Annotated in this window: 55 protein-coding genes and 3 pseudogenes (2 of these 58 running past the window's edge); 27 read left to right on the top strand and 31 right to left on the bottom strand. The window is 72.8% G+C overall.

The features are described 5' to 3' along the window. Window positions 1–257: the 3' portion of a hypothetical protein gene (locus QFZ64_RS22855; protein ID WP_307068605.1), read on the top strand. It extends 16 nt beyond the left edge of the window; only the last 257 of its 273 coding nucleotides appear in the window; its start codon lies beyond the left edge, outside the window; its stop codon occupies window positions 255–257. 73 nt (window positions 258–330) lie between these two features. Here QFZ64_RS22855 and QFZ64_RS22850 read toward each other — a convergent pair whose 3' ends face one another. Continuing rightward, window positions 331–1,089, bottom strand: a complete 759-nt coding sequence (locus QFZ64_RS22850; protein ID WP_307068602.1) for a ferritin-like fold-containing protein — start codon at window positions 1,087–1,089, stop codon at window positions 331–333. A gap of 365 nt (window positions 1,090–1,454) precedes the next feature. Here QFZ64_RS22850 and QFZ64_RS22845 point away from each other — a divergent pair, with 365 nt between their 5' ends. Together QFZ64_RS22845 and QFZ64_RS22840 are read left to right on the top strand one after the other, a co-directional pair. Beyond that, a complete protein-coding gene (locus QFZ64_RS22845) occupies window positions 1,455–3,905 on the top strand; it encodes a DEAD/DEAH box helicase (protein ID WP_307068600.1) in 2,451 nt (816 codons plus the stop codon). A 162-nt stretch (window positions 3,906–4,067) separates the two neighbouring features. After that, window positions 4,068–5,009, top strand: coding sequence for an alpha/beta fold hydrolase (locus QFZ64_RS22840; RefSeq protein ID WP_307068599.1), 942 nt, complete (start codon window positions 4,068–4,070; stop codon window positions 5,007–5,009). Between the two features lie 20 nt (window positions 5,010–5,029). Here QFZ64_RS22840 and QFZ64_RS22835 read toward each other — a convergent pair whose 3' ends face one another. After that, entirely contained in the window at window positions 5,030–5,938 is a 909-nt protein-coding gene (locus QFZ64_RS22835) for an NYN domain-containing protein (RefSeq protein ID WP_373430649.1), read from the bottom strand. Between the two features lie 266 nt (window positions 5,939–6,204). Here QFZ64_RS22835 and QFZ64_RS22830 point away from each other — a divergent pair, with 266 nt between their 5' ends. Then, window positions 6,205–6,357, top strand: coding sequence for a hypothetical protein (locus QFZ64_RS22830; RefSeq protein WP_307068595.1), 153 nt, complete (start codon window positions 6,205–6,207; stop codon window positions 6,355–6,357). 178 nt (window positions 6,358–6,535) lie between these two features. On the opposite strand, the gene QFZ64_RS22825 is transcribed toward QFZ64_RS22830, so the two are convergent. The 3 genes from QFZ64_RS22825 to QFZ64_RS22815 form a co-directional block, all read right to left on the bottom strand. Beyond that, on the bottom strand, window positions 6,536–7,141 hold the full coding sequence (locus QFZ64_RS22825; protein WP_307068594.1) for a MarC family protein: 606 nt from the start codon (window positions 7,139–7,141) through the stop codon (window positions 6,536–6,538). Window positions 7,142–7,574: 433 nt separating this feature from the next. Continuing rightward, entirely contained in the window at window positions 7,575–8,432 is an 858-nt protein-coding gene (locus QFZ64_RS22820) for a PHP domain-containing protein (RefSeq protein ID WP_307068592.1), read from the bottom strand. Window positions 8,433–8,591: 159 nt separating this feature from the next. Further along, window positions 8,592–9,233 (bottom strand): DUF6758 family protein, encoded by a 642-nt coding sequence (locus QFZ64_RS22815; RefSeq protein ID WP_307068590.1) that lies wholly within the window; start codon window positions 9,231–9,233, stop codon window positions 8,592–8,594. Window positions 9,234–9,442: 209 nt separating this feature from the next. Here QFZ64_RS22815 and QFZ64_RS22810 point away from each other — a divergent pair, with 209 nt between their 5' ends. Further along, window positions 9,443–10,696, top strand: coding sequence for an MFS transporter (locus tag QFZ64_RS22810; protein ID WP_307068588.1), 1,254 nt, complete (start codon window positions 9,443–9,445; stop codon window positions 10,694–10,696). A gap of 62 nt (window positions 10,697–10,758) precedes the next feature. Here QFZ64_RS22810 and QFZ64_RS22805 read toward each other — a convergent pair whose 3' ends face one another. Continuing rightward, window positions 10,759–11,343 carry a suppressor of fused domain protein gene (locus QFZ64_RS22805; protein ID WP_307068586.1) on the bottom strand — a complete coding sequence of 195 codons (585 nt, stop codon included), beginning with the start codon at window positions 11,341–11,343 and terminating at the stop codon, window positions 10,759–10,761. Between the two features lie 679 nt (window positions 11,344–12,022). Between QFZ64_RS22805 and QFZ64_RS22800 the strand changes: the two genes are divergently transcribed. Then, complete coding sequence (locus QFZ64_RS22800) at window positions 12,023–13,138, top strand: magnesium and cobalt transport protein CorA (RefSeq protein WP_307068583.1); 1,116 nt, start codon at window positions 12,023–12,025, stop codon at window positions 13,136–13,138. Window positions 13,139–13,160: 22 nt separating this feature from the next. Further along, window positions 13,161–13,715 carry a hypothetical protein gene (locus QFZ64_RS22795; protein ID WP_307068582.1) on the top strand — a complete coding sequence of 185 codons (555 nt, stop codon included), beginning with the start codon at window positions 13,161–13,163 and terminating at the stop codon, window positions 13,713–13,715. A gap of 128 nt (window positions 13,716–13,843) precedes the next feature. On the opposite strand, the pseudogene QFZ64_RS22790 reads toward QFZ64_RS22795, so the two are convergent. Next, window positions 13,844–14,588, bottom strand: a pseudogene (locus tag QFZ64_RS22790) (hypothetical protein). A gap of 287 nt (window positions 14,589–14,875) precedes the next feature. Between QFZ64_RS22790 and QFZ64_RS22785 the strand changes: the two are divergent. The 3 genes from QFZ64_RS22785 to QFZ64_RS22775 are packed head-to-tail and all read left to right on the top strand — an operon-like array spanning window position 14,876 to window position 18,024. Further along, window positions 14,876–16,156 carry a magnesium transporter MgtE N-terminal domain-containing protein gene (locus QFZ64_RS22785; RefSeq protein WP_307068580.1) on the top strand — a complete coding sequence of 427 codons (1,281 nt, stop codon included), beginning with the start codon at window positions 14,876–14,878 and terminating at the stop codon, window positions 16,154–16,156. Then, window positions 16,146–16,847, top strand: a complete 702-nt coding sequence (locus tag QFZ64_RS22780; protein WP_307068578.1) for a DUF1003 domain-containing protein — start codon at window positions 16,146–16,148, stop codon at window positions 16,845–16,847. The genes QFZ64_RS22785 and QFZ64_RS22780 overlap by 11 nt, the downstream gene beginning before the upstream one ends. A 43-nt stretch (window positions 16,848–16,890) precedes the next feature. Continuing rightward, window positions 16,891–18,024 (top strand): Mrp/NBP35 family ATP-binding protein, encoded by a 1,134-nt coding sequence (locus QFZ64_RS22775; RefSeq protein WP_307068576.1) that lies wholly within the window; start codon window positions 16,891–16,893, stop codon window positions 18,022–18,024. 149 nt (window positions 18,025–18,173) lie between these two features. On the opposite strand, the gene QFZ64_RS22770 is transcribed toward QFZ64_RS22775, so the two are convergent. The 5 genes from QFZ64_RS22770 to sigE form a co-directional block, all read right to left on the bottom strand. After that, window positions 18,174–18,830 (bottom strand): hypothetical protein, encoded by a 657-nt coding sequence (locus QFZ64_RS22770; RefSeq protein ID WP_307068575.1) that lies wholly within the window; start codon window positions 18,828–18,830, stop codon window positions 18,174–18,176. Between the two features lie 267 nt (window positions 18,831–19,097). Continuing rightward, entirely contained in the window at window positions 19,098–19,532 is a 435-nt protein-coding gene (locus tag QFZ64_RS22765) for a sec-independent translocase (RefSeq protein ID WP_307068573.1), read from the bottom strand. A 193-nt stretch (window positions 19,533–19,725) separates the two neighbouring features. After that, window positions 19,726–20,691, bottom strand: a complete 966-nt coding sequence (locus QFZ64_RS22760) for a S1C family serine protease (RefSeq protein ID WP_307068570.1) — start codon at window positions 20,689–20,691, stop codon at window positions 19,726–19,728. 144 nt (window positions 20,692–20,835) lie between these two features. After that, window positions 20,836–21,780, bottom strand: a complete 945-nt coding sequence (locus tag QFZ64_RS22755) for a zf-HC2 domain-containing protein (RefSeq protein WP_307068568.1) — start codon at window positions 21,778–21,780, stop codon at window positions 20,836–20,838. Next, window positions 21,777–22,481, bottom strand: coding sequence for an RNA polymerase sigma factor SigE (gene sigE / locus QFZ64_RS22750; RefSeq protein WP_307068566.1), 705 nt, complete (start codon window positions 22,479–22,481; stop codon window positions 21,777–21,779). Before sigE ends, QFZ64_RS22755 begins: the two co-directional genes overlap by 4 nt. A 234-nt stretch (window positions 22,482–22,715) precedes the next feature. On the opposite strand from sigE, the gene QFZ64_RS22745 reads away from it, so the two are divergent. Then, window positions 22,716–23,414 (top strand): O-methyltransferase, encoded by a 699-nt coding sequence (locus QFZ64_RS22745; protein WP_307071827.1) that lies wholly within the window; start codon window positions 22,716–22,718, stop codon window positions 23,412–23,414. Between the two features lie 124 nt (window positions 23,415–23,538). On the opposite strand, the gene QFZ64_RS22740 is transcribed toward QFZ64_RS22745, so the two are convergent. Next, entirely contained in the window at window positions 23,539–23,706 is a 168-nt protein-coding gene (locus QFZ64_RS22740) for a DUF3117 domain-containing protein (RefSeq protein ID WP_003966491.1), read from the bottom strand. A gap of 431 nt (window positions 23,707–24,137) precedes the next feature. Between QFZ64_RS22740 and QFZ64_RS22735 the strand changes: the two genes are divergently transcribed. Continuing rightward, window positions 24,138–24,941: an enoyl-CoA hydratase/isomerase family protein gene (locus QFZ64_RS22735; RefSeq protein WP_307068564.1), complete on the top strand. Its 804-nt coding sequence runs from the start codon at window positions 24,138–24,140 to the stop codon at window positions 24,939–24,941. 182 nt (window positions 24,942–25,123) lie between these two features. Here QFZ64_RS22735 and QFZ64_RS22730 read toward each other — a convergent pair whose 3' ends face one another. Together QFZ64_RS22730 and QFZ64_RS22725 are read right to left on the bottom strand one after the other, a co-directional pair. Next, window positions 25,124–25,705, bottom strand: coding sequence for a DNA-3-methyladenine glycosylase I (locus tag QFZ64_RS22730; protein WP_307068562.1), 582 nt, complete (start codon window positions 25,703–25,705; stop codon window positions 25,124–25,126). Continuing rightward, the gene (locus QFZ64_RS22725; RefSeq protein ID WP_307068560.1) at window positions 25,702–26,070 is read right to left on the bottom strand and encodes a DivIVA domain-containing protein; all 369 of its coding nucleotides are present in this window, start codon (window positions 26,068–26,070) and stop codon (window positions 25,702–25,704) included. Before QFZ64_RS22725 ends, QFZ64_RS22730 begins: the two co-directional genes overlap by 4 nt. A gap of 127 nt (window positions 26,071–26,197) precedes the next feature. Between QFZ64_RS22725 and folP the strand changes: the two genes are divergently transcribed. Further along, window positions 26,198–27,058 carry a dihydropteroate synthase gene (gene folP / locus QFZ64_RS22720; RefSeq protein WP_307068558.1) on the top strand — a complete coding sequence of 287 codons (861 nt, stop codon included), beginning with the start codon at window positions 26,198–26,200 and terminating at the stop codon, window positions 27,056–27,058. Between the two features lie 68 nt (window positions 27,059–27,126). Here folP and QFZ64_RS22715 read toward each other — a convergent pair whose 3' ends face one another. Continuing rightward, on the bottom strand, window positions 27,127–27,885 hold the full coding sequence (locus QFZ64_RS22715; protein WP_307068556.1) for a TIGR00730 family Rossman fold protein: 759 nt from the start codon (window positions 27,883–27,885) through the stop codon (window positions 27,127–27,129). Window positions 27,886–27,993: 108 nt separating this feature from the next. Beyond that, a complete protein-coding gene (dapE, locus tag QFZ64_RS22710; protein WP_307068553.1) occupies window positions 27,994–29,073 on the bottom strand; it encodes a succinyl-diaminopimelate desuccinylase in 1,080 nt (359 codons plus the stop codon). A 118-nt stretch (window positions 29,074–29,191) separates the two neighbouring features. Between dapE and QFZ64_RS22705 the strand changes: the two genes are divergently transcribed. Beyond that, a complete protein-coding gene (locus QFZ64_RS22705; RefSeq protein WP_307068552.1) occupies window positions 29,192–30,271 on the top strand; it encodes a heavy metal transporter in 1,080 nt (359 codons plus the stop codon). A 411-nt stretch (window positions 30,272–30,682) separates the two neighbouring features. Further along, window positions 30,683–31,099, top strand: coding sequence for an ATP-binding protein (locus tag QFZ64_RS22700; RefSeq protein WP_307068550.1), 417 nt, complete (start codon window positions 30,683–30,685; stop codon window positions 31,097–31,099). A gap of 82 nt (window positions 31,100–31,181) precedes the next feature. Here QFZ64_RS22700 and QFZ64_RS22695 read toward each other — a convergent pair whose 3' ends face one another. Then, complete coding sequence (locus QFZ64_RS22695; RefSeq protein WP_307068548.1) at window positions 31,182–32,285, bottom strand: bifunctional succinyldiaminopimelate transaminase/glutamate-prephenate aminotransferase; 1,104 nt, start codon at window positions 32,283–32,285, stop codon at window positions 31,182–31,184. 198 nt (window positions 32,286–32,483) lie between these two features. After that, window positions 32,484–32,804, bottom strand: coding sequence for a ferredoxin (fdxA, locus tag QFZ64_RS22690; protein WP_307068547.1), 321 nt, complete (start codon window positions 32,802–32,804; stop codon window positions 32,484–32,486). Window positions 32,805–32,944: 140 nt separating this feature from the next. Here fdxA and QFZ64_RS22685 point away from each other — a divergent pair, with 140 nt between their 5' ends. The 6 genes from QFZ64_RS22685 to QFZ64_RS22660 all read left to right on the top strand — a co-directional run bounded on the left by QFZ64_RS22685 (window position 32,945) and on the right by QFZ64_RS22660 (window position 39,083). Continuing rightward, window positions 32,945–33,994 carry a GNAT family N-acetyltransferase gene (locus tag QFZ64_RS22685; protein WP_307068545.1) on the top strand — a complete coding sequence of 350 codons (1,050 nt, stop codon included), beginning with the start codon at window positions 32,945–32,947 and terminating at the stop codon, window positions 33,992–33,994. Window positions 33,995–33,997: 3 nt separating this feature from the next. Further along, window positions 33,998–34,903 carry a transglutaminase-like domain-containing protein gene (locus QFZ64_RS22680; RefSeq protein ID WP_307068544.1) on the top strand — a complete coding sequence of 302 codons (906 nt, stop codon included), beginning with the start codon at window positions 33,998–34,000 and terminating at the stop codon, window positions 34,901–34,903. A gap of 271 nt (window positions 34,904–35,174) precedes the next feature. Further along, entirely contained in the window at window positions 35,175–36,200 is a 1,026-nt protein-coding gene (locus QFZ64_RS22675) for an ATP-binding cassette domain-containing protein (protein ID WP_307068542.1), read from the top strand. Next, the gene (locus QFZ64_RS22670; protein ID WP_307068540.1) at window positions 36,197–37,036 is read left to right on the top strand and encodes an ABC transporter permease; all 840 of its coding nucleotides are present in this window, start codon (window positions 36,197–36,199) and stop codon (window positions 37,034–37,036) included. Before QFZ64_RS22675 ends, QFZ64_RS22670 begins: the two co-directional genes overlap by 4 nt. Before the next feature lie 83 nt (window positions 37,037–37,119). Beyond that, window positions 37,120–38,406: a sensor histidine kinase gene (locus QFZ64_RS22665; protein WP_307071826.1), complete on the top strand. Its 1,287-nt coding sequence runs from the start codon at window positions 37,120–37,122 to the stop codon at window positions 38,404–38,406. Continuing rightward, complete coding sequence (locus tag QFZ64_RS22660; protein ID WP_307068538.1) at window positions 38,403–39,083, top strand: response regulator transcription factor; 681 nt, start codon at window positions 38,403–38,405, stop codon at window positions 39,081–39,083. The genes QFZ64_RS22665 and QFZ64_RS22660 overlap by 4 nt, the downstream gene beginning before the upstream one ends. A 73-nt stretch (window positions 39,084–39,156) precedes the next feature. On the opposite strand, the gene QFZ64_RS22655 is transcribed toward QFZ64_RS22660, so the two are convergent. The 8 genes from QFZ64_RS22655 to QFZ64_RS22620 form a co-directional block, all read right to left on the bottom strand. Continuing rightward, window positions 39,157–39,771: a response regulator transcription factor gene (locus QFZ64_RS22655; protein ID WP_307068536.1), complete on the bottom strand. Its 615-nt coding sequence runs from the start codon at window positions 39,769–39,771 to the stop codon at window positions 39,157–39,159. Next, window positions 39,768–41,060, bottom strand: a complete 1,293-nt coding sequence (locus QFZ64_RS22650; RefSeq protein WP_307071825.1) for a sensor histidine kinase — start codon at window positions 41,058–41,060, stop codon at window positions 39,768–39,770. The genes QFZ64_RS22655 and QFZ64_RS22650 overlap by 4 nt, the downstream gene beginning before the upstream one ends. A gap of 5 nt (window positions 41,061–41,065) precedes the next feature. After that, window positions 41,066–41,806, bottom strand: a complete 741-nt coding sequence (locus QFZ64_RS22645; protein ID WP_307068533.1) for an ABC transporter permease — start codon at window positions 41,804–41,806, stop codon at window positions 41,066–41,068. Then, window positions 41,803–42,744 (bottom strand): ABC transporter ATP-binding protein, encoded by a 942-nt coding sequence (locus QFZ64_RS22640; protein ID WP_373430648.1) that lies wholly within the window; start codon window positions 42,742–42,744, stop codon window positions 41,803–41,805. Before QFZ64_RS22640 ends, QFZ64_RS22645 begins: the two co-directional genes overlap by 4 nt. A 168-nt stretch (window positions 42,745–42,912) precedes the next feature. Next, the gene (locus QFZ64_RS22635) at window positions 42,913–45,345 is read right to left on the bottom strand and encodes a hypothetical protein (protein ID WP_307068531.1); all 2,433 of its coding nucleotides are present in this window, start codon (window positions 45,343–45,345) and stop codon (window positions 42,913–42,915) included. Between the two features lie 195 nt (window positions 45,346–45,540). Beyond that, window positions 45,541–45,984, bottom strand: coding sequence for a DUF6113 family protein (locus tag QFZ64_RS22630; protein WP_307068529.1), 444 nt, complete (start codon window positions 45,982–45,984; stop codon window positions 45,541–45,543). Continuing rightward, window positions 45,981–46,895, bottom strand: a complete 915-nt coding sequence (mshB, locus tag QFZ64_RS22625; protein WP_307068527.1) for an N-acetyl-1-D-myo-inositol-2-amino-2-deoxy-alpha-D-glucopyranoside deacetylase — start codon at window positions 46,893–46,895, stop codon at window positions 45,981–45,983. The genes QFZ64_RS22630 and mshB overlap by 4 nt, the downstream gene beginning before the upstream one ends. Before the next feature lie 160 nt (window positions 46,896–47,055). Continuing rightward, complete coding sequence (locus QFZ64_RS22620) at window positions 47,056–48,087, bottom strand: aldo/keto reductase (protein ID WP_307068525.1); 1,032 nt, start codon at window positions 48,085–48,087, stop codon at window positions 47,056–47,058. 179 nt (window positions 48,088–48,266) lie between these two features. Here QFZ64_RS22620 and QFZ64_RS22615 point away from each other — a divergent pair, with 179 nt between their 5' ends. Beyond that, on the top strand, window positions 48,267–48,860 hold the full coding sequence (locus QFZ64_RS22615; RefSeq protein ID WP_307068523.1) for a TetR/AcrR family transcriptional regulator: 594 nt from the start codon (window positions 48,267–48,269) through the stop codon (window positions 48,858–48,860). Window positions 48,861–48,989: 129 nt separating this feature from the next. Next, entirely contained in the window at window positions 48,990–50,231 is a 1,242-nt protein-coding gene (locus QFZ64_RS22610; RefSeq protein WP_307068521.1) for a VanZ family protein, read from the top strand. 75 nt (window positions 50,232–50,306) lie between these two features. Here QFZ64_RS22610 and QFZ64_RS22605 read toward each other — a convergent pair whose 3' ends face one another. Further along, on the bottom strand, window positions 50,307–50,861 hold the full coding sequence (locus tag QFZ64_RS22605; protein WP_307068519.1) for a TetR/AcrR family transcriptional regulator: 555 nt from the start codon (window positions 50,859–50,861) through the stop codon (window positions 50,307–50,309). Window positions 50,862–51,009: 148 nt separating this feature from the next. Between QFZ64_RS22605 and QFZ64_RS22600 the strand changes: the two genes are divergently transcribed. After that, a complete protein-coding gene (locus QFZ64_RS22600; RefSeq protein WP_307068517.1) occupies window positions 51,010–51,372 on the top strand; it encodes a DUF4267 domain-containing protein in 363 nt (120 codons plus the stop codon). Between the two features lie 70 nt (window positions 51,373–51,442). Continuing rightward, on the top strand, window positions 51,443–51,931 hold the full coding sequence (locus tag QFZ64_RS22595; RefSeq protein WP_307068516.1) for an ester cyclase: 489 nt from the start codon (window positions 51,443–51,445) through the stop codon (window positions 51,929–51,931). 44 nt (window positions 51,932–51,975) lie between these two features. Here QFZ64_RS22595 and QFZ64_RS22590 read toward each other — a convergent pair whose 3' ends face one another. Both QFZ64_RS22590 and QFZ64_RS22585 read right to left on the bottom strand, forming a co-directional pair. Continuing rightward, window positions 51,976–52,953: a helix-turn-helix domain-containing protein gene (locus QFZ64_RS22590; protein ID WP_307068514.1), complete on the bottom strand. Its 978-nt coding sequence runs from the start codon at window positions 52,951–52,953 to the stop codon at window positions 51,976–51,978. Between the two features lie 236 nt (window positions 52,954–53,189). After that, window positions 53,190–53,465, bottom strand: a pseudogene (locus QFZ64_RS22585) (ATP-binding protein); the annotation flags it as partial. On the opposite strand from QFZ64_RS22585, the pseudogene QFZ64_RS22580 reads away from it, so the two are divergent. Continuing rightward, window positions 53,401–53,586, top strand: a pseudogene (locus QFZ64_RS22580) (helix-turn-helix domain-containing protein); the annotation flags it as partial. The pseudogenes QFZ64_RS22585 and QFZ64_RS22580 sit on opposite strands and share 65 nt — an antisense overlap. A gap of 87 nt (window positions 53,587–53,673) precedes the next feature. Beyond that, the gene (locus QFZ64_RS22575; RefSeq protein WP_307068512.1) at window positions 53,674–53,859 is read left to right on the top strand and encodes a DUF397 domain-containing protein; all 186 of its coding nucleotides are present in this window, start codon (window positions 53,674–53,676) and stop codon (window positions 53,857–53,859) included. 114 nt (window positions 53,860–53,973) lie between these two features. Here QFZ64_RS22575 and QFZ64_RS22570 read toward each other — a convergent pair whose 3' ends face one another. After that, window positions 53,974–54,021 carry the final stretch of a hypothetical protein gene (locus tag QFZ64_RS22570; protein ID WP_307068510.1) on the bottom strand. It continues 321 nt past the right edge of the window, so the window shows 48 of its 369 coding nt (coding positions 322–369); its start codon lies off the right edge, out of view; its stop codon occupies window positions 53,974–53,976.

Genomic DNA, 54,021 nt, shown 5'->3' with positions numbered 1-54,021 from the left:
TCGGCTCCGCGTTGCTCGGTTTCGCCCTCGCCTGGGCCGCCGCGTACCGTCTGCCGCACCGGCTCCCGGGGCGCCGTCTCGTGCTGTCGACGGGGGCGGTCGGAGGGCTTTTCGGCGCCTTCCTCGCACAGAGTGCGGTGGGGACGGGGCACGTGGTGGTGAGCCTGCTCGGCGCGGCGGCCGTCGCCGCGGCGTCCGTGTCCCTGCTGCTCCGCCCGGAGAAGCGATTCCGCCGCCGCCACTCGGCCACGGTCTGACCGCCCTCGGCCCCGGGTTCGCACGTGCGCGGCCCGCGGGAAGGGGGGAGCCCCCTCCCGCGGGCCGCGGCCGTCAGGCGGCGAGGCCCAGCGCGGCCATCCGCTTGGTGTGCGCCTCCGTGATCCGGGAGAACATCCGCCCCACCTCGGCGAGGTCGAACCCGTCCGCGACGCCGCCCACCAGCATCGTCGACAGCGCGTCCCGGTCCGCGACCACCCGCTGCGACTGCGACAGCGCCTCCCCCATCAGCCGCCGCGCCCACAGCGCGAGCCGTCCGCCCACGCGCGGCTCGGCGTCGATCGCGGCGCGTACCTTCTCCACCGCGAAGTCGGCGTGTCCCGTGTCGTCGAGGACGGTCAGCACCAGCTCACGGGTGTCCTTGTCGAGCCGTGCCGCGACCTCCCGGTAGAAGTCGCTGGCGATCGAGTCGCCGACGTACGCCTTGACCAGCCCCTCCAGCCAGTCCGAGGGTGCCGTCTGCCGGTGGAAGCCGTCGAGCGCGGCGACGAACGGTTCCATCGCCTCCGTCGGCTCCACGCCGATCTCGCCGAGCCGGTCCCGCAACTGCTCGAAGTGGTGGAACTCCGCCGACGCCATCTTGGCCAGCGCCGCCTTGTCGGCGAGGGTGGGCGCCAGCTTCGCGTCCTCCGCCAGCCGCTCGAACGCCGCCAGCTCCCCGTACGCCAGCGCTCCCAGCAGGTCCGCCACCGCGGCCCGGTACTGGGGGTCCGCGGAGGCCCCGGCCCAGTCCCGGGCGGCGATGCCGGTGGGGCCGGGGGTGCCTTCGGCGGCGGGTCCTGCGGTGTCGGAGGCGTTGTCAGAGGTCGTCATGGAGCGCAGAATAGTCCGCTCACCGCCTCGGGGAGGCCCTGGTCAGTCAGTGTGACGACGACTACGTGAGCGAACCGGCCCTGGCGCGTGCGGGAATCCGGGGTATGGTGGTAAAGGCCCGCCAAGTATGCGACGGGCCGCTTGAATGAGGATGCCCGGTCGGTGGCCCGATCGGCTCCGACCAGACAGCCCTTCTCAGCCGTACGGCACTGTGTGTACGGCATACCGGGAGGGTCCCTCAGCGGAACGAGCGCTGGGTCTGCCGGACAGACCCGAGAGCGTCGGCTGTGGTCCCGTCCCGTGCCACCCGGCCCGGCCCCCGAGGTCGGCCGTCGTCCCCGGCACGGTCGGACGACACGACCCCCATGCTCGCCTCGCGCCGCGCACACAGAAGAGGCAGCACCCTGACTACGACTTTCCGAGAGCTCGGAATCCTTCCCGAGACGGCCGAGGCCCTTGAGGCCGTCGGCATCCTCAACCCCTTCCCCATCCAGGAGATGACGCTCCCCGTCGCCCTCTCCGGCAGCGACGTCATCGGCCAGGCCAAGACCGGCACCGGCAAGACGCTGGGCTTCGGCCTTCCGCTCCTCGAGCGCGTCAGCGTCCCCGCCGACGTGGAGGCGGGCCGGGCCCGCCCCGAGGACGTCACCAACACCCCGCAGGCCCTCGTCGTGGTGCCCACCCGCGAGCTGTGCGTCCAGGTCACCAACGACCTGCTGACCGCCGGCAAGGTGCGCAACGTGCGCGTCACCGCCATCTACGGCGGACGTGCCTACGAGCCGCAGGTAGAGGCCCTCAAGAAGGGCGTCGACGTGGTCGTCGGCACCCCCGGCCGGCTGCTCGACCTGGCCGGGCAGAAGAAGCTGGACCTTTCGCACGTGCGGTGCCTCGTCCTCGACGAGGCCGACGAGATGCTCGACCTCGGCTTCCTCCCCGACGTCGAGAAGATCATCGGCATGCTTCCGGAGCGCCGGCAGACCATGCTCTTCTCCGCGACCATGCCCGGTGCGGTCATCGGACTGGCCCGCCGCTACATGTCGCAGCCCACGCACATCCGCGCCACGTCGCCGGAGGGCGAGGGCGTGACGCTGGCCAACATCAAGCAGTTCGTCTACCGCGCGCACTCCATGGACAAGCCGGAGATGATCGCGCGGATACTGCAGTCCGACGGCCGCGGACTCGCGATGATCTTCTGCCGCACCAAGCGGACGGCCGCCGACATCGCCGAGCAGCTCCAGACGCGCGGGTTCGCCTCCGGCGCGGTCCACGGCGACCTCGGCCAGGGCGCGCGCGAGCAGGCGCTGCGCGCGTTCCGCAACGGCAAGGTGGACGTGCTGGTCTGCACGGACGTCGCCGCGCGCGGCATCGACGTCGAGGGCGTCACGCACGTCATCAACTACCAGTCCCCCGAGGACGAGAAGACCTACCTGCACCGCACCGGCCGTACGGGCCGCGCGGGCGCGTCCGGTACGGCGATCACATTCGTCGACTGGGACGACATCCCGCGCTGGCAGCTCATCAACAAGGCGCTGGGACTGGACTACCACGAGCCGGTGGAGACGTACTCCACGTCGCCGCACTTCTTCGAGGACCTCTCCATCCCGGCGGGCACGAAGGGTGTGCTGCCCCGCTCGGAGCGCACGCGTGCCGGGCTGGGTGCCGAGGAGATCGAGGACCTCGGCGAGACCGGTGGCCGCGGGGCGCGCAGCGCCCGGGGCGGTCGCGGTGAGCGCGACGATCGCGGTGGACGCGGCGATCGCGGTGGACGCAATGAACGCGGTGGAAGCGACACGGTGGAGCGGGACCGCGAGCGTTCGGCGCGGACGCCCCGTCGGCGCCGGCGTACGCGCGGTGGAGCGCCGCTCGACGCGGAGGCTTCGGTGACGGCGTCGGAGCGGGTGGCGGCCCCGCCCGTGGACGGCGCGGGGAGCGCGGACGGCACGGCGGGCACGGAGTCCGGCGGTGCCGGTCGTGCTCCGCGCCGGCGTCGGCGCACCCGGTCCGGCGCCCAGGCGGAGGCGGCGACTCGGGAGACGGTGTCCGCGGAGACGGTGACCGAGACGGCCGCCGTGGCCGAGGCACCCGCCGTTTCCGAGGCGCTCGCGCCGTCCGGGGCGGTCGAGGCGGAGGCTGCCACGACGCCGCGGCGTCGGCGGACGCGGAGGACGGCTGACGTGGCCGCGGCCGAAGCGGCCGAGTCCGCGGAGACGGCCGAGGCGGCCGTCGACACGGCGGAGACCATCGAGGCAAAGCCGCGCCGGCGGACGACGCCGCGCAAGAAGGCGGAGGCCGCGGAGACGGCGGTCGACACGGCCGAAGCCGTCGAGACCGAGCCGCGCCGGCGGACGACGCGGAAGTCCGCGGCGAAGGCGCAGACGGCGGTCGAGACCGCCGATGCCGCCGTGATCCCCGCGCAGTCGTCGGAGGAGCCCGAGTCGGATTCGCAGCCGGCGCAGAAGCCGCGCCGCACGCGGAAGAAGGCGGCCGCCGCGACGGAGCCGTCGGAGACCGTCGAGGCGCCGAAGGCGCGGCGTACGCGCAAGGCGACGGCGACGGCGGCCTCGACTGCGACAGTCCTGGACGACGACGGTGCGGAGGCCGGTGAGGTCAAGCCCCGCCGAACCCGTAAGAAGGCCGTCGCGGCGTCCGCCGAGGCCGCGGCCGAGCCCGAGGCCGGAGAGCCCAAGCCGCGGAGGCGTACGACGCGCAAGGCCGCCGCCGCACCGGAGATCCCGGCCCAGGCGTCCGACGAACCGGCGAAGCCGCGCCGCACGCGGAAGAAGGCGGCCGCCGCGACGGAGCCGTCGGAGGGCTGAGCCCCCTCGGCACACGCAGCAGGAACGAAGCCGGCCCGGCCCACGACCACGTGGACCGGGCCGGCTTCGTGTTGCCGACGTGGACGGTCCGGGCCGGCGGAGCACACCGGGGTCACGGTCCCTCGGGAGGATGGGAGGGGCACGGCCGGTAGCCTCGGCGGCATGAGCCGTCCGTCGACCTTCTCCCCGCCCCCCGGCACCCGCTCCCGCACCCTCGCCACCCCCCGCGGTCCCTTCGCCGCCCTCGACGCCGGCACCGCCACCCACGGCACGGCCCTCCTCCTCCCGGGTTTCACCGGCAGCAAGGAGGACTTCATCGACCTCCTCCCCCACCTCGGCGCCGCCGGCTACCGCGCCGTCGCCGTCGACGGCCGGGGCCAGTACGGCACTCCCGGCCCCCAGGACGACGAAGCCCCTTACGCACAGACCGAGTTGGCCCGCGACGTGCTGGCTCAGGTCGCCGCTCTGGACGCCGACGGTCCCGTCCACCTCCTCGGCCATTCCCTCGGCGGCCAGATCGCCCGCGCCACCGTGCTGCTCGACCCCGCCCCGTTCCGCTCGCTCACCCTCATGTCCTCCGGCCCCGCGCAGATCTCGAAGTCCCAGCAGCAGCGGGTCAGACTGCTGCGCGACGCACTCGCGGTGATGGACATGACCCAGGTGTGGAACGCCATCCAGCTGATGGAGACCCCCGAGGACACGGAGACCGGCGCCCTCGACGCCGGTCCCGGCGACCGCGACGACCTCCGCCGCCGCTGGCTCGCGGGCAGTCCCGCCCAGCTTCTCGCCACCGGGCGGCAACTGTGCACCGAGCCGGACCGGGTCGCCGAACTCGCCGCCGTGCCGCTGCCCAAACACGTCGTCTCCGGCGACCACGACGACGCCTGGCCCGTCCCGTTGCTGGACGAGATGGCCATCCGGCTCGACGCCCGTCGCACGATCGTCGCCGGCGCCGACCACTCCCCCAACACCGACCGCCCGCTTGAGACCGCCCGCGCCCTCGTCGCCTTCTGGAACAGCGTGCACTCCGTTGACGGCGAGAACGGCAGGAACGGCAGGAACGGCAGGAACGGCGTGGACGACGCCGGCGGCGTGACCCGTTGAGGAACGGGGTTCGGCGCCGGTCAGTACTGCGTCTGCAAGTGCTCCCAGAAGCCGTCCCGCAGGGACCGGCGCAGATCCGCCTGGCCGCGCAGCGAGTACTGGAGCAGCCCTTCCGCCTCCACCAGCAGGTCCTGGTCGACCGATCCGGGCAGGTAGGGGTGCCCCGGGAGCAGCTCCCGCAGTGAGTCACGGCCTCGCGCCGCCAGCCACTTCGCCGCGATCTGCGCCCCCACGAACCGCACGTCCTCCCGCGTGGGCCGGACCGCCGCCGACGCCTCGTACGTCGCCGCGGTCCGCCGGGACACGTACGGCTTGAAGAAGTCCAGGTCGAGGGTGCGCTGGCTGTCGACCTCCCAGAGCAGGGGCTCGGCCTGGTTGCGGCCCTCCGGTGCCTCGATGCCCCACAGATGGACCCGGGCGCCGTATCCCTGTGCGGCCTCGACCGCCGAGACCAGGTCCTCGTCACCGCCGAGCAGGGCCGCGTCGCTGATGGCGCGGTGCCGGGCGAGGGACTCCAGGTCGGACCTGATGAGGGAGTCGACGCCCTTCTGCTGGTTGTTGGCGTTGAGGTTGCCCAGTCGCACCTTCACGTCGGGCAGTTCGGCGATGGACTGCTGCTCGGCTGTGTGGATGCGGCGCCGGGCGCCGTCGTACCAGTAGACCCGCAGCAGCCGGCTGTCGGCGAAGATCGTGCGAGCCTTGTCGATGAGCGCCTCGAGCAGTCCCTCGGCGTCGACGTCGAACGCCCGCCGGTCCTCGGTGCCGGCCACCAGCCGCCCCGCGGCCGCGTAGAGGTAGCCGGCGTCGACGAAGATCGCGTGGGTCGAGGGCGTCTTCGCCACCTCGGCGAGCATGCGCTGCAGCAGCTCGTTCGTCTGGTCGATGCGGGCGCCGAGCGCCGTGAGGTCGTCGTCGTTCATCGCGTCCATTGTCCCGGCCGTCACACAGCGAACACAACCGGTCCCGAGGAGTCGTCCGGAGAAATGATCGGAAGATACGCACCCAGGGGCAGCTCCCACGCTTTCCCCCGTCAGTAGTTAGACGGCTGAAAAATTTCTTTAGCGTAGGGAATGTTTGCTGGAAGCATGCCGTTACATCTGTACGTGGACGGGGACGCACAGTCGCCCCGCCTCCCACTCTCACTCTCGACCAGTAGTTCTCCACAGGAGGATGACCAGACGAAGGGAGAAGCCCCTTGCGCTTCGAAATCATGCGCCTCGACGACGTCGACGGCACGCCCGTGGACACCACCGTCGTGGACGCCGCCTCCGTCAATCAGATCGTGCAACAGGCCGCCGCCATAGGGCAGCGCCTGTGGATCCGCCCGGCAGACACACCCGCCTCATGACGACGTACCGACGCGTGACGATGTACTGACGCAACACATGCAGCCCCTGTCCGGCACCGTGCCGTACAGGGGCTTTGTCGTGCGCCCGCGCGGGGAGATCGGCTTCGGCCCCCTGGGTCACCTCGGATCGGGCCGTCCCGGATCACCCCGGGATCAGGCGCCCGGGATGACCGCGGGATCAGGCGCCCCGGATCACCTGTGTGACGCCGTTGATGATCTGCTGGACGGCGATCGCGGAGAGCATCATCCCGGCCAGCCGTGTCACCAGGACGACGCCACCGTCCTTGATCAGCCGGATGATCAGCAGCGAGTGGCGCATCACGAACCACAGCACGACATGGATCGCGAGGATCGCCGCCCACACCGAGACCTGTGCGCTCACGCCGTCGGCCCGCTGCACGGCGAGGATCACGGACACGATCGCGCCGGGTCCGGCGAGCAGCGGCATTCCGAGCGGGACGAGGGCGACGTTGACGTCCTTGGTCTGTTTCGGCTCGTCGTTCTTGCCGGTGAGGAGGTCGAGCGCGATGAGGAGGAGCAGCAGCCCCCCGGAGATCATGAGGGCGGGGATCGTGACGTGCAGGTAGTCGAGGATGTGGTTGCCCAGCACGCCGAACACGGCGATGACACCACCGGCCACGCACACGGCCTGCAACGCCATCCGGCGCTGCACCTTGGCGGGGCGGCCCGCGGTCAGGGCGAGGAAGATCGGGGTGATCCCCGGGGGATCCATGATGACGAAGAGGGTCAGGAAGAGGGAGCCGAAGACGGCGAGGTCGAACATGTGGAGGCGGCCTTGTGACAGGGTGCCGCCGAGGCGGCACGTGTGTGTGCAGTCGAGTGGAGGAGCAGTGGGTCACTCCGGGCCTGCCGGAGTGACCTGGGGGCGAAGGCCGGGGCCGGCCCTCGCGCAGGGGTGAGTGAGTGGAGTGCAGTGGGCTCGGGCGGCGGCGGGCGAACGATCACGGTGGAACGCCGACCGACCGAACCGGGGCCGGTACTGTGCGCGGCCCCGCGCCCGACACCCAGCGCTCGGCGCCCGACAGCAAGCACCCGGCACCCGGCACCCGGCACCCGGCACCCGGCACCCGGCACCCGGCACCCGCTGACAAGCAGGTCACTGTTCCCGCCGGTCAAGCAGGTCGCGGTGCGCGCGTAGAGCCCGCCCGGCCCGTCGTGGCACGGAGCCCCGGGTCCGGTCGGACAGGCCCCAGCGGTCAGGCTCCGCCCGCGCCCGGGACCGGGAACGCTCCTGTGGCGCGGCGGGTGATCTCGCCGTAGACCTCGGGATCCGTCGCGTACTCGCCGAGGGCGACGGTCTTGCGGGTGCCGTGGTAGTCGCTGGACCCGGTGGTCAGGAGGCCCAGCTCCTTGGCCAGTCCGCGCAGCCGGGCCCTGGTGTCGGAGTCGTGGTCCATGTGGTCGACCTCGATGCCGTCCAGTCCCGCCGCGGCCATGTCCGCGATCGCGGACTCCGGGACGGTGCGGCCACGCTTGCTCGCGGCGGGGTGTGCGAAGACGGTGACACCGCCGGCCGCCTTCACCAGGCGGATCGCCTCGAAGGGGTCGGTCTCGTGCTTCTCCACGTGCGCACGGCCCCCGTCGGCCAGCCACTTCGGCGTGAACGCCTCGTCGACGGTCGGGACGACGCCGAGCTCCACGAGTGCGGAGGCGACATGGGGGCGGCCGACGGAACCGTCACCGGCGATACGGGCGACCTGGTCCCAGGTGACGGGGACGCCGAGGTCGTTGAGCTTGGCGACCATGGCCCTGGCGCGGGGGACACGGTCGTCGCGCACCAGTTCGCGTTCGGCGAGGAGCGCGGGCTCCTCGGGGTCGAAGAGGTAGGCCAGCATGTGCATGCTGACGCCGTCGAGGCGGCAGGAGAGCTCGGCGCCGGTCACGAGGGTCAGGCCGCCCGGCAGCGCGGCAAGCGCCTCGGCGTGGCCGCGAGTGGTGTCGTGGTCGGTGAGGGCGACGACGTCCAGTCCGGCGGCGGCCGCGTTGCGGACGAGTGCGGCGGGGGTGTCCGTGCCGTCGGAGGCGGTGGAGTGGGTGTGCAGGTCGATGCGCACGACGTGACGCTCCGGACGGACGGGACGGACGGGGACGCTCAAGGATAACGGGGACGCCGCACCCGACTCCGCCGCAGGCGGATCACGACCTGTAGGCGGAGGACACCGCGCCACCCGCGAACCCCATCGCCCCCCCAAAAAAACCATCGCCCCTTGCGCCTACGGCTCCAGCAGTCGTGGCGACAGCGCGCCGCACGGCAGGAGGTCGACCTCCGCGCCCGCGTCGCGCAGGTCCGTCAACACCAGCTCGTCGTACATGAGCAGGCCCGTCTGTTCGGGCCAGACGACCGCCCAGAGCCACAGGCCCCGCGCCTCGCCCGCGAAGACGGCGCGGTCGTCGGGGGTGCCGGTGACGTGCCAGAGGGGGGTGGGGCGGCCCGCCGCCAGGACCTTGGCCTGCGGCGGTTTCTCCACGTTCAGGTACGGACCGGGGTCGGGGCCGTCGATGCCCGCGTACCGTGCGCCGAGGCCGACGCCCAGTTCCTCGGCGACCAGGATCATCTCGCCGACGCCGCCCAGCGGGCCGGGGCCGGAGCACGCCACCGCCGTGGCGCGGCCGCCGCTGCGGTCGTCACCGGCGCAGGCTGCACCCGTGAACAGCCAGCCGACCGGCAGGGGCCACGGCATCCACACCGGGACCCGGGTCCGGTGCACCACGACACCGAGCGCCTCGACGCTGGGCGGTATCACGGGTTGCAGCGGGTGCACCGTCCCGTGCACGTCGCACTGCCAGGAGTCGGCGAAGAGTCCGGGAGCCCTGACCCGGCCACCGCACTTCGGGCAACTGGGTTCGCCCCTCATAAAGACCAACGGTCCTCCCCGCACCGCTCCGCGTCAAGGACGATCACCCGTCCGGGCGGTGCCCGACGCCCGCTGTCGGCGAGAGCAACTAGGTGCATGTTGCATCAATTAGCTGAGCTAACTTATTGTGTGCATAAGCCAACCATCCGGGCCGATCATCACCGGGGTCCCCGCCCCGGGCGTCGTCCCTGTCGGGAAGGAGCGCGCGCATGCGCAGCAGTACCGGAGGTCCCGCCGAGGCGGACCCGTTCGACACGGGTGCCGGCGGCCTCCTTCGGCAGCCGAAGGCCGTCTGGGCGACCGCCGGGGCGTCCGTGGTCGCCTTCATGGGCATCGGGCTCGTCGATCCGATCCTGCCGTCCATCGCCAAGGGACTGGACGCCACCCCGAGCCAGGTCTCGCTCCTGTTCACCTCGTACTTCCTGATCACCGCGGTGGCGATGCTGGTGACCGGCTTCGTCTCCAGCCGGATCGGCGGACGCAGGACGCTGCTCGCCGGACTGGCCCTCGTGGTCGTCTTCGCGGGGCTCGCCGGCACCTCGGGGTCGGTCGGTGAGCTGGTCGGGTTCCGGGCCGGATGGGGGCTCGGCAACGCCCTGTTCGTGTCCACCGCGCTCGCCGTCATCGTCGGCGCGGCGGCGGGCGGCAGCGCGGCCGCGATCCTGCTCTACGAGTCCGCCCTGGGCCTCGGCATGGCCTGCGGCCCGCTCCTGGGCGCGCTGCTCGGCGACGCGAGCTGGCGCTATCCCTTCTTCGGCACCGCCGTCCTGATGGCGATCGGCTTCCTGTGCATCACGGCGTTCCTGAAGGAGCAGCCCAAGCCGGCCCGCAGGATCTCACTGCTCGACCCGCTCAAGGCGCTCGGGCACGGCGGTTTGGCCTCCGCGGCCGTCTCGGCGTTCTTCTACAACTACACGTTCTTCACCGTGCTCGCCTTCACGCCGTTCGTACTGAACATGACGCCGTACAAGTCCGGTGCGGTCTTCTTCGCCTGGGGGGTGCTGCTCGCCGTCTTCTCGGTCATCGTGGCGCCACGGACGCAGAAACGGTTCGGCTCGCTGACCGTGCTCGGCGGTTCGCTGGTGCTGCTCGCCGCCGACGTCCTGATCCTGGGATACGGCGACCACACGACGGCCGTCGTATGCACGATCCTGTCCGGCGCCTTCATCGGCGTGAACAACACCGTCTACACCGAGCTCGCGCTGGGCGTCTCCGACGCGCCGCGCCCGGTGGCGAGCGCCGGCTACAACTTCGTGCGCTGGTTCGCGGCGGCGGCCGCGCCCTACTTCGCGCCGAAGATCGAGGAGTGGACCGACGTCCACGTCCCGTTCGTGGTCGCCGCCGTCACGGCGGTGGTGGGCGCGCTGGTCGTCGTCGTACGCCGCCGGGCCCTCACGCACGAGACGGAGGAACTCCAGCCGCGGCACGCCGCCGAGGACGCGGTCGCCGTCTTCGCCGACTGAGGTTTCGGCCGACTGCGGTTTCGGCCAACTGAGCCGTGCGGCGCGAGGGTTGGTGAGATCGGTCACGTGAGCGGGACGGACCCGCGGGCGGGGTCCCGCAGGTCCGTCCCGTGCGTCAGCCAGCGCTCCTGGAGGGCGCCCGCGCCGTGCACCCTCTTCCACGCGGCCTCGTTCGGCGTCATCGGCAGCAGCGGCAGGAACCGCACGGGGTCCATCGGCGCGTCGAGCTCCAGGTCCTCCACCAGTCCGCCCGGCTCCGCGACCAGTACGGAGGTGAAGGCCGCGCCCGGCCACAGCGGCTCGCCCACGTCGAGGGAGGCTCCGGGGGCCACCACCACACCCTCCACCTGCGGGGACGCGGCCAGCACGGCGAGCGGACGGAGCACCTTGTCGGTGTCGGCACGCCCGCCGCGCACGGAGAGGACCAGCTCGGCACGCGGGCCCTGGACCGGATCGGCGAGGACCGCGGCCGGGTCGCTCATCGGCTGGGCGGACATGCCGAGCGTGGCGTAACGGACGACGTCCCCGTCCGTGAAACGCAGCACCTCGAAACGGTCCGTACCGAGGAAGGTGACCGCCGCGCGCGCGTCCGGCTCGCCCAGCGCGGTGAGCAACCGGGCCTCGACCAGAGGAAGAACATCTGCCATGCGGCGAGCATAGAACTCGCCAGTACAGGGCAAAGCAGCGCCTTGACGTGCCGGTCGGCTGATACGCTGAGCCGGTCGCTCGGGGCAGCACGCAGAAGCGTGGCGCTCAGGCCCCGACGCCCATGAAACTCCCCTACACGGGGCACCCTTAAACAAGGGAAGTGGATCGTCCCTCACGGGGGACCGGCCGGAGGAGGTGGGGCTGGCATGGACCGAAGTCGACCGTGCAGTACCACCCGCTCTTCCCGCCGCTGACGCGGACCTCCCGGTCATCCTTTCCGACCGGCCGTCGCCTCACGCCTACGCGCACCGCGAAGAGCTCGTGTGTTTCGCCCTGCCTGATCCGCATGATCCGTCCGACCGGCCTGATCCTCCTGACCGCCTGATCGCCCGCTCCTGATCCACACCCGGTTCCACCCGATCCGTGCGATCCGTCTGATCATCCGATCCGTCCGGCCGGCCCGGTAGAAGCGATCTGCCCGATCGAAGCGATCCGTCCGATCGCATTGATCTGTCCGATCGTGCCCGACCTGTAGCAGCAGCGAAGCCCGCCACCGCGACGGCGCGGTGCTCCCCGCTTTGTGGACGTGCCGAATCCCACACGTCAGAACGTCCTCATTCCGGGCAGTTCCACCCCTCGTAGCGGCTTTTCGTTGCTCTCCCCGCGAAGGAGCCTGCCATGTCGATGATCCGTGACCTGCGTGCCGTGGTCCGCCCGTCCCGCCCGGCAACCCGCAAGGACAACGGCACGTACGACGCCACGCGCGACCCCGCCACGCCGTCCGCCGTCGTCGACTGCGCCGTCTACCGCGACGGCGCCCGCGTCGAGACGTCGGGCCGGCTGAGCCCGCAGGAGGCGATGCGCCTCGTGCGACGCGACGGCGGCTTCGCCTGGATCGGGCTGCACGAGCCGACCGGCGCCGAATTCGCCGCGCTCGCGGGCGAGTTCGGGCTTCACCCGCTCGCCGTGGAGGACGCGGTCACCGCCCACCAGCGGCCCAAGCTGGAGCGGTACGACGACACCCTGTTCACCGTCTTCAAGACCATCCACTACGTGGAGCACGACCGGCTCACCGCGACCAGCGAGGTCGTGGAGACCGGCGAGGTCATGTGCTTCACCGGCCGGGACTTCTTCATCACCGTCCGGCACGGCGGGCAGGGCTCGCTGCGCGCGCTGCGCACCCGGCTCGAGCGCGACCCCGAGCTGCTCGCCAAGGGCCCCTCGTCGGTGCTGCACTCGATCGCCGACCACGTCGTCGACGGCTACATCGCGGTCGCCGACGCCATGCAGGACGACATCGACGAGGTGGAGACCGAAGTGTTCTCGCCCGGGCGCAAGGGCAGCCCCCGGGGCACCGACGCCGGACAGATCTACCAGCTCAAGCGCGAGGTGCTGGAGTTCAAGCGGGCGGTCTCGCCGCTGCTGCGGCCGATGCAGCTGCTCAGCGAGCGGCCGATGCGGCTGATCGACCCGGACATCCAGAAGTACTTCCGCGACGTCGCCGACCACCTCGCCCGAGTGCAGGAACAGGTCGTCGGCTTCGACGAGTTGCTGAACTCCATCCTCCAGGCCAACCTCGCGCAGGCGTCCGTCGCGCAGAACGAGGACATGCGCAAGATCACCTCGTGGGCGGCGATCATCGCCGTGCCGACGATGGTGTGCGGGGTGTACGGCATGAACTTCGAGCACATGCCGGAACTGCACTGGCGCTACGGCTATCCCGTCGTCATGTGTGTCACGGTCGCCCTGTGTCTGACCATCCACCGCACGCTGAAGCGCAACGGGTGGCTGTGAACGGCCGCTATACCCTGAGCGCATGACGACTGAGCTGCTCGCGCGGGCCCTCGTAGAGGAGGCCACGAAGAAGTCCGGGCTGATCTGGGTGCGCGCCGGGGCTCTCGCGGCGGACGGCGGCGACGAGGCGGCGCCGGGTCCCGCGCGCGTGCTGTGGCACGTCTGGCACGAGGGCGCGGCCTGCGTCGTCGGCGACGGGCCCGGGGAGCAGCCGCTGCCGGGGCTGGTCGACGGGGGCGACGCCGTGGTGACGGTGCGCAGCAAGGACAAGGGCGGGCGGCTCGCGAGCTGGCCCGCGAAGGTGGTGGAGCTCGCGCCGGGGTCGGCCGCCTGGCAGGCCGCGGTGGGAGAGCTCAAGGGGAAGCGGCTGAACGCGGCGGACGGCGAGGCGATGCCGGGGCGCTGGGAACGGGAGTGCCGGGTGCTGCGGCTGGAGCCGGTGGGCACGTCCGCGGAGCTGCCCTCGTCCTCACTGGCGACGGCGCCGGTGGAGGCGCCCGTGACGACGCGGGAGCCGGTACCGGCGGCACTCCCCCGGCTCCTGTGGCGCCGGCGACGCCAGGGACGCCGACGGTAGGCGGCGCGGCCGAGCGGTGGCATCGGGCGGCACGGCCGGGCGGAAAGCCCGGGCAGAGGGCTTGGGCGCAGGCTCCGCTTCCGCGCGGCACTCCCCCACCTACGCTCCCGGCCGCCCCCGGCGGTGCCTCAGCCGGTGGGGAGGTTCCTGCCGTAGTCGAGGGTGTCCTCCGCGGGGGGCGCCTCCGGGGTGAAGGGTTTGTCCCAGTCGGTGAGGGTGAGCGCGCCCGCGTTGCCCGCGCGCGAGAGCCGCAGCGGGTACGGCTTGCCCTCCAGGGAGACGTCCAGGGCGCCGCCGGACCCGTCACTCCCGGCGACCCGCACCGTACGGACGCCGTCCACCTCGTGCCGCCCGTCGGTCGACACCGTGCCGTGCAGTGTGAGCAGTCCCGTGAGCAGCGTGTCCTTGTCGGTGAACCCGCTGAACCGCTTGTACGCCGGGTCCTCCTCCGGGACCTTCACGTACTTGTCGCCCAGCTTCTCCGCCGCCGATCCCGCCGCTCCTGCCGTCCTCCTGCCGCCAGAATGCCGCGCCGGCCTTGAGGTAGAGCCGCTCGCCGACCCGCAGGAGCTGGAACGTGGTGTCCTTGGACGTCACCGCGCCCGAGGCGCCCTCGTCCGACAGCTTTATGTCGAGCTTGTACGTCGTCTTCCCGCTGACGACGCTGCCGGACAGCCGGACCGTGGCCGCCGCACTCGCCGCCGTGAGCGCCCGTCGCTGGATCTGCGCCGCCGGCAGCTTGCCCACTCCGTTCGTGCCCGCGTCGGGGTCGTCGCTGCATCCCGTCAGCCCCGTCCCCGTCACCACCAGTCCGGCACACAGCGCACCCGCGAGTGCGGTCCTGCGGGTTCGGCCAAGGGGAGTCGCAGTCACAGGTGAGGTGCCTCTCGTGTGGTCCGCCATCGGCGTACCGCAGCGTACCGGTGCGCCGGGCCCCCTCCGGAGCCAGTCCGTCCGGACCCCTCACCAGGGCGTTCCGTACCGGGACCGGCTAGCCTGAACCCGGTCTTGGGGGGCAGTCGGGAACAGGACAGGCACACGCACCCACAGTGCGCACGGAGCGTCAGGACCCACCAGGACGTTCCGGGACACATGAAGACGCATCCGGTTCCACCAGGACGCATCGGTATCAGGACCACGACACGACAGGAGGCGCGTGGATGGCGGCAAGCGCCCCCCGGATCTTCGTCTCGCACCTCTCCGGCGTAGCCGTCTTCGATCCGACCGGTGACCAGGTGGGCCGCGTCCGCGATCTGGTCGTCATGTTCCGGATGGACCGGCTGCCCCCGCGACTGCTCGGGCTGGTCGTCGAGCTGTCGACCCGGCGCCGTATCTTCCTGCCCATGACCCGTGTGACGAGCATCGAGTCCGGTCAGGTCATCTCCACCGGCGTGCTCAACGTGCGCCGGTTCGAGCAGCGCCCCACCGAGCGGCTGGTCTTCGGCGAGCTGCTGGACCGCCGGGTCACGCTGGTCGACGGCGGCGAGGAGGTCACCGTCCTGGATCTGTCGGTGCAGCAGCTCCCGGCCCGCCGGGACTGGGAGATCGACCGCGTCTTCGTCCGCAGGCGCGGCCGGGGCGGGGCCTTCCGGCGCAGCCGCGGCGAGACCCTCACCGTCGAGTGGAACGCCGTCACCGGGTTCTCCCTGGAGGAGCACGGCCAGGGGGCCGAGAGCCTGCTCGCCACCTTCGAGCAGCTGCGCCCCGCCGACCTCGCCAACGTGCTGCACCACCTCTCCGCCAAGCGCCGCGCCGAGGTCGCCGCCGCCCTGGACGACGACCGGCTCGCCGATGTCCTGGAGGAGCTGCCCGAGGACGACCAGATCGAGGTCCTCGGCAAGCTGAAGGAGGAGCGCGCCGCGGACGTCCTGGAGGCGATGGACCCCGACGACGCCGCCGACCTGCTCGCCGAGCTGCCCGAGGACGACCAGGAGCGGCTGCTGAGTCTGATGGCACCCGCCGACGCCGCCGACATGCGCCGGCTGATGGCGTACGAGGAGGACACGGCGGGCGGTCTGATGACGACCGAGCCGATCATCCTGCGGCCCGACGACACCGTCGCCGACGCGCTCGCCCGGGTCCGCAACCGGGACCTGTCCCCCGCTCTCGCCGCCCAGGTGTACGTGTGCCGGCCGCCGGACGACACGCCGACCGGCAAGTACCTCGGCACGGTGCACTTCCAGCGGCTGCTGCGCGACCCCCCGTACACGCTGGTCAGCTCGATCATCGACGACGATCTGCAGTCGCTCGCCCCGGACGACGCGCTGCCCGTGGTCGCCGGGTTCTTCGCCGCGTACGACATGGTGGCCGCGCCGGTCGTCGACGAGTCCGGCTCGCTGCTGGGCGCGGTGACGGTGGACGACGTACTGGACCACATGCTGCCCGAGGACTGGCGCGAGACGGAGTTCCACCTCGGGGAGGGGGCGCCCGATGACTCCTGACCGCGAATCGCGCGAGCGCGCTCCCGTGGGTGCCACCGCGAGCTCCCGCACGCGCGCCCGGCTGGACCAGCCGCGCGCGCCGCGCCGCCGGCTGCTGCCGGAGTACGACCCGGAGGCGTTCGGACGGCTGTCCGAACGCATCGCGCGTTTCCTGGGCACCGGACGGTTCATCGTCTGGATGACGATCGTCATCATCCTGTGGGTGGTGTGGAACGTGGCCGCGCCCGAGCACCTGCGCTTCGACCAGTACCCGTTCATCTTCCTGACGCTGATGCTGTCGCTACAGGCCTCGTACGCCGCCCCGCTGATCCTGCTGGCGCAGAACAGGCAGGACGACCGCGACCGGGTCAACCTCGAACAGGACCGCAAGCAGAACGAGCGGTCGATCGCCGACACCGAGTTCCTGACGCGCGAGATCGCCGCGCTGCGCATGGGGCTCGGCGAGGTGGCGACCCGCGACTGGATCCGCTCCGAACTCCAGGACCTCGTCAAGGAACTGGAGGACCGCCACGACGGCCGCCCGGCCGGCCACGCCGAGGGCCGCGCGCTCGGACACCGGGACGTTCCGCCGGATCCGGGACGGCGACCGACGGGGCCGGGGCGGCTTCCACCAGGCCCTGGGCGGCTTCCACCGGGTTCCGGTCGGCTCCCGCCCGGGTCCGGGCGCGGACGTGACGCAGAAGACCGCTGACGGGCTGCCCTGCGGCCCGGTACGGCGCCGTACCATCGGGGACATGGTTACGGAAGACGCGGTGCGCGAGGCACTGGCGACGGTGAACGACCCGGAGATCCATCGGCCCATCACCGAACTGGGGATGGTCAAATCGGTGGAGATCGGCGCGGACGGCGCGGTCGCCGTGACCGTGTACCTGACGGTCTCCGGCTGTCCGATGCGCGACACGATCACCCAGGGCGTGACCGAGGCGGTCTCCCGCGTGGAGGGCGTCACCCGGGTCGACGTCACGCTGGACGTGATGAGCGACGAGCAGCGCAAGGAACTGGCGTCCGCCCTGCGCGGCGGCCAGGCCGAGCGCGAGATCCCGTTCGCCAGGCCCGGCTCGCTCACCCGCGTCTACGCGGTGGCCTCCGGCAAGGGCGGCGTCGGCAAGTCCTCCGTCACGGTCAACCTGGCGGCGGCCATGGCGGCCGACGGGTTGAAGGTGGGCGTCGTCGACGCCGACATCTACGGCCACAGCGTGCCGCGCATGCTGGGCGCGGACGGCCGTCCCACCCAGGTCGAGAACATGATCATGCCGCCGTCCGCCAACGGCGTGAAGGTCATCTCCATCGGCATGTTCACCCCGGGCAACGCCCCGGTCGTCTGGCGCGGCCCGATGCTGCACCGCGCGCTGCAGCAGTTCCTGGCGGACGTGTACTGGGGCGACCTGGACGTCCTCCTGCTCGACCTCCCGCCGGGCACGGGCGACATCGCCATCTCCGTGGCCCAGCTCGTGCCGAACGCCGAGATCCTCGTCGTGACGACTCCCCAGCAGGCGGCGGCCGAGGTCGCCGAGCGGGCCGGTTCCATCGCCGTGCAGACGCACCAGAAGATCGTCGGCGTGGTCGAGAACATGGCGGGTCTGCCGTGCCCGCACTGCGGCGAGATGGTCGACGTGTTCGGCACGGGCGGCGGCCAGACGGTCGCCGACGGCCTGACCCGCACCACCGGCGCCACGGTCCCGGTCCTCGGCTCCATCCCGATCGACGTCCGGCTGCGCGAGGGCGGCGACGAGGGCAAGCCGGTCGTCCTGAGCGACCCCGACTCCCCCGCCGGCTCCGCGCTCCGCGCCATCGCCGGCAAGCTGGGCGGCCGCCAACGCGGCCTGGCTGGCATGACGCTGGGCATCACCCCGAAGAACAAGTTCTGAGGGGTCACAGGGTGCGGGCCCCCGGCGAACCCTTCAAGGCCCCCGCCGGGGGCAGCGCCCCCTGAGGGGCGCGGGGCTGTGACATTGTGCGGCTCCGCGGCGTGGGCGCGACCAGCCACGACCCGCCCGCGGTCGCGCCGCAACCGGCCCTAGGCGTACGCGCCGATCTCCGCGACGGCGAAGCCAAGACCGTACGCGCTCATTCCGCGCCCGTACGCCCCCACGTGCACCCCTTGCTCGGTGGAACCGGCGAGGACCCAGCCGAACTCGGACTCCCGGTAGTGGAACGGCGTCGGCACGCCGTCCACCGGCAGCGACAGCGAGGACCACTCCGGTCCGTCCAGGTCGTCGGCGAGGATCCACGCCGTCTCGGTCTGCTGGGCCAGCCAGTCGTCCCGCAGCGTGTGGTCGAGCTGTCCGGGCCAGGTGCAGGTCAGCAGCCCCGCACCCGCCAGCCAGGCCGCGGAGGACACCGAGGTGGCCTCCAGCTGCCCCGTGCCGTCCGGGCTGCGCCGGCCCGGATGCGCCGCGACCGTCACCACGACCGCGAACCGTTCCTTCTCGTCCTCCGTCGTCTCGTGACGGATGGACGGCTCGTCGCCGTGCCCGAGCGAACCGTGCTCCACCGCACCGTCGGCGGCGGCGCCCACCTGCATCAGCCAGCGCGGCCCCGTGAACGCCTCGTCGAGGCCGTACCAAGGGAAGGGCGCGCGCAGGTAGCCGTCGGCCGTGCGCCGGGCGGAGGGGACCTGTTGGCCGTCCTCCGCGACCGGCGCCTGCGCGCCCACCCGACTCGTCGTCTCCATGTACCCGGACGCCTCCTCAGTTCCTGGCGGGACCCGAGCGGCCCGCCCCCCACGGGCGTCCTCGCTCTTTTCTGGTCCGCGCAACAACTGGGCAGCATAGCCACCGCGTCACGGGTGACCGGGAAACACCCGGCGCGTACGGCCTCGTACGCGTCGTACGAGCGCCGGTCGGGTGTCCGACACGCGGGTCCGGGGCGCACGCCGGGGGCACGCGGGGCGCAGGGGGTGCGCGGGCCGCAGGAGGCCGTGCGCAGGCCGGGGGGAAGCTCAGGTGGCGTCCGCGTCGAAGGGCGGGCGCTCCTGCGGCGTCTCCTTCTTGGTGAGCTCCGGCTGCTTGCGCATGTCGACGGCAGCGCCGGAGGCCCTCGTCGTCTCGGCCTCGCCGCTGTGGACCGCCTCCGCGACCTCGGCCATCTCCTTCTTCAGGTCGAAGCCGTTGCGGATCTCCTTCAGCCCCAGTTCGTCGTTCTCCATCTGCTTGCGGATGAACGTCTTGGGGTTGAGGTCCTCGAACTCGAAGTCCTTGAACTCCGGGCCGAGCTCGTCGCGGATGTCCTGCTTGGCGCTCTCCGAGAACTCGCGGATCTTGCGGATCGTCCGCATGGTGTCCTGAATGACCTTCGGGAGCTTGTCCGGGCCGAAGACGAGCACGGCAAGGACGATGATCGTCACCAGCTCGAACGGTCCTATGTCGTTGAACACCTGACGCTCCTCGCGATGTCCGCGGCCCTCGGCCCTCGCTCTTCTGGGCAGGTCTTCCGTGGTGCGGGCCGGGTCCACGGTACCCGCCGACACCCGGGGACCGGTACCGTCCGGGCCGTCGTACCCCCTGTACACGCCGCGTTCTCCCTGCCGTGCCCCGCGTGGGAGGGGGTGTTCGCCCCGGTTCGGGCGTTCAACCGGTGCCCCCGGCGCGGTCCTCGGCGATCAACTGGTCGGCGACCCGCCGGGCGTGGTTGACGGGGATGGCGAAGCCGAGCCCTATCGAGCCCGCCGTGCCCTCCGCCGCGTCCGCGTCGGCGTCGGCGGCGCGGATGGCGGAGTTGATGCCGACGACGCGGGCGCGCCCGTCGAGGAGGGGCCCGCCGGAGTTGCCGGGGTTGATCGGGGCGTCGGTCTGCAGCGCGTCGGTGTACGACACGTCGTCGCCCTCGCCCTTCTCGCCGTTCGCGGTGACGGACCGCCTGGTGGCGCTGACGATGCCGGCGGTGACGGTGCCCGGCAGGTCGAAGGGGGCGCCGATCGCCACGACCGGGTCGCCGACGCGGACGTCGTCGGAGTTGCCGAGGGGGAGCGGGGTGAGGTGCCCGGCGTGCGCGGCCTCGACGACGGCCAGGTCGGAGTGGGCGTCCCGGCCGACGAGGGTGGCGCGGGAGGTCGTGCCGTCGGCGAAGGTCACGGATATCTCGCCGTCGTCGGAGTCGCCGGGGGCGACGACGTGGTTGTTGGTCAGGATGCGGCCGTGGGTGTCGAAGACGAAGCCGGTGCCGGTGTCCTGCCGGCCGACGCCCCGGACGTGGAGGGTGACGACGCCGGGAAGGGCGTCGGCGGCGATGTCGGGGACGCTGCGGGCGGGGCGGTCCGGGAGGTCGTGCCCGGTCTCGGGGAGCGTTGACCGGAGGTTCTCGTGCTCCAGATAGGCGCCCATGGCGAGGCCCGCGGCGCCGGAGGCGAAGAAGACCGCGAGGGCGGCGGCGAGGACGGTGCGGCGAGGTGTGCGGGGGCGCCGGGGCGCGGGGGCGGGGACGTCCTGGAAGGGGGTGGGTGACCACGGGTCGTACCGGTGCCAGGGAGGCGTGGCGGGGGCGGTGGTGACGGGCGGGTGGGAGAGGCCCGGCTCGATGTCGCCGTCCTGGGTCATGGTTCCTCCGTGGGAGCGCGCCTCCCCGGATTCAACCAGGTCCGGACCTCTTTTTCCTCGCCTGCGTCCCCGCCCGCACTGGCCGTCCCCGAGGACGGGTCCTCGGGGACGGCCAGTGCGGGCGGAGCTGCCCGGAAGCGGCGGTCACGGCAGCGTCGGCGGGAGGGGCGGGGGTGTCAGGCCGGGGGGCGCGGGCCAGGCGCCGAGCCGGAGGGGGCTCACCGTCGTGAGGGCACGGATCAGCGGGGATCCGACGACCGCCCCGGCCGCCACCGGTGCCGTCAGGGACTGCGCCATGTCCCGCGCCTGCGCTCCTCCCGACTCCGGTGTCCCCGGCAGCAGGGGTGCGCCGACGCCCACGGACACCGCCGCGTCCTCCTGTATCCGCCGCGTCTGCGCCGGCAGGGGGCCGGCGGCACGGCGCCTGCGGTTCTCCGTCGTCGCCGCCGTCGTGGCCGCCGCCTGTGCCGGGCCGACGTTGCTGCCGGCCCCCGCGCCCCGCGCCTGTGACGCCGGGTCCGCGGGGCTCCCCGCGGTCACCCCGCCGAGCGCGATGGCGGCCAGCGACACGGCTCCGGCCGCGACGAACGCGAACCGCAGCCCGCGCGAGGCCGCGCGCTCCTCGGGACGGCCCACGTGGGCGATGCGGAAGCCGCGGTCGCCGCCGGGGTCGCCGGAGAGCGCGTGGTCCTCGGACGGGGACAGCGCAGTCGCGTGGGCGCCCGAGGGGACGTAGCGGAAGGGATCGGCCAGGACACCGAACAGCCCGGATTCCGGGGCCGCCCGCCCCGGACGGCCGCCGCGCGCGAACCCGGACGGCGGCGGGCCGGCGTCGTCGTCGGAGTCACCCCCGGCGGGCAGGCACTGCAGCCTGGCCAGGAAGCTCGCGGACGGCGGCGGCGGCGCGGCCTTGGCGAAGACACTCTTCAACTGCCGCTGGGCGTCCGCCTCGGCCTTGCACTTCGCGCAGGTGGCGAGGTGTGCCAGGACGCGCTCACGCGACTCGTGGCCGAGCTCTCCGTCCACCAGGGCGGAGAGCCGGTCTCCCAGGTGCTGCTCGGCCGGTGTGGGACGACGTGATCCAGTCACGCGGTCGCGCCCCCTCCTCCCAGCGCGGGCACTCCCGGAAACGCGAAACCGCGTCGCTTCTCGGCTCGCGCCTCGGGGGACCGGTGGGCGAGTGCCTTGCGGAGCTGGGAGCGGCCCCGGTGGATGCGGGAGCGGACCGTGCCGAGCTTGACGCCGAGGGTGGCGGCGATCTCCTCGTAGGAAAGGCCCTCGATGTCGCAGAGGACGACGGCCGCGCGGAACTCGGGCGCGAGCGTGTCGAGCGCCTGCTGCACGTCCGCGTCGAAGTGCGCGTCGTTGAAGATCTGCTGGGGGGTGGGCTCGCGGCTGGGCAGCCGCTCGGCCGCGTCGTCCCCCAGGGCGTCGAAGCGGATGCGCTGCTTGCGGCGGACCATGTCGAGGAACAGGTTGGTGGTGATGCGGTGCAGCCAGCCCTCGAAGGTGCCGGGCGTGTACGTCGACAGGGAGCGGAAGACGCGGACGAAGACCTCCTGGGTGAGGTCCTCGGCGTCGTGCTGGTTGCCCGTCAGACGGTAGGCGAGGCGGTAGACGCGGCCACTGTGCGTGCTGACGATCTCCTCCCAGGTGGGCGGAGTCCACGCCTGCGAGTCCGCTTCAGTGGAGAAGGTCGCTGTCTGAGCGGAGTCGGCAGCCTGGATGCTGTCAGCGGTGTCGGTCACGGATTTAGGCCTGCCCGCCGAGCCGAGAAGTCGTCGAAACACTCCTCCCCGTTCCTCGCGCGCGGCCGCACCTCCCCTGTCGGCTCTGGTGGTGTCCAGTGGAGCCCCTACCATAGCCACCCCGCCCGTTAGCTCCGGATAAGCGGTTTTACGAGAATTTGATACGCGCTGATCCGGCTCATACGGCTGCGTCAGCACTTGCTCGACGCACTTCGTCATCTCCCGCCCCCGCTCACTCCCCCGTCGGCTTCGTCGTCCCTTTTAACGCCCGGTCCCATCTGCGGGTTCCCGACGCCAACGGATACAGTCACGCCGAGGCAACAACGGGGACAGGAGAGGGTCATTACCGCCAACCGGCAGACGAGCTGGGCGTTCGCCGACGCCTTTGTCGCCGAGGACGACGCGCTGCACTGGGCCCGGGAGCGGGCCCGGGAGGCAGGGCTGCGCTCGGTGTCGCCCGGCGCGGGTGCGGCCCTGCGGTTGCTCGCGGCCACCGTCGACGCCAAGGCCGTGGCGGAGATCGGCACCGGCACCGGCGTGTCGGGCATCCACCTGCTGCACGGCATGCGCCCGGACGGCGTGCTGACCACGGTCGACCCCGAGCCGGAACGTCAGCAGTTCGCCCGGCAGGCCTTCCGCGCGGCCGGTTTCGCCAGCAACCGGGCCCGGTTCATCCCCGGCCGGGCTCTGGACGTACTGCCCCGGCTCGCCGACGCCGGCTACGACCTGATGTTCTGCGACGGCGACCGCATGGAATGCCTCGACTATCTCGCTGAATCGTTGCGTCTTCTGCGGCCGGGTGGGCTGGTCGTCTTCGAGGGCGTCTTCGCCGACGGACGCACCATCGACTCCGGACCGCAGCCCGCCGAGGTGGTGCGGCTGCGTGAACTGCTGCGAGCGGTGCGGGAGAGCCAGGACCTGGTGCCGTCGCTGCTGCCGGTGGGCGACGGCCTGCTGTGCGCGGTCAAGCGCTGAGCCGTCCGGTGCCCGGCGTCGGACGGCCGAGCCCCGAGCCCGGGACGGCTGTGGAGAAGCGAGCGGCCCAGGCATCATCGTCGCGATGCCTGGGCCGTTGAAGGGGGTAAGGGCCGCTTGCGCCTCAGCCGACGACCTTCTTGAGGGCGTCGCCGAGCGCGTCGGCCTCGTCCGGGGTCAGCTCGACGACGAGTCGGCCCCCGCCTTCGAGCGGAACGCGCATGACGATGCCCCGCCCCTCCTTGGTCACCTCGAGCGGGCCATCACCCGTCCGCGGCTTCATGGCCGCCATGCTCGTTCCCCTTCCTGAAACCAGGTCATCGTCAGCCGACGGCCCCCGCGAAAAGGGCACGCGGTCCCTCGATGGACACACGACACCGGCATCGAACACATTGCTTCCCTGCCATTATCCCGCATCCCCGGACCCGATGACCAACATCAGTCGGCATCGCTTGGGCAACGCGCGCGAGCAAAACCACTCAATTCGGGGATGCTGCTGCGATACTTCGCCGCCCCGCGGGCCATTTCGGTGCCGGATCCGGGCCGCGGTTCTTTGACGCAGGTCACACGCGCCCGCCGGTCGGCCGCCCGGGAACTCCGCCATGCTGTCCTTCGGACGGTACGCATGGGCTCGACATACCGGTGGGTACGTCGAGTCATGGCAGCACCGCACCACGGACCGCGCCACGAACCGCGCACTACGACCTGCTTCGAGGGGACCCCATGGCCGACACCGTGCTGTACGAGGTGAACGACGGGCTCGCGACGATCGTGCTGAACCGTCCGGAGGCGATGAACGCGCTGAACGTCGTCACCAAGGAGGCTCTGCGGGACGCGGCGCGATCGGCCGCCGGGGACTCGGCCGTACGGGCGATCCTGCTCACCGCGGCCGGCGAGCGGGCGTTCTGCGTGGGCCAGGACCTCAAGGAGCACGTCGGGCTGCTGGCGGCGGACCGGGAGGACGGCTCCGGGCGGACGATGTCCACCGTGCGGGAGCACTACAACCCGATCGTGCGGGCGCTGGCGGAGGCGCCGAAGCCGGTGGTGGCGGCGGTGAACGGGGTCGCGGCGGGCGCGGGCTTCGGGTTCGCGCTCGCGGCGGACTACCGGATCGTGGCGGACACGGCGTCGTTCAACACGTCGTTCGCGGGGGTCGCGCTGAGCGCGGACTCCGGGCTCTCGTGGACGCTGCCGCGGGTGGTCGGGCCGGGACGGGCGATGGACCTGCTGATGTTCCCGCGGAAGGTACTGGCGCAGGAGGCGCGGGAGCTGGGGATCGCCGACCGCGTGGTACCGGGGGCGGAGTTGCGGGCGGAGGCGGAGGCGGTGGCGCGGGGGCTGGCCGAGGGGCCGACGCTGGCGTACGCGGCGCTCAAGGAGTCGGTGGCGTACGGGTTGTCGCGGTCGCTGGGGGAGGCGCTGGAGAAGGAGGACGAGCTGCAGACGCGGGCGGGGGCGTCCGAGGACCACGCGGCGGCGGTCCAGGCGTTCGTCGAGAAGCGCGCGGTGAGGTTCACGGGACGGTGAGGTTCACGGGGCGGTGAGGGGATGCGGGTGCGAGTGCGGGTTCACCCGGGCTTTTCCGCCCCGCCGCCCCTTCCCGTCCCGCCTCCGGGGGCTTCGCCACCGGAGACCCGAAAAGATCGCGTCCACGCGGCGGAGCCGCATGTCGACACAACCCCGCGCCCCTTTTCAGGGGCGCGGGGAATTCACCCGCGGGACACGCAGTCGGCGAGGTGGTCGTCGACCAGGCCGCACGCCTGCATGAGGGCGTACGCCGTCGTGGGCCCCACGAACCGCAGCCCCCGCTTCTTCAACGCCTTCGACAGCGCCGTCGACTCCGGTGTCACCGCCGGCACATCGGCCGACGTCCGGGGCACCGGCCGCCCCTCCGCCTCCGGGGCGTAGGACCAGATCAGCCCGTCCAGCTCCCCCGGCGCCCACTGGGCCAGTACCCGCGCGTTGGCGAGCGTCGCCTCGATCTTCAGCCGGTTGCGGATGATCCCCGCGTCCCCCAGCAGCCGCTCCGCGTCCGTCTCCGTGAACTCGGCCACCGCCGCGATCTTGAAGTCGGCGAACGCGGTCCGGAACCCCTCGCGGCGGCGCAGGATCGTGAGCCAGGACAGCCCGGACTGGAACGCCTCCAGACTGAGCCGCTCGTACAGCGCGTCGTCGCCGTGGACGGGCCGGCCCCACTCCTCGTCGTGGTACTTCACGTAGTCCTCGGTGGACAGCGCCCACGGGCAGCGCGGCAGGCCGTCCGCGCCCGCCAGGGCCACGCCGGCGGTCACTGGTCGCCCCCGTCGTTCGGCTCGCCCCGCTGGTCCGGCTTGTGCAGCGGCACCGGGCCGGGCGCACGGGCGCCGGCCAGCGCGGACTCCAGGTGGGCGATGCGGGCGTCGCGCTCGGCGAGCTCGGCCCCCAGCCGGCCGAGGGCGTCGTCGACGTCGGCCATCCGGTAGCCGCGGGCGGCGAGCGGGAAGCGCAGGCCCTCCACGTCCGCCCTGCTCACCGGGCGGTCCGGGGGCAGCGGATCCCTCAGCCGCTCCGGTGCCACCTCGGGCAGGGGCGCGTTCTCGCCGCCGCCCACCACGGCCAGGGTCACCGCGGCGACCACGACGGCGAGCGCGACGACCAGGAACAGAAACATCAACATCGCCGGGGTCCACGCTCTCGGTTCTGAAGGGTCGGGGAAGTGCTCGGCTCCGATCGTGCCATGCGGGTCCGACAGTTAGGGTCGCAGGCGGTCAACAAAGCGGACGCAGGGGAAGAGGTCACAGGGGATGCTCAGGCTGGGCGGGCGCGAATTCGGCGAGCACGAGCCGGTGATCATGGCGATCGTGAACCGGACCCCGGACTCCTTCTACGACCGGGGAGCGACGTTCCGCGACGAGCCTGCCCTCGCACGCGTGGAGCAGGCGGTGTCCGAGGGCGCCGCCGTCATCGACATCGGCGGGGTCAAGGCCGGGCCGGGCGAGGAGGTGACCGCCGAGGAGGAGGCGCGGCGGACGGTCGGCTTCGTGGCGGAGGTGCGGCGGCGCTTCCCCGACGTGATCATCAGCGTCGACACCTGGCGGGCCGAGGTCGGCGAGGCGGCCTGCGAGGCGGGGGCGGACCTGCTCAACGACGCGTGGGGCGGCGTCGATCCGGGGCTGGCGGAGGTCGCGGCGCGGTACGGGGTGGGGCTCGTGTGCACGCACGCGGGCGGCGCGGAGCCGCGCACGCGGCCGCACCGGGTGACGTACGACGACGTCATGGCGGACATCCTGCGGGTGACGCTGGGGCTGGCCGAGCGGGCGGTGTCGCTGGGGGTGCCGAGGGAGTCGGTGCTGATCGATCCCGGGCACGACTTCGGGAAGAACACGCGGCACAGCCTGGAGGCGACGCGGCGGCTGGGCGAGATGGTCGCGACGGGGTGGCCGGTGCTGGTGTCGCTGTCCAACAAGGACTTCGTGGGCGAGACGTTGGACCGGCCGGTGAAGGAGCGGGTGGTGGGGACGTTGGCGACGACGGCGGTGTCGGCGTGGCTGGGGGCGCGGGTGTATCGGGTGCATGAGGTGGCAGAGACGCGGCAGGTGCTGGACATGGTGTCCGCGATCGGGGGGTGGGCGGGTCCGGCGGTCGCGAGGCGAGGGCTGGCGTAGGGGGGGCCGCCGGGGGCGGGGGGTGTTTTCTCGCCCCGCCGCCCCTGTCCTTCCCGCGCCCCCGACCGCTACCTCCCCGCCTCCTTCGAGACCAGGGCCACCGCTTCCTCCACGTCGTCCGTGACGTGGAAGAGGGTCAGGTCGGACCGGGCGGCCTTGCCCTGGGCGATCAGGGTGTTCTGCAGCCAGTCGACGAGGCCGCCCCAGTACGCGCTGCCGAACAGGACGATCGGGAAGCGGGTGACCTTCTTGGTCTGGACGAGGGTGAGGGCCTCGAACAGTTCGTCGAGGGTGCCGAGGCCACCGGGGAGGACCACGAAGCCCTGGGCGTACTTGACGAACATCATCTTGCGCACGAAGAAGTAGCGGAAGTTGAGGCCGACGTCGACGTACTGGTTGAGGCCCTGCTCGAAGGGCAGCTCGATGCCGAGGCCGACCGAGACGCCCCCCGCCTCACAGGCGCCCTTGTTGGCCGCCTCCATCGCCCCGGGCCCGCCGCCCGTGATCACCGCGAAGCCGGCCTCCACCAGGCCCCGCCCGAGCCGTACGCCCGCGTCGTACTCGGGTGAGTCCACCGGGGTCCGCGCGGAACCGAACACGCTGATGGCGGGCGGCAGTTCGGCCAGGGTGCCGAAGCCCTCGATGAACTCCGACTGGATCCGCAGGACCCGCCAGGGGTCGGTGTGGACCCAGTCGGTGGGTGCGCGCTCGTCCAGCAGCCGCTGGTCCGTCGTGCTCTCCTGCACCTGGCCCCGCCTGCGGAGCACGGGTCCCTCACGCGTCTCGTCCGGTGGCATCTTCTTGCCCTCGGGGTTGCCTGTGGGCATACGCGCTCCCTCTGTTCGACCGGTCGTACCGCTTCAGCCTAGATCCACCCGGGTTACCCGCGGAGGACCCACGCATGTACGGTCATGCCGCCCCGGATGTCGGGGGCGTCACGACGTCAGCCAGGCGCGCAGCCGCTCCTCGGCGGCGAGGATCTTCGCCGTGTCGACGCGTTCGTCGCGCTTGTGGGCCAAGTGCGGGTTGCCCGGGCCGTAGTTGACCGCGGGGACGCCCAGCGCGCTGAAGCGGGAGACGTCCGTCCAGCCGTACTTGGGCCGCGGGACGCCGCCCACCGCCTCGATGAAGGCGGCCGCGGCCGGGTGGGAGAGGCCGGGCAGTGCGCCGGGGCTGTGGTCGTCGACCACGAACTCCTCGACCCCGCAGTCCGCGAAGACCTCGCGCACGTGCGCGAGCGCCTCCTCCTCGCTGCGGTCGGGCGCGTAGCGGAAGTTGACGGTGACCACGCACGCGTCGGGGATGACGTTGCCGGCGACCCCGCCGGAGATGCCGACCGCGTTGAGGCCCTCGCGGTACTCCAGCCCGTCGATCACCGGGTGGCGCGGCTCGTAGGCGGCCAGTCTGTCCAGGATCGGGGCGGCGGCGTGGATGGCGTTGGAGCCCATCCAGCCGCGCGCCGAGTGCGCGCGCTCGCCGGATGTCTTCAGCAGCACCCGCAGGGTGCCCTGGCAGCCGCCCTCGACCTCGCCGTCGGAGGGCTCCAGGAGGACGGCGAAGTCGCCGCGCAGCCAGTCGGGGTGCGCCTCGGCCACGTGCCGCAGGCCGTTGAGGTGGGCGGCGACCTCCTCGTTGTCGTAGAAGACGAAGGTCAGATCGCGGTTGGGGGCCGGGACCGTCGCGGCGATGCGGAGCTGGACCGCCACGCCCGACTTCATGTCGCAGGTGCCGCAGCCCCACAGCACGCCGTCCTCGTCCAGCCGGGAGGGGACGTTGTCGGCGATGGGTACGGTGTCGATGTGGCCCGCGAGGACGACACGCTCGGAGCGGCCCAGTTCCGTCCGCGCGACGACGTTGTTGCCGTGGCGGTCGACGGTGAGGTGCGGCAGGGCGCGCAGCGCGGCCTCGACGGCGTCGGCGAGCGGCTTCTCGGTGCCGCTCTCGGAGCGGAAGTCGACGAGTCGCGCGGTGAGCCGCGCGGCGTCCAGCGTGAGGTCAAGCGGGGTGTCGGCCATGGTCCGACCCTAACGCGGCGGGCGGGGCGGGCTGTTGCCGCAGCCGACGGAATCACTCGTTCCGGAAGTTGTCCACAGGCTCGCCCGCAGTTGCGTACCGTCCAGTACCTTGTACGCCGTGTCAACACCGTCCCACTTCCCGGCCCGCTCCCCCGCCCCCGTCCACTCCCCGGCCCCCGGCGTCTCCCGGCGTGGCCGCCTCGCGCGCTGGGGGGCGGCGTTCGCCGTCCTGACCGCGCTGGCGGGCTATCTGACCGTGCAGTACCTCATCGGGGGTGGAGGCGCGCCCCGTTGCCGGGTCGCGGCAGGGCACGCCGGCACGTCGTACGAGTTCACGCCGGAGCAGGCGGCGAACGCGGCGACGATCTCCGCCGTGGGCACCTCCCGGGGGCTGCCGGAACAGGCGGTGACCATCGCGCTGGCGACGGCACTGCAGGAGTCGGGCCTGCACAACATCGGGCACGGGGACCGGGATTCGCTCGGCCTGTTCCAGCAGCGCCCCTCGCAGGGCTGGGGGACGAAGAGACAGATCATGGACCCGGTGTACGCGGCGGGCGCGTTCTACGACCGCCTGGTCGAGGTGCCGGGGTACACGAGGCTGCCGCTCACCGTGGCCGCGCAGCGGGTGCAGCGCAGCGGCTTTCCCCGGGCCTACGCCCGGCACGAACCGGACGCCAGGCTGCTCGCCACCGCGCTGACCGGCCGCTCGGCGGCCACGCTCACCTGCGAGGGGCGCCCGGCGCCGACCCCGGACGGCGGCCCGGACGCGGTACGCGCGGCGCTCGAACGGGACTTCGGGCGGCACGTCCTCCCCCCGGCGGAGGCGGGTGCGGGGACGGGGGCGGGGGTGCGGGCCTCCGTCACGGCGGCACCCGCCTCCGCCGGCCGGCACCACCGGGACACGCACGCCTCGGTCACCGTGCCGGTGCCGCACGGGACCCCGGCCGGTGTGCGCACCCGGCGGACGGGCTGGGAGCTGGCGCACTGGGCGGTGGCCAACTCCTCCGCGCTGCACATCGCGCGGGTGTCCTACGCGGGCCGGGAGTGGTCGCGCGGCGACCGTGCCGACGAATGGCGCACGGTCGGACGAAGACCTCGGCCGGGCACGGGGGCCGGGACCGGGGACGACGGGAAGAGCCGGGGCGCCGGAACGGGACCGGCCGCGGCGGATGTCGTCCGGATCGCCACCGGGGACTGAACGCGCTCGCTCACGACCCCGGACGGCCCCTCGGGCGGCCGCTCGGGCAGCGCCTCGGGCGGCCCCTCGGGCGGCCCCTCGGGCAGTCGTACGGGTCGTCATCCGTGGGGGCGACGGGGCCCGCTCGCATCCGGGGGTCGGAACGGGCCGCCGGGCCGGGTGGGACGGGTCGTGCACGCGCCGGTGAAATTCCTTGCGGGAAAAGGGATGCGAGGATTCCGCCCGTGTTTCCGCGCGGACCTTTTGCCCGTATTTCCGCCCGCCCGATAATGCGATGCATTGCCAACTCTTTACCGTGTTCCGCCGCAACCTTCAGGGCCCTGGAGCGGTAGTCACTGCGTCCGACCCCGGGGCGATCAACTGCCGAATCGCACCGGACACCCAGCGATTTCTTCCGTCCGAAGGAGCAACATGTCCCTCCCCCTGACCCGTCGGATCGCCCGTGCCGCGCTGATCATCGCGGCGGGAGCGGCGCCCGTGGTCGGTGCGGCCGGTTCCGCCGACGCGGCGACGACGGCCCTGCCCGCCACGCCCGACCTCGGTGGTGTGACCGCGCTGGACGGTGCGCACGTCGCCCACCACGTCGACACCACCACCCAGCACGTCACCGGTGTGGCGGGTGACACGGGCGGCAAGACGGTCAAGAAGGCGGTGCCGGCCGCGGGCAAGGCCGGTGGCAAGGTCGTCAAGACGGCGGTGCCGGTGGCACAGAAGGCCACGGGCGAGGCCGCGGGCAAGGCCGGCGGGGCGCTGGGTGACGTGGCGTCGTCCGCGACGAAGTCGGCCCCCTCGGGCGGCCTCCCCGTGAACGGCCTGCCGCTGCACTGACGCGTCCTCGCGAGGAGAAACCCCCGGGTCCGGGAACCCGGGGGTTTCTCCTCGCGCCCGGCACACGCCCGGCGGCTCCCGGCTAGGGCCTGTTGCGAAGGCGGGCGGCCGCGGCGTCGATCCTGTCGTCCGTGGCGGTCAGAGCCACGCGGACGAAGCGGGCGCCTGCCGGGCCGTAGAAGTCGCCGGGGGCGACGAGGATGCCCCGGTCCGCCAGGTGCGCGACCGTTTCCCAGCAGGACTCGTCGCGCGTCGCCCACAGGTACAGGCTCGCCTCGCTGTGCTCGATCCGGAAGCCGTGCGCGAGGAGCGCCTCGCGCAGCGTCGCCCGGCGCGCCGCGTACCGCTCCCGCTGCTCCCGCACGTGCGCGTCGTCGGAGAGCGCGGCGACCACCGCGGCCTGCGTCGGCGCGGACGTCATCATCCCGCCGTGCTTGCGGATCTCCAGCAGCGGCCCGAGGACCGCCGGGTCGCCGACGAGGAACGCCGCGCGATAACCGGCCAGGTTGGACCGCTTGGACAGGGAATGGACGGCGACGACGCCGTCGTAGGAGCCGCCGTTGACGTCCGGGTGCAGGACGGAGACCGGGTCGGCCTCCCAGCCGAGCTCCAGGTAGCACTCGTCGGAGACGACGAGCACGCCGTGCTCGCGTGCCCAGGCCACGATCCGGGCCAGTTCCTCCCCGGCCAGCACCCGCCCCGTCGGGTTCGACGGCGAGTTGAGCCACAGCAGCTTCAGACCGGCCGGGTCCAGCTGTGTCGGATCGTCGTAGGCCACGTACCGTGCGCGGGCCAGACGTGCGCCCACCTCGTACGTCGGGTACGCGAGGCGCGGGTACGCGACCGTGTCGTCGGGGCCGAGGCCGAGCTGGGTCGGCAGCCAGGCGACCAGTTCCTTGGAGCCGACGATCGGCAGCACGTGCCGGTGCGTGAGATCGCGGCCTCCGAGCCGGCGTTCCGCCCAGCCGGTGATCGCGTCGCGCAGCGCGGGCGTGCCCCAGACCGTCGGGTAGCCCGGCGAGTCGGCCGCGGCGACCAGTGCCTTCTGGATCAGGTCGGGCACCGGGTCCACCGGGGTACCGACGGACAGATCGACGATCCCGTCCGGGTGCCCCGCGGCCGTCGCCTTGTACGGCTCGAGCTTGTCCCAGGGGAAGACGGGAAGGCGGTCGGAGACTGCGGACACGGGAATCGGCTCTCTTTCTTCTCTCCGGCGCCCCCGGCCGCACGGCTTGCGGCACGGGCGGGGCGGGTCGGCTCGGGCCCGAACGCCTCGGTCCCGCACGGCGCGGTGAGCGCCGTACGGGACCGGGGCGGCACGCGCGCACACGGACGTATGTGCGTGCCCTGCGTGCGTGCCGTCGAGCGTCGTCCGGGGCGACGACTACTGGTTCATCGGGGGCAGCGCCGCGACGAACGGGTGGTCGCGCTCGATGAGACCCAGCTTGCTGGCCCCGCCGGGCGAGCCGAGCTCGTCGAAGAACTCGACGTTCGCCTTGTAGTAGTCCTTCCACTCCTCCGGAGTGTCGTCCTCGTAGAAGATCGCCTCGACCGGGCAGACCGGTTCACAGGCACCACAGTCGACGCATTCGTCCGGGTGGATGTACAAGGACCGCTGGCCCTCGTAGATGCAGTCGACCGGGCACTCCTCGATGCACGCCTTGTCCTTGACGTCGACACAAGGCTCTGCGATGACGTAGGTCACGCTGTCGTTCCTCCTCGATAGGGCGCTGGCGGGCCTCCTCAGGCTCCGCCGCCTGGCGCGCGGGAGCGCGGCGTCGTCGATGCCCGCACCTAGTATCTCCGTTCCGGGGCATGATCCGAACAGGAGGGGTGGACCGACCTGTGGAAATCTCTGAGGGCGGACGGCTCGAGGTCCGCCTCACCGCCGCTGACGTGGGCAAACGCGTTTCGGTGCGACGCCGGACCGAACATGCCACCAGGGGTGAGAAGTTCACTGACACCGTCGGCGTTCTCACATCATGGGACGACGGTGTGCTGCTGATCACACGACGGGACGGCGAGATCGTCCGGATCGCGGAAAATGTGCTGGTGGCGGGCAAGGTGGTGCCGACCGCCCGGGCGCGTCGCCGGGGCCCCGCCGCGTCGTACGCGGAACTGGCGCGGGTCGCGGCCAGGGCCTGGCAGCCGGTGGAGCGGGAGCGGCTCGGCGAGTGGGAACTGCGGGCGGCGTCCGGGTTCACCCGCCGCGCCAACTCGGCGCTGCCGCTGGGCGATCCCGGTGTGCCGCTCGACGACGCGCTCGCGGCCGTACGGCGCTGGTACGCGGCCCGCGGGCTGCCCGCGTACGTGCAGGCGGCGACGGGCGGCGAGGGCACGGAGGAGGCGCTGTGCGCCGAGCTGACGAGGCGCGGCTGGCGGCGTGAGGTGACGGCCGAACTGTGGACCGGCGCGCTCGCCCCGCTCGTGGACCGGGCGCCGGGCCCGACGGCACCGGAGGACGTCCTGCTGACCCGCACGGCCGACGAGCGGTGGCTGCGGCGCTACCAGCGCAAGGGGGTGAGCGAGGTGGCGCTGCGGGTGCTCGGGAGCGGGCCGTCGGTGTGGTTCGCGACCGTTCCCGCCGACGGGGACGGTCGCGATGGCGGTGCCGCCCCCGCCGCGATCGGGCGGCTCGTCGTGGACGGGCGGTGGGCCGGGTTCGCGGCGGTCGAGGTCGACCCCGGCCTGCGCCGGCGCGGGCTCGCCACGGCGGTGATGGCCGCGCTGGCCGGGCGTGCGCTTCAGGAGGGAGCCTCGGCGGGCTGGCTCCAGGTGGAGTCGGACAACGCGGGGGCGCGTGCGCTGTATGCGCGGCTCGGGTTCACCGCGCACCACGCGTACCACCACTTCCGGGAGCCGGACGCCGACGGCGGCCCCGGCCGGGACGACTGAGGCATGGCCGGGGTGTGGCCACCGGCACGACCGGTTCCGCCGGGGCGGGAGCGGGGCGAGGAGGTACGGCGGCGGTTCGCGGAGGAGGCCAGGGCGAAGCGGCCCGACCTCGCCACGCTCTGCCTGCTCGTGGGCGCGGCGGCGGACGGCACGCTGGACGACGCCGGGACGGACGCGGTCGACGTCCGGCTGGACGAGCTGGCCGGGCAGCTGCCGTTCCGGCCCGGCGGGCCGCGTTCCTGGGCGAGGGCCCTGGCCGAACTCCTCGGCGGGCGCCTCGGGTTCGCGGGGACGCCGGCCGACTACCAGCGGCTGGAGTCGTCCCTGCTGCACGAGGTGCTGCGACGCCGGCGCGGGCTGCCGATCCTGCTGTCGGTGCTGTGGATGGAGGTGGCCCGGCGGGCCGGGGCGCCGGTGTACGGGGTGGCACTGCCGGGACACTTCGTGGTGGGGTTCGGCTCCGTCGAAGAGCTCGGCGCGGGTGGCGGGTTCGGTTCGGGGGGCGAGCAGGTCCTGGCGGATCCGTTCGCCGGGGGCCGGGTGCTGACCGGGGACGACGCGGAGCTGCTGGTCGCCGGGACGACGGGGGCGGCGCTGGATCCGGCGATGCTGACACCGGCGGATCCGCTGGAGATCGTGCTCCGCGTCCTGAACAACGTCCGTGCGTGGGCCGCCGCCCGGCCCGAGCGGTCGGACGTCGCCCTGTGGGCGCTGGAGCTGTCGCTGCGTCTGCCGGCGCACCCGGCACGACTGCGGTACGAGTACGCGCGCACGCTGGTGCTCCGGGGGGAGTTCCTGGCGGGGGCCGAGCAGCTGGAGGCGTACGCGGAGGTGGTGGGGGCGCTGGACGAGGCGGCGGCGGACACGGTCCGTGCGGAGGCGCGGGGGGCGCGCGCCCGCCTGAACTGACGGGGGCGCGGGGTCGCTGCGGGGCCTCCACGGTCGGTGCGGGGGCCCACGCGGGGCGCGGTGTCGGCACCCACGCAAGCGATACCCGGGTCCACACGGAGCGGCGTCGGGTCCCGCGCGGGGCGACGTCGGCGCGTAGTACCGCGGTACGACCCGACCGGCGTGGATCAGTCCCCGGTACCACCGATCCGGGGCGTTCCGGGTCCTAGCGTGGCCGGTGAGGCGCCGGAGGATCGGACGGGCGCCACTGTTTCGGCAGAAGGGGACCCGCATGATCGACGCACGGCAGCTCACCAAGAGGTACGGCGACAAGACGGCCGTCGACGGACTGGACTTCACCGTCGAGCCGGGCATGGTGACCGGCTTCCTCGGCCCCAACGGCGCGGGGAAGTCCACGACCATGCGCATGATCGTCGGGCTCGACGCCCCGACGAGCGGCTCCGTCACGGTCAACGGCCTGCACTACGCCCGGCATCACGCACCGCTCCAGGAGATCGGCGCCCTGCTGGAGGCGAGGTCGATCCACCCGGGGCGTACGGCCTACCACCACCTCAAGGCGCTCGCGCTGACGCACGGGATCCCCCGCAGCCGGGTCGACGAGGTCATCGAGCTCGCCGGGCTCGGCGCGGTGGCGAACAAGCGCGCCGGGGCCTTCTCCCTCGGCATGGGACAGCGGCTCGGCATCGCGGCGGCGCTGCTCGGCGATCCGCAGACGCTGATGCTGGACGAGCCGGTCAACGGGCTCGACCCGGAAGGCGTCCTCTGGATCCGCAACCTGCTCAAGGGCCTCGCCGACCAGGGCCGCACCGTGTTCGTGTCCTCCCACCTGATGAGCGAGATGGCCCTGGTGGCGGACCACCTCATCGTCGTGGGGCGGGGCCGGCTGCTGGCCGACACCACCGTGGCCGACCTCGTCCGCGAGGCGGGCGGCGGCACGGTGAGGGTGGCCACGCAGGATCCGGCACGGCTGCGCGAGGTGCTGGCCGGCCCCGGGGTCGACATCACCGGGCGCGCCGGTTCCGAGGAGCTCCAGGTGACCGGGGTCGGCGCCCGCGAGATCGGCCTGAAGGCGGCGGAGCACGGGATCGCGCTGTTCGAACTGAGCGCGCGGACCGTGTCGCTGGAGGAGGCGTTCATGGAACTGACCAAGGACGCCGTGGAGTACCACGGCACCACCACCGTCGAGCCCAACGGACCCAACGGGCCGAACGGACCCAACGGACTCACCAGTCCCACCGGACCCACCACGGCCGACGAGGCCGCCGAGACCTTCGAGACCGCCGGGAGGCCCGCGTGAGCACCCTGACCACGACCGCCGAGGCCCCCGCGGCCGCTCCCGCCCGCCCCGTCCACCGGGTGACCGGACGGCGCGTGCTGTCCTCCGAGTGGGCCAAGCTGTGGTCGCTGCGTTCGACCTGGATCACTCTCGGGCTCGGCCTGCTCTTCGTCGTCGCCTTCGGGCTGATCGCCGCCTACCGCTACAAGTCCGGGTTCGACTCCGGCCATCTGGACGAGGACTTCGCCGACGCCACGGCCGTGAGTCTGTCCCTCTTCGGCACCACCTTCGCCCAGCTCGCCCTCGGCGTGCTCGGCGTGCTGGTCACCGCCGGGGAGTACTCCACCGGGATGATCCGCTCGACGCTCGCCGCCGTACCGCGCCGCCTGCCCGTGCTGTGGTCCAAGGCGGCCGTGTTCGGGCTGGTCGCGCTGATCGTCGGCACCGTGGGCGCGTTCGTCACCTTCGGGTTCGGCAGCGGCATCGTCTCCGACACCCCGGCCGCGATGGGCCTGACGGACGCGGGAGTCCTGCGGAGCCTGCTGGGCGCCGGTCTCTACCTCGGCCTGATCGGCGTGCTCGGCACCGCCCTGGGCGCACTGCTGCGGTCGGTGGCCGGCGGCATCTCGGTGCTGGTCGCCGTCCTGATGCTGATCCCCGGGCTGATCTCGCTGCTGCCCAGCTCGTGGCAGGACGACATCAGCCCCTACCTGCCGAGCACCGCGGGCCAGTCGATGTTCGCACTGACCCATGACAGCACCACCCTGTCGCCGACCGCCGGTCTGCTGGTCTTCGTCGGCTGGACGGCGCTCGCGCTGGCCGGCGCGGCGTACCGGCTGCGGCGCAGTGACGTCTGAGCGGCGCGGTGACGTCCGACCACCCGCATCATGGGCGGGTGAGCACCTCGACGACGACCGCGTCCGCCGACGAGACCGGCGGGATGGGACCGCTGGTCGCCCGGCTCCTGAGGGGCGGCCAGCGGCTGCGGCAGGCGGACCGGTCCCGTCCGTGGGTGCTGGACACCGCGGTGGTGGTGCTGGTCTTCGCCATGTTCTGCCTGCCGGATCTGGTGCACGGGGGGATCCGCGACGACGACGGCGACGGCCCGGACGGACTCCGGCTGGCCTTCCGCACGCTGCCCACGGCGGCCGTCCTGCTCTTCCAGGTCGGGCTGGTACTGCCCCTGCTGTGGCGGCGGCGCCGGCCCATGGCCGCGTTCGGCGCGGTCGCGGCGGTGTTCGGCCTCCAGTGGTCACTGCACGTCGCGCTGCGCGCGGACATCGCCCTGTTCATCGCCCTCTACAGCCTCGCCCTGCACGGGCGGCTGCGGCAGTTGTCGTGGGCGTGCGTGGTCATGGTGGCGGGGGCGGTCCTCGTCGCGGTGCGCGTCTCGTCGGTCGTCAGTGTCTGGGACGCGCTGTTCTTCCTGCTGAGCACCACGACCGCGGCCGTGGCGCTCGGCATGATGATCCGGACCCGGCGGGCCCAGCTCGCGGGGCTGCGCGAACGGGCGGCACGTCTGGAGATCGAACGCGACCAGCGCAGCAGGCTCGCGGCGGCCACCGAACGGGCCCGGGTGGCGCGCGAGATGCACGACATCGTCGGTCATCATCTGGCCGTCCTGGTCACCCTCGCCGACGCCGGGCTGTACGCCACCGACACCGCTCCCGAACGCGGCAAGGAGGCCCTGCGGCTCATCGGCGACACCGGTCGCACGGCCCTCGGCGAGCTGCGGCGCGTGCTCGGTGTGCTGCGGGAGGCCTCGCAGGTGCCGGCGGCGGCGCCCGAACTCAGCCCACAGCCACGGCTGTCGGACATCGAGGCGCTGTGCGACGGGGTGCGCACCGCCGGCCTGGACGTCGTGTACCGCACCGTGGGCGACGTGGACGTCCTGGATTCCGGAATGCAGTTGACGGTCTACCGCATCGTCCAGGAAGCCCTCACGAACGCGCTGAAGCACGCCGGCGCCGGCACCCGGGTCCGGCTGGCGGTGGTCGTCGAGGACGTACGGCTGGTCATCCGCGTCCGGGACAACGGCCGGGCCGGACGCCACGCACCTTGGAACGAGGAAGGACACGGACTGGTGGGTATGCGAGAGAGAGCGGCGCTCTACGGCGGCACGGTCACCGCCGGGCCCGCGAACGGCGGCGGATGGCTGGTGGAGGCCACCCTGGACGTGACACCGCAGGCAGGCACCCAGGCAGGCACGCAGGCGGGCCCCCGGTGACCACGGTGCTCATCGTCGACGACCAGCCGCTGCAGCGCTACGGCTTCCGGGTGCTGCTCGACTCCATCCTCGAGACGGACGTGGTCGGCGAGGCGGCCAATGGTGCCGAGGCCGTCCGCAGGACCGCCGAACTGCGCCCCGACGTCGTCCTGATGGACGTGCGCATGCCCGGCATGGACGGCATCGAGGCCACCCGCCGGATCACCGCGGCCGGGGGCCGCTCCCGTGTCCTCGTGCTGACCACCTTCGACCTCGACGAGTACGTCCATGCCGCCCTGCGCGCCGGGGCCAGCGGCTTCCTCCTCAAGGACGCGCGCCCGGAGGAACTCCTCGCCGGCATCCGCGCCGTCGCCGTCGGCGACGCCGTCATCGCGCCCGCGCTCACCCGCCGCCTCCTGGACGAGTACACGCAGCACGTGCCCGCCGCCAGGCGTGACCCGGGCACGGATCCGCGACTGCGGTCTCTCACCGAGCGTGAGCACGAGATCTTCGTCGCCATCGGCAAGGGCTGGACCAACGGGGAGATCGCCGCCCGGCTCGTCGTCTCCGAGTCCACGGTGAAGACGCACGTCGGCCGCGTCCTCGCCAAGATCGGCGCTCGCGACCGCATTCAGGCCGTCATCCTCGCGTACGACCTCGGACTCGCCGGCCCGGGCTCCGACGCGGGCGCCGGGTGACCGGACGAGCGGACGACCGGACGAGCGGACGAGCGGACGAGCGGACGAGCGGACGAGCGGGCGTGATCCCCCGCTACAGCCAGCCCTTCTCGCGGGCTATCCGCACCGCTTCCGTCCTGTTGCGGGCAGTCAGTTTCTGGATGGCCGTGGAGAGGTAGTTGCGGACGGTGCCCTGGGACAGGTGCAGCGTCGCCGCCAGTTCCGCGTTGGTCGCACCGCCCGCCGCCGCCCGCAGCACCTCGCGTTCGCGGTCGGTCAGCGGGTTGGCTCCCCCGGCGAGGGCCGCCGCGGCGAGCGTGGGGTCGATCACCCGCTCCCCCGCCAGTACTTTCCGCACCGCTTCGGCCAGCTGGGCCGCCGGCGCGTCCTTCACCAGGAACGCGTCCGCGCCCGCCTCCATCGCCGCCCGCAGATAGCCCGGCCGCCCGAACGTCGTGAGGACGACCAGCTTCACCCGGGGCATCTCCCGGTGCACCCGGGCCGCCGCCTCGATCCCGGTGGCGCCCGGCATCTCGATGTCCAGCAGCGCAACGTCCACGGCGTGCTCCCGCACCGCGTCCAGCACCTCGTCGCCGCGCGCCACCTGGGCGACGACCTCGATGTCCTCCTCCAGTCCCAGCAGCGCGGCCAGCGCCTCGCGGACCATGGACTGGTCCTCCGCCAGCAGGACCTTGATCGTGCGGCTCATGTCCCGGATCCTACGGCGTCCCCGGCCGCGCCCATTCCCCCGGCCGTCTCCTCCGGGACCCCCGCCGGTACCCGGGCCGCCAACCGATATCCGCCGCCGGCCGACCCGGCCCCCCTCGCCGTCCTGCCCACCCGCCCCGCGTCCAGCGAACCGCCCACCTTCTGGAGCCGTTCGGCCAGCCCGGTCAACCCGTTGCCGGGCCCGCGGACGACGCCGGCGGCTGCCGCCCCGGCCGCACCGGAGACGCCTCCCGTGCCGTCGTCCTCGACGGACAGCTCCAGCACCGGCCCGTCCAGCGTCTGCCGCCGCACCAGGGACACCACGCACCGCCGGGCCCCGCTGTGCCGTACGACATTGGTGACCGCCTCGCGCAGCGCCCAGGCGAGCGCCGACTCGCTCTCCTCCGGCACCCCGTCGAGCGCGGGCTCGGCGGGCAGGTCCGCGGTGACGCCCGCCGCCGTCAGCGCGACCTGCGCACCGGCGAGTTCCTCCGCCAGCCGGGGGCGCCGGTACCCGCTGACGGCCTGGCGCACGTCGACCAGCGCCTGCCGGCTGACGCTCTCGATGTCGGCGACCTGCTGGGCCGCCTTGTCGGGGTGGGCCGGCAGCATCCGGCCCGCCAGCTCGCTCTTGAGGGTGATCAGGGACAGCGAGTGCCCGAGCAGGTCGTGCAGGTCCCGGGCGAGCCGCAGCCGTTCCTCGTTGGCGGCGAGCCGGGCGACCGTGGCACGGGCCCGGCGCAACTCGACCGTGGTGCGCACCAACTGGCTGACACTGGTCATCGCGAAGCCGATGAGCAGCGTCAGCAGGGCCAGGCCGCTGACCTCGTCGATGTCCACCCACGCCCCGACGGCCGCCATCAGCGCGGTGGTCGCCGGGATCGCCCAGTACGCCGCCCGCAGTGGGAGGGCCAGCCCGCAGGAGACCGAGACGTAGACGAACAGGCCGAGCCAGTGCGTACCGAGAGTGAGCCCGAGGACCACCGCGAGGACGCCGAGGGCGGCGATGATGCCGTTGACCAGCCACGGCGGGAACTGCTTGGCCCCCATGTTCCGGGCGACGAGGGTGAGGTAGAGGCCGACGAACACGGCGAGCCCGAGCCAGCCGCCGACGGTCCCGGCCGTGCTGTGGCCGCCGGAGAGCAGGTCGGCGCACGGGGAGTTGAGGAAGACCAGCCAGATGCCGATCCACAACGCCTTGCGCAGGAACTCACGCCCGTTGCGGGGCGACTGCCCCATGCGGACCAGCCGGTCCACCTCGTCATCGCCCCGCCGCGGGTCTTCCGTCATCGTGCTCACGCCTTCAGCGTGTCCTTCCGGTACAGCCAGGCCGCACCGCCGGTGAACAGCGCGAAGAAGACGGCGAGGACGACGATGTCCCTGGCGTGCGGGGCCTGGCTCTGCTCGATCGCCTGTCCCAGGGCAGCGTACGCGTGGGTGGGCACCCACTTGGCGATGTCCTGCAGCCACTGGGGGAACGTGGTGGTCGGCATCCACAGGCCGCCGAGTATGGACAGGCCGAAGTAGACGATCATCGTGATCGGGCGGACCGCGTCCCCGCTCGCGAGGTATCCGAGGGCGACGCCGAGCGCGGCGAAGACGAGGCTGCCGGCCCAGATCGCGCCGGTGAGCGCGAGCCACTGCCAGGCGTCCAGCCGCACGTTCTTGACGGCGGCGGCGACGGCGAAGACGACGACGATGGACGGCAGGCTGACGACGGCCGCGCCGGCGGTCTTGGCCAGGACGTAGCCCCGGCCGGGCAGGGTGGTCAGCCGCAGTTGCCGCACCCAGCCGTTCTCCCGCTCCTTGGCGATGCGTTCGCTGTTGCCCATCAGGACGGCGGTGAGCGCGCCGAACGACGCCATGGAGACCATCATGTACGTCGGCAGGGTCAGGTTCGTGCCGTCGACCTTGGTGGTGTCGTCGGCGCTGCCCGCGATGAGCAGGAACAGCACGGACGGGTAGACGACCGAGAAAAACAGGAACTTGCGGTTGCGCAGGGCGCGGGTGAGTTCCAGCCTGATGAGACTGTTCACGACTGCTTGGCCTCCTCGGCGGTGGTGAGGGCGACGAAGGCCTGCTCGAGTCCGAGTCCGGCGACTTCGAGGTTGCGGGGGTAGAGACCGAGCCCGTACGCGGCGTGCACGGTGGCGTCGGCGTCGGTGGACTGCATGCGGACGGTCTGTCCCGACACGCTGAGATCGGTGAGGAACGGCAGTGCGCGCAGCGCCGGTTCGTCGATCGCGCCCTGGAGGTCGAAGGAGATCCGGCGGGCGCCCGCCTTGGCCTTGATCTCGGCGGCGGTGCCGTCGGCGAGGAGCCGGCCGCGGTGCAGGACGAGGACGCGGTCCGCTGTCGCGTCGGCCTCCTCCAGGTAGTGGGTGGCGAACAGGACCGTGCGGCCCTGGTCCGCCTGGTCGCGCATGGTGGCCCAGAAGGCCTGGCGGGCGGTGACGTCCATGCCGGTGGTCGGCTCGTCGAGGACGATGAGGTCGCTGTCGCCGGCGGTGGCGAGCGCGAAGCGGACGCGTTGTTCCTGCCCGCCGGAGAGCTTGTTGACCTTGCGGTCGGCGATCTGGGTCACGCCGGCGCGGGCGAGCACGTCGGAGACCGGGTGGGGCCTCGGGTGCAGCGCGCAGGCCAGCGTGACGAGTTCGGCGACGGTGACCTCGTCCATCAGGCCGCCGCTCTGCAGCATCGCGCCGACGCGGCCGGCGACGATCGCCTCGCGGGGACCGGTGCCGAAGACCCGGACGGTGCCGGAGTCGGGGTGCTTGAGGCCGAGGAGGAGGTCGAGGGTGGTGGACTTGCCGGCGCCGTTCGGGCCGAGCAGGGCCACGGTCTCGCCCGGGTGCAGGGTGAAGGTCAGCCGGTCGACGGCGTGTACGTCGCCGTACGTCTTGCTGACGCGGTCGAACCCGACCGCGACCGGCTGCTGGGCCGACGCCCCCGTTGTCATCGTCATGGCATCCATGCTGCCGGGCGGGCCGCGCCGGGAGCAGTGCCGCTCATCCCGACTATGCGATGACAGATGTCATGTCGTGCCGTGGGTCACGTCATGCCGTGCGGGCGGGGTGGGGAAAAGGCGGGGCGGCGGGGTCCCGGAGGACACCGCCGCCCCACCGACCGCGCTCCGCTCCGCTCAGTTCGGCGTCGTGTCGATGACCGCGACCCGGTTCGTCCTGCTCAGCAGTGCCGGGCGCAGGGTGTTGATGACGTCCTCCACCGTCACCGCCGTCTTCTGGCCCGAACCGCGCGTGATCAGCACGGTGTCGAACGCCTCGCCGTACAGCTTCTTCAGGGCCGGCCGGTCGTAGTAGTCCACCAGCTTGCCGTCGACGGCCTTGACCCGGAGGAACTTCCACAGGGAGTTCTGCGGGCTGAAGGACACCTGGTGCACGCCGTCCGCCGTCTTGACGGTCACCAGCCCCGACATCGCCGGCTCCGCGAACGCCTTCATCTCGCGGTCCACCTCGGCCTTGGAGACCGTCGGCTCCTTGGCCGTCGTCGGCACCTTCACCGTGGCGGCCGTACCGGTCTCCACCTGGTTCCGGTACGCCTCCTGGACGGCCTCGGTGGACTTGGCGACGTCGATGCCCTGACCGCTCCTGCCGTAGACGGGGACCGCCTTGCCCGGCTTGAACCGGATCGTGCCGTCGTTGGCGCCGGCGGTGCCCGCGGCCTGTTCCAGCGCCGCCCGCAGCTTCTCCTCGTCGACCGGCATGACGGGTTCCACGACCCGCTTCTGCCCGAAGAGCGAACCGACCACCGACACCGGGTTGTAGTCGCTGTGCGCGGCGTCGGCCACGGTGGCCTTGCTGTCGAACTGGAGGCCCGCCTGGTCGGGCTTGAGGCTGACGGTGTCGCCGTCGACGGCCAGCTTCATCGCCTTGTTCGTACGGTCGCCGAGCGCCGCGTCCAGCTTCTGGACGGCCTCGTCGCGGGTGCCGCCGCCGATGTCGACGCCGAGCACGGTGGTGCCCTTGGGCACGTCGGAGCGGTTCATCAGCAGGCCGGCGCCGTACGCGACACCGCCGGCGAAGACCAGCACGCCGATGAGCAGCGGGAGCTTGCGGCGGCCCTTCTTCTTGGCGGGCTTGGCGGCGCTCTTGGCCGGCTTGCCGGCACTCTGCGCGGAGGGGCCCGGCTGCGGCGCGTCCGGGAGCTTCGGCGGCGTGTGCGGGCCGGAGGGCTCGCCGCCGCCCGGACCGAACGGGGCACCGCCCCGGCCGTCGGCCGGGACGACCGGGATGCCGCTGGTCAGGGTGTGCCCGGAGACGTTGTCACCGGCGCCGTGGCCCGGTCCGCCGGGCATGGGGTGCTGCGGGGTGAGCACCGCGGTGTCGTCGCTGAGCCCGCCGCCGGGCAGCGCGCCCTGGCCGGGCCGGCCATCCTGGCTGTTCCGGCCGGGCAGGCCGCCCTGGCTGTTCTGGCCGCCCTGGGCCGCCGGGGTGCCGGGCGCGCGCCGGACGGGCAGTCCGGCGAGCGGGGTGTCGCCCGTGACCGGTCCGGTGGTGGGACCGGCCGGGCCGCCGCCCTGGGAGAAGTACGGGAGGTCGTCCGGGTGCGGTCCGCCGCCGTCAAGGGCGCCGGGCGCCGGGAAGGACCCGGTGTCCTCGGGCGAGCCGGTCGCGTACGGGTCACCGAAGGGCTCGCCCCCGTACGGTTCACCGCCGTACGGTTCGCCCCGGTACGGTTCGCCGCCGCCGATGGCGGCGTACGAGCCGGTGTCCTCGGGCGAGGAGGGGTACGCCTCGCCGTCGGGCCCGTAGGCGCCCGTGGCCGGGCCGTCGGCGTCGGCGTCGGCGCGGGGGGCGGCGGCCGCGGCGAGGGCGGCGGAGACGTCGAAGGAGCCGGTGCCGCCGCCGTGGCCCGGGGCGACCGGCCCGGCGCCGGTGGCACCGGGCAGCCCCGCGGCCTTCCCACCGCCGGAACCGGCCCGGCCCACACCACCGGACGCGGTGGACCCGGCGGAACCGGTGGGTCCGGCCTGACCGGCCGCCTGTTGCCCCTTGCTGTTCCCGCCCGTCCCGGCGTTACCGGAGGCGCCGGAGCCGCCGGCGGCAGTGGGAGTCGCGGCGGCCTTGCGCGGCGCGAACCAGTCGCTCGCCTTCTCCTTCTTCTCCTCGGCCGGAGCCGGCGCCTGACCCGGCGCGGAGCCCAGGGCCGGGAACTCGGCCGTGCCCGTACCGCCGGAGGCGCCGCCCCCGTCGAACGCGCCGATCGCCCGCATCGTCCCGGTGGCCCCCGGGTCGGCGGCCCCGCCGTCCTCGGGTGCGGGCCCCTGGCCCGCGTCCTCGGCGCCGTCCGCCGCGGCGGACGCGTCGTTGCTCACGGGTGTACGCATGACGACCGGCGGAATGGGCCGCGATCCGGGGATGTTGATGCGGATGCGCGTGGTCAGCGTGGTCTCGGTCTTGCGTTCGTCCGGCCGCGCGGCACCGCGTCCCTTCTCGGCGCCCTCCTCGGAAGCCATGGGGGTGCCGTACGGCGGCGTCCCCGACGGGTACGCGGCACCACCGCGTCCGGTGCGCCCGTTGCGCCCGGCGGACGAACTGTCAGTTTCACGACTCAAGGCAGGTTCTCCCGGTTGGCTTCACCGCCGGCCGCGACCTCACAGTGGGAGTCCCTCACTGCCCGCACGGGAGCGAGCGCCCGGGGCAGGCGCGGCGGCGCGCACCACGATACTGGCCGCTTCCGGTCCCCCGAGCGCGTCCACCGGGGAAACTCCCACGGGACCCGCACGGAGGTGAACCGGCGAAGTGGTACGTCACTTGGCAAGTCGGGCACCGGGCCCGCCGGGTTGCCTTTCCCGGGGAAGCGTGGCGCACATCACAGCGACGGCGATGCCGCCGAGCAGGAACAGGTAGGACCCGATTCCCGCGCCGAAGAGGAAGTCGCCCTCGGGGCGGCTCACGGTGAGCAGGATGACGGCGATCATCCAGCCGGCGGCGGGCGCGGCGGCCCCGCCGCGCCCGCCCAGGGCGCGCGCCCCGCCGAGGAAGAGCCCGGCGGCTCCCGCGAGCGCGAGCAGCAACCCGCCGGGGAACCAGCCCGGTTGCACCAGCGCACCGGCGGCGCCGACGACCGCGCCCAGGAGCAGCAGCCCCAGGTACGCGGCGGCCCGTCCGGCCGACGGCATGGTCATCGGCTGCGCCAGCCCGCCGCCCGGGCCCGGACCCGCGCCCCGTCCGCCGCGTGTGCTCGTGCTCATGCCCCGCTCACTCCTTCGAACAGGTCGCGTTCCCTCTCGGCGCTTCGCCCGGTACCCCGCTCGCCGCGCACCAACTCGTAGAACTCGGTGGTGAACAGCGGCTGCGCGAGGTGGTTGGAGAGCGCGAACCAGGGTTCGAAGACGTCGATCTGGGTGGCGTGGGCGCGCATCGCGGCGGCCTTCGCGACGGCGAACGCGGTGCCGTCGATCTCGGCGGTGACGCGCTCGTCCGCCACCACGCCGGGTACGTCGTCGATGCTCCCCGCCGAGTCGAACGGCAGCTCGGGCAGCGCCCGCGCGAGCCGCGCGAAGGCGTCCTCGGCGTATGCCCGGGGCATCCGGTTCCAGTACACCTTGGCGACCTCCCACGGCTCCCCCGCTCCCGCGCCCGCGTTCGCGTCGGGGAAGGCGGTGGCGTCGGCGGCGAGTTCGACGGCGCGCATCGCGATGCGGTGGGCCTGGATGTGGTCGGGGTGGCCGTAGCCGCCGTTGTCGTCGTAGGTGACGAGGACCTGGGGCCGTACCTCGCGGATCACCTCGACGAGGTGTCCGGCGGCCTCGTCGAGGTCCGCCTGCCACAGACAGTCGGGGTCCTCGTTGTCGGGCAGCCCCATCATCCCGGAGTCCCGGTAGCGGCCGGGGCCGCCGAGCAGCCGTACGTCCGTCACGCCCAGGGTGCCCATCGCGGCGGCGAGTTCGCGCAGCCGGTGCGCGCCGAGCCGCTCGGGGTCGTCGAGGAGGTGGGCGAGTTCCCCAGGGATCACCTCGCCGCGTTCACCGCGGGTACAGGTGACGAGGGTGACATGGGCGCCCTCGGCCGCGTACCGGGCCATGGTCGCGCCGTTGTTGATCGACTCGTCGTCCGGATGCGCGTGCACGAGAAGAAGACGCCGGTCGGGCAGATCGGTCATGCCCCCACCCTACGAGGCACGCGCCTCCGGAAGGGGCGCGGGGAACTGCGCGAGCGACCACCCACCCACCCGCACATCGGGGTCCAAGGGGCGGAGCCCCTTCAGGACGGGAAGGGCAAAGGCGGCGGGGGCGGAAGAACGCACCCCCGCCCCGCCGTGCCTACGCGGCCGCCGCGCGCTCGCCCACCCCCCGCCGCCGCGCCCCCGCCCGCACCAGAGCCGCCGGCCGATACCCCATCTGAATGGCCCCCACGTCCTCGCCCGGCGGCACGACCTCGTCGATCCGGTCGAGCACGTCGTCGCCCAGCTCGACCCCCACCCCCGCGAGCAGGTCGTCGAGCTGCTCCTCCGTGCGCGGCCCGAGCAGCGCCGCCGTCACCCCCGGGTGCGCGAGCACGAACGCGACCGCCATGTGGGTCAGCGGGATCCCCGCCTCCTCCGCGACCGGCACCAGCCGCTCGACCGCGTCGATGCGCCGCTCGTCCCCGAGGTGCGCGAACCACGGCCCGCCGCGGCTCAACGCCGACGCCTGCCCCCTGCGCACGCGCCCGGTCAGCAGCCCCTGCGCCAGCGGGCTCCACACGAGGGTGCCCATGCCGAGCCGCTGGGTGACGGGGAGCACGTCGCGTTCGATGCCCCGGTTGAGGATCGAGTAGTACGGCTGCTCGCTGCGGAAGCGGGCCAGCCCCTGCCGCTCGGAGATCCAGTGCGCCTCGACGAGCCCCGCGGCGGGCTGCTTGGACGTGCCGATGGCCCGCACCTTGCCCGCGCGGACGAGGTCGGTGAGCGCGGAGAGCGTCTCCTCCAGATCGGTCTCGTCGTCGGGGTAGTGGTACTGGTACAGGTCGATGTGGTCGGTCTCCAGCCGCCGCAGCGAGTCCTCGACGGCGGTCATGAGGTAGCGGCGCGAGCCGCCCCGGCGGTTCGGCCCCTCCCCCATGGGGTTGGAGAACTTGGTGGCGAGGACGACGTCGTCACGGCGGCCCTTGATCGCCTTCCCGACGATCCGCTCCGACTCGCCGTGGGAGTAGTTGTCGGCCGTGTCGATCAGGTTGATGCCGGCGTCGAGCGCCTTGTGGATGATGCGGACGGTTTCTTCGTGGTCGGCGTTGGCGAGGGCGCCGAAGTTCATGGTGCCGAGCGCGTAGGGGCTGACCTGGATGCCTGAGCGGCCGAGGGTGCGGTAGCGCATGGGACGATCTCCCGGGAGCTGACGGATGACAGCAAACGGAGAGCATCTCCACTTGCCGACGACGACTATATGGAGAAACCCTCCGCTTGGACAACGCCAAGCGGAGATTCCGTCCGCTTGAGTCACTGTTGCCACATCCGCACCCGTAGCCACATCCCGCCCCCGCGAAGGAGGCCCCGATGGACGACGCCCCACCGCAGCCCCAGCCCGAGTCGCACCCGCACCCACGCCCCATGCGGGCCGACGCGCGCCGCAACTACGAGCACATCGTCGCGACCGCGCGCACGGCCTTCGCCGAACTGGGCCCGGAGGCACCGCTGGACGTCGTCGCCCGCCGGGCCGGGGTCGGCCCCGGCACGCTGTACCGGCACTTCCCGACCCGCGAGGTCCTGATCGCGGCGGTCTACGGCCCCGACATCGCCGCCCTCGCCGCCCACGCCGCCGGGCTCGCCGAACGGGAGGCGCCGGGCGCGGCACTGGAGCGCTGGGTGCGTGAACACCTCGTCGACGCACTGGGTCAGCACGGCATCGCCACGACGTTGAGGACGGCCCTCGCCCGGGCTCCCGAGATCCTCCAGCCCCACAAGGACCGGTTCATGGACGCGACGGAGACGCTGGTGGGCGCGGCCCAGGAGGCGGGCACGGTCCGGCGGGACATCGAGACCCGCGACATCCTGCGCCTGGTCCACGGCGTCGCCGCGGCCTCCGCCGACTCCCCGTCCGCCCGCACCCGCATGCTCCGCGTCCTCTTCGACGGCCTGCGCCCGGCCTGACCCGGCGGTGCCGTTCCCACGGCGGACGGCAGCGCCCGGCCGGGCCCGGAACCGGTTCCGACCTCCCCCGCCCGCACCCTCCGCGACTTCTATACACTGCGCGTATACGCGATGTGTATAGTGCCGCCCGTGACGGACTCCTACCTGTTGCCCGTGCGGACGGCCGCCCTGATCTTTCCGGGGCTCGCCCTGCTGCTGCTCGTGCCGATGGCCGTCGTCGTCTACCGGCGGCACGGGGTGATGACGCGCTGGCGCACGCTCTCCCTGTTCGGGGGCGTGTACTACGCGCTCACCGCCTTCTGCCTGACGATCGTGCCGCTGCCGTCCCGGGCCGTCGACGTGTGCGCCAAGTACCCCTCGTTCGCGCACCCGCAGTGGACACCCGGGAGTTTCGTCGGCGACATCTGGAAGGAGGCGCACCATCGCGTCACCTTCCATGACCTGGTGCTCGGCAACCCGGCGGTCTGGCAGACGGTGTTCAACCTCTTCCTGCTGCTCCCGCTGGGTGTCTTCGTACGGGTGCACGCGCGCCGGGGGCCGACGGCGGCCACCCTGGCGGGGTTCGCCGGATCGCTCTTCTTCGAGGTCACGCAGTACACGGGGCTGTACGGGCTCTACGCGTGCCCCTACCGTCTCTTCGCCGTGGACGACCTCCTCGCCAACACGGCGGGCGCGGCGCTCGGCTGGGCGCTCGCCGGCCCCCTGGCCCGCGCGCTGCCGGACCTGAGCACCCTGGACGCACGCGCCCTCGACCCGCTGAAGGTCCCCTTCGGCCGGCGTCTGGTCGCCCTGCTGCTCGATGTGACGGGTGTCGTCCTGCTGTCCGGGTCCGCCGCCGTGCTCGTCTACCTCGCCCTGGGGCCGGACCCCGTGCCGTGGGTCCCGCTCCTCGTCTGGGTGCTGTGGTTCGTGGTGGTGCCGCGCTGGACCGGTGCGACCCCCGGCAAGCACGCCCTGCTGTTGAAGCTCGTCACGGGGAGCGGCGGCAGACCGGGGCTCGGCGCGCTGTCGCTGCGCGCGACGGCGCTCGGCCTCCCCTTCGCCCTGGTGTGGTTCGTCGCGGGCGCCGCCCTGCCCGGCGTCGCCCTGCGGGCCGCCTCCGCCGGGACGGATGCCGTGGAGGGGATCGGTTACCGGGACGTGGTGTACGCGATGGCGTCCGATCCGGCAGGCGCGCCGGCCGGCTTCCTCGTCCCGTGCCTCTGTCTCGCCGTCGTCGTCTGGTGGGTACGAGTGGTCCGCAGGCACCCCGAGGGGCTGGGCCCGCACGAGGTGCTGTCCGGCATACGCAACCGGGCCCTCCCGCACGCCACCGCACGGCGGAGCGAGCGCCCGCAGCCCGCGCACGCGGTTCCGGGCGACGGCTCCTGAACCGGGGGACGCCCCTCCTGCGGCGGCCGTCGGCGCCTACGGATCACCGGATCACCGGATGCCTGAGCCACCGAGTCATCGGGTGACCGAGTCATCGGGTGACCCGGTCAGCATCCGGTGAGCGAGCTCCAGTCGAGCCTCCGCGCGGACCTCCGGCTGACGTCCGCTGATCCGGAGGGCGGCCAGGCCGTGCACCGTCGCCCAGGCGACCTCCGCCCTGGTGTCATCGGGCCCCGGGAAGGCCGCACCGATCGCCGCGAAGGCGCGACGGAGCGGTTCGGGGCCGTCACCGGCTCCGAACTCCAAGGTCGAGGGCATCGCGAACATCGCCTCGTAGACGCGGGGCTGCGCGACGGCGAACTCCAGGTAGGCGCGCATACGCGCCATGGGCTCGGCGTCGACCGCTTCGAGCGCCGCGGCGATCGCGGTGAACCCGTCGAGCGCCACCGCGTCGACGAGCGCCTGCCGGCCGGTGAAGACCGAGTACAGCACCGGTTGGGTGACGCCGAGTTCGGAGGCGAGCCGGCGCATCGTCACGGAGGCCCAGCCTTCGGACTCGGCGAGGTCGCGTGCGACGCGGATGATCTGCTCTCGCCTCAGAGCGAGGTCCGGGGCCGGTCTGGGAGACATGAGCGAATAATAGCGCAGTTATGTAACAGCGCTAGAGATCGGCGACCGACCCTCGGATCACGGCGGCAGCACGGGGCCCACGTATGCTAACGTCGTTAGAGAACGGTGTTATACAACGTCGTTAGACAACCTCGGGAAGGGCCTGCCCATGATGATCACCGCTCTCGTCGTCGCACTTCTCGGCTGTGTTCTGATCATGGTCATCGGCGGCCGCTTCCTGCTGGCCCCGCGTGTCGCCATGGCTGGATTCGGGGTTCCCGAAGACAGCCTGCGCGCCCTGACCAACATCAAGGGCGTCCGCGACATCACCTCCGGCGTGGTGCCTCTCGTGGTCCTCGGCGTCGCCGGTTCCCACGCCTTCGGCTGGGCCCTGGTCGCAGCGGCCCTCACCCCCGTGGGAGACGCCGTCATCGTCCGGACGAACGGCGGCAGGCTCGCCCACGCGCTGGGCATCCACGCGGCCACCGCCCTGGTCCTCGTCGCCGCGGGCCTGGTCCTCGCGCTGGTGTAGCGAGCACCCGGGCCACGACAGCGAACTTGAACTGGCCCTCCCCCCTCACCCAGAACAGGGAATCCTCCTCATGAGCACCGAGAACCAGACCGTCGCGTCCGCCGCCTCCGACTTTGAGGTCCGTTCGGACGCGGGCATCCTCGACGTCGTCCGCGCCTTCTACGAGCCGTTCCGCACCGGCGACACCTCGGTCTACGGCGAGATCCTCGCCGACGACTGGGTCGACATCCCGCTCGCACCCGGCCAGGAGCAGGGACGGGCGGGAATGGCCGCGCAGATCGCGGTGTTCCGCCGGGCCATGCCCGACTACCACGTCGAGCACGAGGACCTCGTCGTGGGGCGCGACCGGGTCGCGGTCAGGAACACGGTCAGCGGCACGCACCAGGGCGCCTTCATGGGACACGAGCCCACCGGCCGGCGGATCGAGATGCGCACGATGGACATCCACCAGGTCCGCGACAACCGGATCGTCGTCACATGGCACCTCGAAGACTTCGCGGGCCTGATGGCGCAGCTCAACGCCCCGGCCGGAACTCCCGTCCGAGCCGCCTGGAGCTGAGGGCTGTCCCGTAATCCCCGGAGGGCGGGCCCTGCGGCACTTTCTCAACAGGCCCTAGCGGCCTCGTTCGGTTCCACGCCGTCTGCGGCCGCTCCGGGGGCTGGACGAGGGGCGGCCGCAGACGGTACGGCGCAGTCGCGGCAGCGGTCGCCGGGGTCCGGGGACCGGAAGGCTCGGTCGCAGCCGTCGCAGTTGCGGAGCGGCTGCGGGGCCAAGGGCGGGGCGCCCGGCCTGCGGTACGGGGGCAGGGGCGGGAGCCCGGTGGTGAGGCGGTGGGCCAGCAGGGCGGCCGGGCGGTGCAGCGGCTCGGGTGGAAGGTCGGCGGTCAGGGCTTCGCGGATCAGTTCCGGGTTCACCTCGCGCTCCAGCCAGGCCGCTGCGCCGGGGGCCAGGTGCGCGGCGTCGCAGGCGGAGAGCAGCAGGCGGGGGTCGCGGCGGTGCAGGCCCGCGAGGAGGTCCGTGGCCTGCTGGAGGAGTGCGGGGGCGGGGTACGCGGGGCGCGGGACGGCGGGGAGGGGTTTGCGCGGGGCGGCTGCTCGCTTCCCGCGCGGACGGGACGACGCCCCGGTTCGCTCCTCGTGCGGTCGGTGGGGGCGGCGGGTGGCGCCCGGCTGGTTGCAGGAGACCGTGCGGGTCACGATGCGGCCGTCGGGCACGCGTTCGCGCGTGCGGCGCAGGTAGCCGTGGGTCTCCAGCTCGCGCAGGGCGGCCGCGATCCGGGTCGCGCCCTCCGGGAAGCGGGCGGCGAGCGTCTTGATGTCGACGCGGGCGCCCTTCGGCAGCGACTGGATGTACACGGCGAGCCCGATCGCCAGCAGCGACAACTGGCGGTGCTGGGCGAGGTGGTTGCCGATCACCGTGAAGCGGGCGGTGTGACGGGTGTTGTCGTGGAGCAGGCCGCCTGAGTGGTTCGACCGGTCCTGGTCACCCTCACCGTCTCGACACCGGTCCTGGTTCGGGTGGTTGCCGTCCGTCGTGCGGGACGGGGCGTGCGGGGGCACGCTAGGGTTTTGGGTATCCATCGGGAAGCCTGGTTTCTTCCTTGGTGGTCAGGCCCCCGCATTGGGATCGCTAGTCCCGGCGGGGGCCGACGTATGTCCTGTGACGTGTGTCGTGCTGTGCCGAGCGTGGACCGTCGACGTTCGCAAAATCCAGCCGAGCCGGGGATGTTCACCCACCCGAGTGACCAGCGCCTTCGCCGCTCACGGGCGGGAGGGGTGGGGCTCGGTACGGGTGCTTTCCCGAGGTCTTTTGTCTTTCAGGCGCCGGGGTCACCGAAGCCCGCGAATCCGTGCTCCGGTACCTGAACGGACACTTCCGCCCACACCGTTCTGCGCGGGAACCGTTCCTCGGTGACTCCCCAGCGGTCGGCCGGCGCCTCGACGAGCAGCAGGCCGCGGCCCGACTCCGCGTCGGGGGCGGGCGCCTGGGGCTCGGGGAGTCGTTCGCCACGCGCGTCGGTCACCTCGATCCGCAACGCGCCGGCCGTCGTCGCCACGGTGGGGCGGCAGTTGCGGTTGCGGAGGGAGGCGTGCGGGATGCGTGCCGCCGACTTCGCGGTAGCGGTGGGGTACGGGGAAGACCTCGTCCACAAGGTCGAGGGCGGCAGGCGGGCCCCGCGCCCGGAGTACCTGGACACGGCGGATGCGCTGCTCTAGGACCCAGTCGACATCCACGGCCTTCTGCAAACGTCGGCATACGCGCAGACGCGGTTCCGCAGCGGGGCGGAGACCGACTCCTGCGTGGAAGTGGCCGGAGCCTGGTTCAAGAGCAGCTACAGCAGTCGCAGCGAGGGTGACTCCTGCGTCGAGATCGCCACCGCACCCGGCACCGTCCACGTGCGCGACTCCAAGAACGTCGAAGGCCCGCGTCTGGCCTTCGCCCCCTTCACCTGGGCGGGCTTCGTGCCGTTCGCGTCGGAGGCGTGAGAAAGCCGGGAGGCGACGCGTACCCGCACGGCCGGGCCACGGTCACCACGCCGATGTCCGGTCCGGCCCAGCAGTCCGGACCGGACATCGGCGAATGGAGGAGGGGCAGTCGGGTCACGCCTCCGCGACTTGGAGCAGCCAGCTGACGGGGATGTCGTCCTC

The sequence above is a fragment of the Streptomyces sp. B3I8 genome (assembly GCF_030816915.1).
Lineage (GTDB): Bacteria > Actinomycetota > Actinomycetes > Streptomycetales > Streptomycetaceae > Streptomyces.
Note: the sequence above shows the minus strand (reverse complement) of the source record. Positions and strands in the feature narration are given on the sequence as shown.

What these genes read in the sequence shown, in the direction of transcription:
- QFZ64_RS22850 (WP_307068602.1), bottom strand. Translation starts at nt 1,089, where the DNA reads ATGACGACCTCTGACAACGCCTCCGACACCGCAGGACCCGCCGCCGAA.
- QFZ64_RS22845 (WP_307068600.1), top strand. Translation starts at nt 1,455, where the DNA reads ATGCTCGCCTCGCGCCGCGCACACAGAAGAGGCAGCACCCTGACTACG.
- QFZ64_RS22840 (WP_307068599.1), top strand. Translation starts at nt 4,068, where the DNA reads ATGAGCCGTCCGTCGACCTTCTCCCCGCCCCCCGGCACCCGCTCCCGC.
- QFZ64_RS22835 (WP_373430649.1), bottom strand. Translation starts at nt 5,938, where the DNA reads ATGGACGCGATGAACGACGACGACCTCACGGCGCTCGGCGCCCGCATC.
- QFZ64_RS22825 (WP_307068594.1), bottom strand. Translation starts at nt 7,141, where the DNA reads ATGTTCGACCTCGCCGTCTTCGGCTCCCTCTTCCTGACCCTCTTCGTC.
- QFZ64_RS22815 (WP_307068590.1), bottom strand. Translation starts at nt 9,233, where the DNA reads ATGAGGGGCGAACCCAGTTGCCCGAAGTGCGGTGGCCGGGTCAGGGCT.
- QFZ64_RS22810 (WP_307068588.1), top strand. Translation starts at nt 9,443, where the DNA reads ATGCGCAGCAGTACCGGAGGTCCCGCCGAGGCGGACCCGTTCGACACG.
- QFZ64_RS22805 (WP_307068586.1), bottom strand. Translation starts at nt 11,343, where the DNA reads ATGGCAGATGTTCTTCCTCTGGTCGAGGCCCGGTTGCTCACCGCGCTG.
- QFZ64_RS22800 (WP_307068583.1), top strand. Translation starts at nt 12,023, where the DNA reads ATGTCGATGATCCGTGACCTGCGTGCCGTGGTCCGCCCGTCCCGCCCG.
- QFZ64_RS22795 (WP_307068582.1), top strand. Translation starts at nt 13,161, where the DNA reads ATGACGACTGAGCTGCTCGCGCGGGCCCTCGTAGAGGAGGCCACGAAG.
- QFZ64_RS22785 (WP_307068580.1), top strand. Translation starts at nt 14,876, where the DNA reads ATGGCGGCAAGCGCCCCCCGGATCTTCGTCTCGCACCTCTCCGGCGTA.
- QFZ64_RS22780 (WP_307068578.1), top strand. Translation starts at nt 16,146, where the DNA reads ATGACTCCTGACCGCGAATCGCGCGAGCGCGCTCCCGTGGGTGCCACC.
- QFZ64_RS22775 (WP_307068576.1), top strand. Translation starts at nt 16,891, where the DNA reads ATGGTTACGGAAGACGCGGTGCGCGAGGCACTGGCGACGGTGAACGAC.
- QFZ64_RS22770 (WP_307068575.1), bottom strand. Translation starts at nt 18,830, where the DNA reads ATGGAGACGACGAGTCGGGTGGGCGCGCAGGCGCCGGTCGCGGAGGAC.
- QFZ64_RS22760 (WP_307068570.1), bottom strand. Translation starts at nt 20,691, where the DNA reads ATGACCCAGGACGGCGACATCGAGCCGGGCCTCTCCCACCCGCCCGTC.
- QFZ64_RS22740 (WP_003966491.1), bottom strand. Translation starts at nt 23,706, where the DNA reads ATGGCGGCCATGAAGCCGCGGACGGGTGATGGCCCGCTCGAGGTGACC.
- QFZ64_RS22735 (WP_307068564.1), top strand. Translation starts at nt 24,138, where the DNA reads ATGGCCGACACCGTGCTGTACGAGGTGAACGACGGGCTCGCGACGATC.
- QFZ64_RS22725 (WP_307068560.1), bottom strand. Translation starts at nt 26,070, where the DNA reads ATGTTGATGTTTCTGTTCCTGGTCGTCGCGCTCGCCGTCGTGGTCGCC.
- folP (WP_307068558.1), top strand. Translation starts at nt 26,198, where the DNA reads ATGCTCAGGCTGGGCGGGCGCGAATTCGGCGAGCACGAGCCGGTGATC.
- QFZ64_RS22715 (WP_307068556.1), bottom strand. Translation starts at nt 27,885, where the DNA reads ATGCCCACAGGCAACCCCGAGGGCAAGAAGATGCCACCGGACGAGACG.
- dapE (WP_307068553.1), bottom strand. Translation starts at nt 29,073, where the DNA reads ATGGCCGACACCCCGCTTGACCTCACGCTGGACGCCGCGCGGCTCACC.
- QFZ64_RS22700 (WP_307068550.1), top strand. Translation starts at nt 30,683, where the DNA reads ATGTCCCTCCCCCTGACCCGTCGGATCGCCCGTGCCGCGCTGATCATC.
- QFZ64_RS22680 (WP_307068544.1), top strand. Translation starts at nt 33,998, where the DNA reads ATGGCCGGGGTGTGGCCACCGGCACGACCGGTTCCGCCGGGGCGGGAG.
- QFZ64_RS22675 (WP_307068542.1), top strand. Translation starts at nt 35,175, where the DNA reads ATGATCGACGCACGGCAGCTCACCAAGAGGTACGGCGACAAGACGGCC.
- QFZ64_RS22665 (WP_307071826.1), top strand. Translation starts at nt 37,120, where the DNA reads ATGGGACCGCTGGTCGCCCGGCTCCTGAGGGGCGGCCAGCGGCTGCGG.
- QFZ64_RS22655 (WP_307068536.1), bottom strand. Translation starts at nt 39,771, where the DNA reads ATGAGCCGCACGATCAAGGTCCTGCTGGCGGAGGACCAGTCCATGGTC.
- QFZ64_RS22650 (WP_307071825.1), bottom strand. Translation starts at nt 41,060, where the DNA reads ATGACGGAAGACCCGCGGCGGGGCGATGACGAGGTGGACCGGCTGGTC.
- QFZ64_RS22640 (WP_373430648.1), bottom strand. Translation starts at nt 42,744, where the DNA reads ATGGATGCCATGACGATGACAACGGGGGCGTCGGCCCAGCAGCCGGTC.
- QFZ64_RS22630 (WP_307068529.1), bottom strand. Translation starts at nt 45,984, where the DNA reads ATGAGCACGAGCACACGCGGCGGACGGGGCGCGGGTCCGGGCCCGGGC.
- mshB (WP_307068527.1), bottom strand. Translation starts at nt 46,895, where the DNA reads ATGACCGATCTGCCCGACCGGCGTCTTCTTCTCGTGCACGCGCATCCG.
- QFZ64_RS22620 (WP_307068525.1), bottom strand. Translation starts at nt 48,087, where the DNA reads ATGCGCTACCGCACCCTCGGCCGCTCAGGCATCCAGGTCAGCCCCTAC.
- QFZ64_RS22615 (WP_307068523.1), top strand. Translation starts at nt 48,267, where the DNA reads ATGGACGACGCCCCACCGCAGCCCCAGCCCGAGTCGCACCCGCACCCA.
- QFZ64_RS22605 (WP_307068519.1), bottom strand. Translation starts at nt 50,861, where the DNA reads ATGTCTCCCAGACCGGCCCCGGACCTCGCTCTGAGGCGAGAGCAGATC.
- QFZ64_RS22600 (WP_307068517.1), top strand. Translation starts at nt 51,010, where the DNA reads ATGATGATCACCGCTCTCGTCGTCGCACTTCTCGGCTGTGTTCTGATC.
- QFZ64_RS22595 (WP_307068516.1), top strand. Translation starts at nt 51,443, where the DNA reads ATGAGCACCGAGAACCAGACCGTCGCGTCCGCCGCCTCCGACTTTGAG.
- QFZ64_RS22590 (WP_307068514.1), bottom strand. Translation starts at nt 52,953, where the DNA reads ATGGATACCCAAAACCCTAGCGTGCCCCCGCACGCCCCGTCCCGCACG.